44 protein-coding genes and 1 other RNA gene (1 of these 45 running past the window's edge) are annotated in these 57,671 nt (G+C 61.9%); 12 read left to right on the top strand and 33 right to left on the bottom strand.

Annotated elements, in window-relative coordinates; all coding sequences use genetic code 11:
• Positions 1-418 precede the first annotated feature (418 nt).
• Positions 419-1,195, bottom strand: coding sequence for a PleD family two-component system response regulator (locus tag GEOBRER4_RS01445; protein ID WP_185243926.1), 777 nt, complete (start codon positions 1,193-1,195; stop codon positions 419-421).
• Positions 1,196-1,500: 305 nt separating this feature from the next.
• Here GEOBRER4_RS01445 and GEOBRER4_RS01440 point away from each other — a divergent pair, with 305 nt between their 5' ends.
• Positions 1,501-2,607 carry a DUF362 domain-containing protein gene (locus tag GEOBRER4_RS01440; protein ID WP_185243925.1) on the top strand — a complete coding sequence of 369 codons (1,107 nt, stop codon included), beginning with the start codon at positions 1,501-1,503 and terminating at the stop codon, positions 2,605-2,607.
• A gap of 104 nt (positions 2,608-2,711) precedes the next feature.
• On the opposite strand, the gene GEOBRER4_RS01435 is transcribed toward GEOBRER4_RS01440, so the two are convergent.
• The 11 genes from GEOBRER4_RS01435 to GEOBRER4_RS01385 all read right to left on the bottom strand — a co-directional run bounded on the left by GEOBRER4_RS01435 (position 2,712) and on the right by GEOBRER4_RS01385 (position 15,653).
• A complete protein-coding gene (locus GEOBRER4_RS01435) occupies positions 2,712-4,343 on the bottom strand; it encodes a hypothetical protein (RefSeq protein WP_185243924.1) in 1,632 nt (543 codons plus the stop codon).
• A 235-nt stretch (positions 4,344-4,578) separates the two neighbouring features.
• Entirely contained in the window at positions 4,579-5,949 is a 1,371-nt protein-coding gene (locus GEOBRER4_RS01430) for a sigma-54-dependent transcriptional regulator (protein ID WP_185243923.1), read from the bottom strand.
• 76 nt (positions 5,950-6,025) lie between these two features.
• Entirely contained in the window at positions 6,026-7,507 is a 1,482-nt protein-coding gene (locus GEOBRER4_RS01425) for a two-component system sensor histidine kinase NtrB (protein WP_226377858.1), read from the bottom strand.
• A gap of 117 nt (positions 7,508-7,624) precedes the next feature.
• Positions 7,625-8,233 (bottom strand): type II secretion system protein, encoded by a 609-nt coding sequence (locus GEOBRER4_RS01420; RefSeq protein WP_185243922.1) that lies wholly within the window; start codon positions 8,231-8,233, stop codon positions 7,625-7,627.
• Positions 8,230-9,162 (bottom strand): transketolase family protein, encoded by a 933-nt coding sequence (locus GEOBRER4_RS01415; RefSeq protein ID WP_185243921.1) that lies wholly within the window; start codon positions 9,160-9,162, stop codon positions 8,230-8,232. Before GEOBRER4_RS01415 ends, GEOBRER4_RS01420 begins: the two co-directional genes overlap by 4 nt.
• A 95-nt stretch (positions 9,163-9,257) precedes the next feature.
• The gene (locus GEOBRER4_RS01410; RefSeq protein ID WP_185243920.1) at positions 9,258-10,082 is read right to left on the bottom strand and encodes a transketolase; all 825 of its coding nucleotides are present in this window, start codon (positions 10,080-10,082) and stop codon (positions 9,258-9,260) included.
• A 22-nt stretch (positions 10,083-10,104) separates the two neighbouring features.
• Complete coding sequence (locus GEOBRER4_RS01405; protein WP_185243919.1) at positions 10,105-10,557, bottom strand: hypothetical protein; 453 nt, start codon at positions 10,555-10,557, stop codon at positions 10,105-10,107.
• A gap of 100 nt (positions 10,558-10,657) precedes the next feature.
• On the bottom strand, positions 10,658-13,099 hold the full coding sequence (locus GEOBRER4_RS01400) for a homocysteine S-methyltransferase family protein (protein ID WP_185243918.1): 2,442 nt from the start codon (positions 13,097-13,099) through the stop codon (positions 10,658-10,660).
• Positions 13,100-13,248: 149 nt separating this feature from the next.
• The gene (locus GEOBRER4_RS01395; protein ID WP_085814220.1) at positions 13,249-13,848 is read right to left on the bottom strand and encodes a GerMN domain-containing protein; all 600 of its coding nucleotides are present in this window, start codon (positions 13,846-13,848) and stop codon (positions 13,249-13,251) included.
• Positions 13,832-14,668 carry a glutamate racemase gene (gene murI / locus GEOBRER4_RS01390; protein ID WP_185243917.1) on the bottom strand — a complete coding sequence of 279 codons (837 nt, stop codon included), beginning with the start codon at positions 14,666-14,668 and terminating at the stop codon, positions 13,832-13,834. Before murI ends, GEOBRER4_RS01395 begins: the two co-directional genes overlap by 17 nt.
• 304 nt (positions 14,669-14,972) lie before the next feature.
• A complete protein-coding gene (locus GEOBRER4_RS01385) occupies positions 14,973-15,653 on the bottom strand; it encodes a DUF554 domain-containing protein (RefSeq protein WP_226377857.1) in 681 nt (226 codons plus the stop codon).
• A gap of 296 nt (positions 15,654-15,949) precedes the next feature.
• On the opposite strand from GEOBRER4_RS01385, the gene GEOBRER4_RS01380 reads away from it, so the two are divergent.
• Together GEOBRER4_RS01380 and GEOBRER4_RS01375 are read left to right on the top strand one after the other, a co-directional pair.
• Complete coding sequence (locus tag GEOBRER4_RS01380) at positions 15,950-19,396, top strand: pyruvate carboxylase (RefSeq protein ID WP_185243916.1); 3,447 nt, start codon at positions 15,950-15,952, stop codon at positions 19,394-19,396.
• A gap of 674 nt (positions 19,397-20,070) precedes the next feature.
• A complete protein-coding gene (locus GEOBRER4_RS01375) occupies positions 20,071-23,370 on the top strand; it encodes a PAS domain S-box protein (RefSeq protein ID WP_226377856.1) in 3,300 nt (1,099 codons plus the stop codon).
• A gap of 271 nt (positions 23,371-23,641) precedes the next feature.
• On the opposite strand, the gene GEOBRER4_RS01370 is transcribed toward GEOBRER4_RS01375, so the two are convergent.
• From GEOBRER4_RS01370 to GEOBRER4_RS01360, 3 genes are all read right to left on the bottom strand, one after another.
• Positions 23,642-24,922 (bottom strand): nitrite/sulfite reductase, encoded by a 1,281-nt coding sequence (locus tag GEOBRER4_RS01370; protein WP_185243914.1) that lies wholly within the window; start codon positions 24,920-24,922, stop codon positions 23,642-23,644.
• Between the two features lie 251 nt (positions 24,923-25,173).
• Positions 25,174-26,400 carry a sensor domain-containing diguanylate cyclase gene (locus GEOBRER4_RS01365; protein ID WP_185243913.1) on the bottom strand — a complete coding sequence of 409 codons (1,227 nt, stop codon included), beginning with the start codon at positions 26,398-26,400 and terminating at the stop codon, positions 25,174-25,176.
• Positions 26,401-26,437: 37 nt separating this feature from the next.
• Positions 26,438-27,370 carry a CopD family protein gene (locus GEOBRER4_RS01360; protein ID WP_185243912.1) on the bottom strand — a complete coding sequence of 311 codons (933 nt, stop codon included), beginning with the start codon at positions 27,368-27,370 and terminating at the stop codon, positions 26,438-26,440.
• Between the two features lie 226 nt (positions 27,371-27,596).
• Between GEOBRER4_RS01360 and pepN the strand changes: the two genes are divergently transcribed.
• Complete coding sequence (gene pepN / locus GEOBRER4_RS01355; protein WP_185243911.1) at positions 27,597-30,239, top strand: aminopeptidase N; 2,643 nt, start codon at positions 27,597-27,599, stop codon at positions 30,237-30,239.
• A gap of 81 nt (positions 30,240-30,320) precedes the next feature.
• Here the strand turns inward: pepN and corA are convergent, their stop codons facing one another.
• From corA to msrB, 6 genes are all read right to left on the bottom strand, one after another.
• The gene (gene corA, locus GEOBRER4_RS01350; RefSeq protein WP_185243910.1) at positions 30,321-31,382 is read right to left on the bottom strand and encodes a magnesium/cobalt transporter CorA; all 1,062 of its coding nucleotides are present in this window, start codon (positions 31,380-31,382) and stop codon (positions 30,321-30,323) included.
• A gap of 8 nt (positions 31,383-31,390) precedes the next feature.
• Positions 31,391-31,858, bottom strand: a complete 468-nt coding sequence (locus tag GEOBRER4_RS01345; RefSeq protein WP_085814230.1) for an EVE domain-containing protein — start codon at positions 31,856-31,858, stop codon at positions 31,391-31,393.
• 20 nt (positions 31,859-31,878) lie between these two features.
• On the bottom strand, positions 31,879-32,031 hold the full coding sequence (locus GEOBRER4_RS01340) for a hypothetical protein (protein ID WP_185243909.1): 153 nt from the start codon (positions 32,029-32,031) through the stop codon (positions 31,879-31,881).
• A gap of 53 nt (positions 32,032-32,084) precedes the next feature.
• Positions 32,085-33,818: a DNA polymerase/3'-5' exonuclease PolX gene (gene polX, locus GEOBRER4_RS01335; protein ID WP_185243908.1), complete on the bottom strand. Its 1,734-nt coding sequence runs from the start codon at positions 33,816-33,818 to the stop codon at positions 32,085-32,087.
• Positions 33,819-33,946: 128 nt separating this feature from the next.
• Complete coding sequence (gene msrA / locus GEOBRER4_RS01330; protein ID WP_185243907.1) at positions 33,947-34,591, bottom strand: peptide-methionine (S)-S-oxide reductase MsrA; 645 nt, start codon at positions 34,589-34,591, stop codon at positions 33,947-33,949.
• An 86-nt stretch (positions 34,592-34,677) separates the two neighbouring features.
• Positions 34,678-35,220 carry a peptide-methionine (R)-S-oxide reductase MsrB gene (gene msrB / locus GEOBRER4_RS01325; protein ID WP_185243906.1) on the bottom strand — a complete coding sequence of 181 codons (543 nt, stop codon included), beginning with the start codon at positions 35,218-35,220 and terminating at the stop codon, positions 34,678-34,680.
• 204 nt (positions 35,221-35,424) lie between these two features.
• Here msrB and GEOBRER4_RS01320 point away from each other — a divergent pair, with 204 nt between their 5' ends.
• From GEOBRER4_RS01320 to sucD, 4 genes are all read left to right on the top strand, one after another.
• Positions 35,425-35,850 (top strand): hypothetical protein, encoded by a 426-nt coding sequence (locus tag GEOBRER4_RS01320; protein ID WP_185243905.1) that lies wholly within the window; start codon positions 35,425-35,427, stop codon positions 35,848-35,850.
• A gap of 20 nt (positions 35,851-35,870) precedes the next feature.
• Entirely contained in the window at positions 35,871-36,194 is a 324-nt protein-coding gene (locus tag GEOBRER4_RS01315; protein WP_185243904.1) for a hypothetical protein, read from the top strand.
• 316 nt (positions 36,195-36,510) lie between these two features.
• Positions 36,511-37,671: an ADP-forming succinate--CoA ligase subunit beta gene (gene sucC / locus GEOBRER4_RS01310; RefSeq protein WP_085814235.1), complete on the top strand. Its 1,161-nt coding sequence runs from the start codon at positions 36,511-36,513 to the stop codon at positions 37,669-37,671.
• An 84-nt stretch (positions 37,672-37,755) separates the two neighbouring features.
• Positions 37,756-38,652 carry a succinate--CoA ligase subunit alpha gene (sucD, locus tag GEOBRER4_RS01305; RefSeq protein ID WP_185243903.1) on the top strand — a complete coding sequence of 299 codons (897 nt, stop codon included), beginning with the start codon at positions 37,756-37,758 and terminating at the stop codon, positions 38,650-38,652.
• A gap of 69 nt (positions 38,653-38,721) precedes the next feature.
• Here the strand turns inward: sucD and GEOBRER4_RS01300 are convergent, their stop codons facing one another.
• Positions 38,722-39,543, bottom strand: a complete 822-nt coding sequence (locus GEOBRER4_RS01300) for an epoxyqueuosine reductase (RefSeq protein WP_185243902.1) — start codon at positions 39,541-39,543, stop codon at positions 38,722-38,724.
• 269 nt (positions 39,544-39,812) lie between these two features.
• On the opposite strand from GEOBRER4_RS01300, the gene GEOBRER4_RS01295 reads away from it, so the two are divergent.
• Positions 39,813-40,994, top strand: coding sequence for a methyl-accepting chemotaxis protein (locus GEOBRER4_RS01295; RefSeq protein WP_185243901.1), 1,182 nt, complete (start codon positions 39,813-39,815; stop codon positions 40,992-40,994).
• Between the two features lie 184 nt (positions 40,995-41,178).
• Here the strand turns inward: GEOBRER4_RS01295 and GEOBRER4_RS01290 are convergent, their stop codons facing one another.
• The 4 genes from GEOBRER4_RS01290 to GEOBRER4_RS01275 all read right to left on the bottom strand — a co-directional run bounded on the left by GEOBRER4_RS01290 (position 41,179) and on the right by GEOBRER4_RS01275 (position 48,749).
• A complete protein-coding gene (locus tag GEOBRER4_RS01290) occupies positions 41,179-43,467 on the bottom strand; it encodes a serine protein kinase PrkA (protein ID WP_185243900.1) in 2,289 nt (762 codons plus the stop codon).
• 15 nt (positions 43,468-43,482) lie between these two features.
• Entirely contained in the window at positions 43,483-45,108 is a 1,626-nt protein-coding gene (locus tag GEOBRER4_RS01285) for a SpoVR family protein (RefSeq protein ID WP_185243899.1), read from the bottom strand.
• 129 nt (positions 45,109-45,237) lie between these two features.
• Entirely contained in the window at positions 45,238-46,599 is a 1,362-nt protein-coding gene (locus GEOBRER4_RS01280) for a DUF444 family protein (RefSeq protein ID WP_185243898.1), read from the bottom strand.
• A gap of 98 nt (positions 46,600-46,697) precedes the next feature.
• Positions 46,698-48,749: a serine protein kinase PrkA gene (locus GEOBRER4_RS01275; RefSeq protein WP_185243897.1), complete on the bottom strand. Its 2,052-nt coding sequence runs from the start codon at positions 48,747-48,749 to the stop codon at positions 46,698-46,700.
• Positions 48,750-49,127: 378 nt separating this feature from the next.
• On the opposite strand from GEOBRER4_RS01275, the gene GEOBRER4_RS01270 reads away from it, so the two are divergent.
• Positions 49,128-49,763, top strand: a complete 636-nt coding sequence (locus tag GEOBRER4_RS01270; protein WP_185243896.1) for a hypothetical protein — start codon at positions 49,128-49,130, stop codon at positions 49,761-49,763.
• Positions 49,764-49,787: 24 nt separating this feature from the next.
• Here GEOBRER4_RS01270 and GEOBRER4_RS01265 read toward each other — a convergent pair whose 3' ends face one another.
• The 6 genes from GEOBRER4_RS01265 to GEOBRER4_RS20190 form a co-directional block, all read right to left on the bottom strand.
• Positions 49,788-51,224, bottom strand: a complete 1,437-nt coding sequence (locus tag GEOBRER4_RS01265) for an HD-GYP domain-containing protein (RefSeq protein ID WP_185243895.1) — start codon at positions 51,222-51,224, stop codon at positions 49,788-49,790.
• 2 nt (positions 51,225-51,226) lie between these two features.
• A complete protein-coding gene (locus GEOBRER4_RS01260; RefSeq protein ID WP_185243894.1) occupies positions 51,227-52,921 on the bottom strand; it encodes a HEAT repeat domain-containing protein in 1,695 nt (564 codons plus the stop codon).
• Positions 52,922-53,235: 314 nt separating this feature from the next.
• Entirely contained in the window at positions 53,236-54,879 is a 1,644-nt protein-coding gene (groL, locus tag GEOBRER4_RS01255; RefSeq protein WP_185243893.1) for a chaperonin GroEL, read from the bottom strand.
• A 74-nt stretch (positions 54,880-54,953) separates the two neighbouring features.
• Positions 54,954-55,244 carry a co-chaperone GroES gene (gene groES / locus GEOBRER4_RS01250; protein WP_085814245.1) on the bottom strand — a complete coding sequence of 97 codons (291 nt, stop codon included), beginning with the start codon at positions 55,242-55,244 and terminating at the stop codon, positions 54,954-54,956.
• A 158-nt stretch (positions 55,245-55,402) separates the two neighbouring features.
• On the bottom strand, positions 55,403-55,675 hold the full coding sequence (locus GEOBRER4_RS20195; protein WP_085814246.1) for a DUF507 family protein: 273 nt from the start codon (positions 55,673-55,675) through the stop codon (positions 55,403-55,405).
• A gap of 34 nt (positions 55,676-55,709) precedes the next feature.
• On the bottom strand, positions 55,710-55,991 hold the full coding sequence (locus GEOBRER4_RS20190; RefSeq protein ID WP_185243892.1) for a DUF507 family protein: 282 nt from the start codon (positions 55,989-55,991) through the stop codon (positions 55,710-55,712).
• A 159-nt stretch (positions 55,992-56,150) separates the two neighbouring features.
• Here GEOBRER4_RS20190 and ssrS point away from each other — a divergent pair.
• Positions 56,151-56,331: non-coding RNA, 6S RNA (ssrS, locus tag GEOBRER4_RS01235), on the top strand.
• A gap of 113 nt (positions 56,332-56,444) precedes the next feature.
• On the top strand, positions 56,445-57,485 hold the full coding sequence (locus GEOBRER4_RS01230; RefSeq protein WP_185243891.1) for a ribonuclease Z: 1,041 nt from the start codon (positions 56,445-56,447) through the stop codon (positions 57,483-57,485).
• Positions 57,486-57,582: 97 nt separating this feature from the next.
• Here GEOBRER4_RS01230 and GEOBRER4_RS01225 read toward each other — a convergent pair whose 3' ends face one another.
• Positions 57,583-57,671, bottom strand: the 3' end of a protein-coding gene (locus GEOBRER4_RS01225; protein WP_185243890.1) for a DegQ family serine endoprotease. The gene runs 1,288 nt beyond the window's last position; the window shows 89 of its 1,377 coding nt (coding positions 1,289-1,377); its start codon lies off the right edge, out of view — the gene reads right to left on this strand; its stop codon occupies positions 57,583-57,585.

The following is a 57,671-nucleotide window of genomic DNA, read 5'->3' as shown; positions in this document are numbered from 1 at the left end:
AAGTTCCCGCGTTTGGACAAATGAATGCGCGCGCCCGACTAGATTAACAATTTCACATAAGATATCCTATCTATCTGTCGTTCCCAAAACCGCAGCGGCTGCAGGTGGGTGCGAAAGGGGTCGCCAGCTCCTGCTCGTATTTATTAGCAAACGCCAATTCTTTCCAATTATTTTGAGATGTCAATGCCAGCAGAACAAATCCCCCCTGTCCCCCCTTCGCAAAGGGGGGACGTTAGTTCGCGTGCAGCGCTTGGTGGGTAGATATCAGTCTGGCTTTCTCGGGATTCTTCGATCTTTTTGTATTTGAAAGGGGGCAAGAGTCACGGACGGGTGGGTGTAATCGGGAAAAAAAACAGGGGGTACGGCGACGATGCCGTACCCCCTGGGGGTTGATCCGGGATGAGAGTAAGAACTGGGATTATTCTTTTCCTCGTTTGAAGAAGGCGAGGAACTCCTGGCGGGTGAGCCAGCTCTTGCGCACCAGGTGCTCGATGCTGCGACTCATCGCCATCCGCTCCCCGTCTTTCATCTCCCCCTTCAAGAGCACGAAGAAGGGGATGTTGCGGGTCTGCGGGTAGAGGCGGAAACGCTCCAAAAGCTCGAACGAGGCCTGGTCCGGGAGCATGAGCGCGCAGAACATCATGTAGGGGTGCACGATGGTCCCAAGCGCCACCGCCTCCTTGCCGGTGTAGGCGTTTACCACCTCGAAGCCCAGATCGGTGATGGCGTGCTGGACGTCCTCCTCCCCCCTGCGGGTCACTATCATCACCTGCAGGTCGTAATCGTCCGATTCGTCCGTGAGCCCGAACTGCTTGAGCTTCTTGGCCAGGTACTTCTTGTCTATGGGTAGGGTGAAGAAGCCCGCCACCGGGAACACCGCCCCCACCTGCCCGATCTCTGAGAGGTACATGGGGAGGATCGGGATCTCCCGCGTCGCGGTGTTCTCCTTCAGGGCAAGGAGCACACCCCACCCGTCGTCCGACCAGGGGGAAAGATCCAAAAGGATCGCCTTCGGGGTGCAGTTCGCCAGCTCGGATACCTTCGCCGTCCTGGCGCGGTGGCCGCCCTCGGCCAGGTAGCTGCACACGATGGCCCCCCTCTCGACCCTGTCCCCGAGTCCCAGGATCCAGAGTTCGCGCTCATCACATTCAATCATCCGCACTCCCTTCTCCAGCTTGATTTTTGTCTCTGCCATCGTTCCCTCCTTCCTCTGGCGAGGTGCCTGGAGAGTCAAAGGTTCTGACTTCTTTAATGGTACCGGGGCCGTCGCATCAGCCTCCATCGAAGCCGGTATCTGAAGAAATGCCGCTACTGGTCGCTTGTCGACCCGGGACCTTACCTCATCCCGTCAGAATTTTTAATAAATAACATATTTTACGGACAGGGCAAGGAAAAGTTGACGACTGTTGAATTGGCGCCGGATATGTGATACCAATCGCAATCATTAAAACTTCGGGCAGCCGGCAGGAGGTTTGCCGTGGACTCAGGGAGGGGTAAACGATGAGCAGCAAGGTCTTTTTTGCCGACATGCGGGCAGGGGCGCGTGAGAATCTTTTCGCCAAGATCGGTCGTCTCATGAAGGAGGCGGGAGTCGAGGACGCCGTGGCGCCGGGCGACCTCGTCGCCGTGAAGGTGCATTTCGGCGAAAGGGGAAACCACACCTTCGTGCGCCCCATCTTCGTGCGCCGCGTGGTGGACGAGATCAAGGCGTGCCAGGGGAAGCCCTTTCTCACCGACTCCTCCACCCTGTACCCGGGCGAGCGCAAGGAGGCAGTCTCGGCGCTAAGCTGCGCCGTCGAGAACGGCTTCGCCTACGCAGTCGTGGGTGCGCCGCTCATCATGCTGGACGGCATCAAGGGGCATAACGCCAAGGACGTCCAGGTGGACGGGGAGATACTGAAAACGGTGAACATCGGCGCCGAGATCCTCGAGGCGGACTCGCTCGTCGCAGTCTCCCACTTCAAGTGCCACGAGCTGACCGGTTTCGGCGGGACGCTGAAGAACCTCGGCATGGGGTGCTCGAGCCGCACCGGGAAGATGCAGCAGCACTCCACCGTGGCGCCCAAGGTGGGGGAGCGTTTCTGCAACGGCTGCGGGGTATGCCTTAAGTCCTGCGCCCATGCCGCCATCGCCATCATCGAGGGTAAGGCGCAGATCGACGCCGCCGCCTGCGTCGGGTGCAGCCGCTGCATCACCGCCTGCCTCCAAAAGGCGATCAACATCCAGTGGAATGAGAGCGCGTCGCTCGTGATGCGCAAGATGGCCGAGTACGCCAAGGGGGCGCTCCACGGCAAGAAGGGGAAGACGCTGTTCCTCAACTTCATCACCCAGGTCTCCCCCGCCTGTGACTGCTACGGGCACGCCGACGCCCCCATCGTCAACGACATCGGGATCTGCGCCTCCAGCGACCCGGTGGCGCTGGACCAGGCCTGCGCCGACCTGGTCAACAACGCGCGCGGCAACCAGGACACCGCACTTGCCAGCGGGCACGAGCCCGGCGGCGACAAGTTCCGCGGCGTCCATCCCGACATCGACTGGGAAGTGCAGTTGGAGCACGCCGAGAAGATCGGCATGGGAAGCAGGAAGTACGAGCTGGTGAAGATCTAAAAAGGCAAGAGGAAAAGCAGATTAAGATTGAGATTAAGGGGTAAGGCCTTTTGTCTGTAATTTTTTCTTAATCTTAATCTGCTTCACTCTTAATCTGCCTCACTCTACATGAAGGTCCCGCCGTCCAGCGAGATCAGCAGGGAGAAATCGCTCTCCCTGCTGTCCGCGGCGCGGTCGTTGATCTCCTTGAACTCTCCCTTCACCCCGAGAGTCGGCGGACGCAGCCACTTGAAGAACCGCGCCAGCGGATAGGCCGCCTTCACCTTCGCGCCCACCACCTGCTTCCCGGTTCCGGTGGCGCCGGTGCGCTCCTCCTTGTACCCCCCCTTGACCTCGTACCCGAGCCGCTTTTCCAGCAGGGTCCCGTTCAGCCCCAGGTTCACCGAGTACTGGTCGGTGCGCTGGCTGTTGCTGTAGTCCATGACGCGCTTAAGCGAGAGGTCCGGCAAGACCGTCACCCCGGCCGCGGTGAACTTCGGGAGAAAGCCTACGCTCTGAGTGCTCGATTCCCTCTGCCGGCGCAGTTTGTCGGTCCGCTGCGACACCCCGCCCCGCAGCCCCAAGTCCCACCCTCCCGCAAGAAGGTTCAGCTTCCCCGAGACAGCGTCCTCTTCCACCTCCCTGGGAAGGTATCCCAGGGGCTCCTTGGTGCTGTCGATGAACCTCTTCCTGTACTGCAGGGAAAGCGGCAGTTTGCTTGCCCCCCTGAAGTGGTAGTCCACCAGCCCCTCGTACCGGTAGAGTCTCGGCGACAGGTCGTTCTTCTCGGTGTTGTCGTTGTAGCGCGACAGCTTCACGTCGAAAGAATGAAGCTCGAAACTGTGCCCAAGACCGAAGGCCACACCTTCGGAGTCCCTCTCGGGACCGTCCCCTGCGAGAAGGCGGTAGCGCGGGCCGGTCCGCTCGTAGAGGGCGCTGTAGCGGCTCCCGCCCCACTCTCCCCCGAACTTGAGGCGGCGCGCCGAGTCGCGGGTGGCTGCGGTCTCGTCGGCCGTGTCGCCGTCGTAGCTCGAGTAGTCGAGTTCCGCTTCGGCGGCAAGCCTGCCGCCGAAAGGGTCTATCGCCGCCACGAGCCCCAGCACGTCCCCCTTCTTCGCCCCGGAGGGCCAGCGTCCCTCCCCGTCCAGCGCGCGGCGACCGGAGAGGAAGATGGTCTTCAATCGGGCGCTGTCCGACATGAGGGAAAGCTCTCCCGTTGCGCCCACCAGGAGGTCGTCCTGGCTGGCACCGGGCACACCCGAGGCGGCAAAAGTCTCAAGCTTCGCGCGGTTGCCGGAGTTGCCGGTGAGAAGCGCAAAGCGCCCGCCGCGACCTGCTGCCTCGTTGAGGGTGTTCGGGGTCTGCTTGATGCGGATGTCCCCCATCTCGGCCAGAACGCCATAGCCGCGGCCGCCGTACTCCCCCTGCTGCAGGACAAACGACGGGGTGACATCACCCAGAGCGCTCCAGGGCTCGTTCGGGTACTCGGCCCGGAACTGGCTGCGAAAGCGCGCGGTCTCGGCGGCCTTTTGCGCGGGGAGCAGATGGAAGCCGGCGGCCTCGACAGGCGCCGCAGGTGCAGCGGTTTGGGATGCAGAAGCGGCGGGCGCAGCGGGTAGCTCCAGGTAGGAGGAAGACGCCTGGCGCGCGGGGGCCAGAAGCGCCGCGAGAGAAAGGACAAAGCACGCGGCGAAGCATCCCAATGACAGGGGGCTTCGGCGGTCGGACTCGGGTTTTGGCAGCTTAGTCATCCTCATGCGTCGCACCGGCGGTTCTTGCGGCCTCGCACTGGCCGTGCGGGGTTGGGGGGAAACTAAGCGCGGCGGCCCCCAGTCAAGGAGTCCGCCGCAGATAAAGGTGCTGTAAGCTCTCCCAACTCCTTCCCCCGGAGGGGGGAGGTCGGGAAGGGAAGAACAGGTGGTCCCCCCCTCCCTGTCCCTCCCCCTCCGGGGGCGGGAACGTGAAAAAGGGGGTGGGTGGAAGAGCGAGCTTCTACTTCAGGAAACCGAACTTCTTCATCCGGTAACGGAAGGCATCGATGCCGAGGTTCAGCTTCTTCGCGGCTTTCGACTGGTTCCAGTCGGTCATCTCAAGCGACTGCTTGATCAGCTCGCGCTCCACCTCCTCGATGTCGATCCCCTCGGGGGGGAGCTTGAAGGTGGTGAGCGGCACGGTCACATGGCTTGCCTTGGCGACGATCTCCAGCGGTAGGTTCTCCAAAAGGAGGTTCTCGTCGTTCCCGAGGATGATGGCGCGCTCGATGACGTTCTTCAGCTCGCGGATGTTGCCGGGCCAGTTGTACTCCACCAAGAGCTTCTCGGCCATGCTGGAGATACCCTTGGTCGGTTTGCCGAACTCCTTGGAGAAGACCTCGATGAAGTAGTTGGCCAGGACCAGGATGTCCTCCTTGCGCTCACGCAGCGAGGGAAGGAAGATCGGGATCACCTGGAGGCGGTAGTAGAGGTCGTTTCTGAAGCTCTTGTCCTCGATCGCCTTCAAGAGGTCCTTGTTGGTAGCAGAGACGATCCGGACGTCGACCGGGATCATCTTGGAGCCGCCGATGCGCCGGAAGGTCCTGTCCTCCAGGAAGCGGAGCAGCTTCGCCTGCATCCCGATCTCCATGTCGCCGATCTCGTCGAGGAAGACTGTGCCGCCGTCGGCCAGCTCGAAGAGCCCCTTCTTGGAGTTCTTCGCGTCGGTGAACGCCCCCTTCTCGTGGCCGAAGAGCTCGCTTTCCAGAAGCGTGGCGGGAACGGCCGCGCAGTTGATGGCGACGAACGGCTTGTCGGCGCGGGCGGATTCGTAGTGGATGTACTTCGCCACCAGCTCCTTGCCGGTCCCCGATTCCCCCTGCACGAGGACCGTGGAGGCGTCGCTCTTGGCGACCTTGGCCATCATCTCCAGCACGTTTCTCATGTGCTTGGAATTGCCCAGGATCTTGGGCGGCCCCTGCTTCTTGTGCTCGCTCCTTAGCTGCACCACCTCGCGGCGCAGTTCCGAGGTCTCCAGCGCCTTGCGGATCACCAGCGCCATCTCGTCCAGGTTGAAGGGCTTGTTGATGTAGTCGTAGGCGCCGTGGCGCATTGTGTTGACTGCGGTCTCCAGTCCCCCCTGCGCCGTCACCATGATGACCAGGATCTCCTCGTCCAGCTCCTTGAGCCTCTGCAGGACCTCCAGCCCGTTGATCCCGGGGAGGTGGTAGTCCAAAAGCACGAGGTCGGGCTGCTCGTCGCGGGCCAGACGGAGCGCGTCTTCGCCGGTCCCTGCGGTGAACACTTCGTATCCCTGTTTCTTCAGGTTTTGCTCCAAAGACCAGCGGATCAGGTGCTCGTCATCGACGACCATTATCTTTATCTTGCGCATTGCGGCTCCTTAGGGTTTTTTCCCGCTGACTGCTCCGGTCGGGACCGGTTGTTGCCGTTTCTGCTGCTCTCTACTGTCACGCGGCCGAAGCCTCGGGCGCATCCGGCCCGCAGTACCCGGGCTGCCCAGGGCAGTAGGCCGGGAGTTCCACGGTGAAGGTGGTTCCCATGCCGTCCTGGCTCACCACGGAAAGCCTCCCGCCGTGCTGCTCGATAAGGCGGTGGCTGATGGCGAGGCCGAGGCCGGTCCCCTGCGCCTTGGTGGTGAAAAATGGCGTGAAGATCTTCTCCAGGATCTGCGGCGGGATCCCCTGGCCGGTGTCGGTCACCCGCACCTGCACCATGTCGATCCCGTCGACCTTGGCCAGCCCGCTTTTCACCGTGAGTGTCCCCCCCGACTGCATCGCCTGCACTGCGTTCAGGAACAGGTTAAGGAAGACCTGCTGGATCTGCTTCGGGTCCACGTAGACGGTGGGGAGGTTCTCGGCCAACTCCAGGCGTTTCTCGATGTTCTTGCCTCCGCGGTGCTGGGAGGCGAAGATGAGGATTTTCTTGAGCGCGGCGTTGATGTCGGTGCAGGTCGGTTCGGCGACGGTGGGCTTGCCGAAGAAAAGCAGGTCGTTCACCGTCTTGTCCAGGCGGGAGATCTGCTCCAGCACCTCGCCGATGATCTGCACCCGGCCGTCCTCCGGCGCGAAGTCGTCTTTGAGCACCGTGATGGCTGCGGCGATGCCGGTGAGCGGGTTCTTGATCTCGTGTGCGATCCCCGCCGCCATCTCCCCCACCGAGGCCAGGCGGTCGGCCCGCTCCATCTGCTGGAAGTGGAAGTTCTCCAGCTCCTTCTTGGCCCGGTCCAGCCGGTCCACCATGGAGTCGAAGGAGACGATCAACCGCCCGATCTCGTCCTTCCCCTCCGGGGTCATGCGCACCGAGAGGTCCCCCGCCTCCACGCGCGCCATGTTCTTGGCGAGCTGGTTCAGCGGCTTCTTGACGAACTTGAGCATGACAAGCGAGATGGCAAGGGAGAGAAAACCGATGATGGCCACGGTGGACATCACGAAGAGCTTGGTCAGCTCCACGATCCGGTTCCGGGTCTCGGTCAGGGAATAGTTGACGTTCAAAAGGCCGATGATGCGGCTCTTGGAGCCGTGGCACAGGTTGCACTGCCGGTCGTTGTAGATCGGCTTCACCATCCCGAGCACCTCGCCGTGCCCGTCGAGGGTGAAGACCCCCTCCCGCTTGTTGTCGAGGAAGAGCTTGTAGTCGCGCTCGTCGACCACCCGCCCGACCTCGTTGGGGTTCGAGGACTTCAGGATCACCCCGTGGGGGTGGAAGATGCGCACCCCGACCAGGTTCTCGCTCTGCCCCACCATCTCCAGGATCACCTTGACGTCCTCGGTGTTGCCGATCCTCATGGAGTTGTAGAGGGAGCGTTCGATGGTGTTCAAAAGGAGTTCGCTCGATTCGCGAGCGGAGTTGATGAGCTGCATCTGCTCGCGCCTGAGCGTCAGGAAGGCGAAGGTCCCGATACCGAAGACGAGCAGACAGATGGAGAGCACGATGACCCGCGATGTCAGACTCTTGAAAATCAGGAGTGCCTCCAGTTGAGTGGGTGTATCTGTTCACGCCCCCCGTCCCTCGATGGGGCGGGGGGCGCGGCATCAGCCTTGCTTCGCTTATGTTCCAGGGTTACCGGGGTTCGCCGCGGGTGCGGCGCCCGGGATGGGTGGCGCATTGGTGCCAAGGGGGGGAGGGACGCGGTCGTAGCGGAACTCCCACTCGCTGTACTTTTTCTTCTTCTCGAAGTCGGCCGGGTGCAGGTCTAGGGGGAAGTTCCCCTGCTTGAGCGGCTCCTTCTCGCTGCTGCTCTTGACGCCTACGATCCTCCCCCCTTCCCTGATGACCACCCATTCCTTCTCGGGCTTGTCGCTCATCGGGTCGATCAGGGCTATGGGCCTTAGGTACCGGACGTTCCCCGGGAGGTTGGGGTCCTTCAGGAGCGTCTTCAGCTCCGTGGGGCTCGGTATCGCGCCAGAGACAGCCCCGGGCACGGGGTTCATCGGGGTGAGCCTGCTCTCACCCGGCGCCACCTTCACCCGGTACCAGCGCCTGAGGGCGTCCCGGATCTGGGTGCCGCGGGAGATGAGCTCGATCTCCTTCTCCCTTTGCATGGCGGTCCTCCAGACGATGGCGCCCCGCGAGGCCACGACGCCGATCACGACCACGAGGACCAGCGCCGTCATGTAGGTGAAGCCGCCGCTGGAGGAGAGCACCCTGCGCATCATTTCTTCCTCGAAACGATCTCCCTAGCCTGCTCGATCAGCGTCTCGGCGTTCAGCCCGAAATACTTGAGGAGTTCGTCGGACTTGCCGGAAAGGCCGAACCGGTCGTAGATGCCGACCCGCTTCATCAGGGTCGGGCATTCCTCGGACAGGAACTCGGCCACGGCGCCCCCGAGTCCACCGACCACCGAGTGCTCCTCGGCGGTGACGATGGCGCCGGTCTCCTGGGCCGCCTTCAGCACCAGCTCCTTGTCGAGCGGCTTGATGGTACCAATGTGCAGCACCCGCGCCGAGATCCCTTCTTCCTCGAGCTTCTCGGCGGCGATCACCGCCTGGGCGGTCATGAGGCCGGTGGTGATGAAGGTGAGGTCCTTTCCTTCCGCGACCACGTTCCCCTTGCCGATCTCGAACTTGTGACCCGCCGGGAAGACGTTGGCGACCTTGTTGCGACCAAGGCGCACGTAGACCGGCCCCTTGTAGGCCGCGGCGGCGCGGATGGCCCCCTTGGTCTCCTCGCCGTCGGCGGGGACGATGACGGTCATGTTCGGGATGGCGCGCATGATGGCGATGTCCTCGACCGACTGGTGGCTACCCCCGTCCTCGCCCACGGTGACGCCGCCGTGGGTGGCGACCACCTTCACGTTGGCCTTCGGGTAGGCAAGCGACTGGCGGATCTGCTCCCAGCCGCGGCCGGCGGCGAAGATGGCGAAGGTGGAGAGGAAAGGGATCTTCCCCACGGAGGCGAGGCCTGCTGCGGTTCCCACCATGTTGGCCTCGGCGATCCCCATGTTGAAGAAGCGGTTGGGGAATTTCTTGGCGAATACGCCGGTCTTGGTGGACCCGGAGAGGTCCGCGTCCAGCGCCACTATCTTGTCGTTCTCGCCCCCCAGCTCGGCCAGCGCCTCGCCGTAGGCGTCCCTCGTTGCGATCATAGTTAATATCCTTTCTGAAAGGAGGGAGCCTAAGCCCCAGTCCCTGATTGCTGATTCGGTTTGAGAGCCCCTAGCCCCTAGCCCCTGGTTCTGCCTTAGTCGCAGCAGCCAAGGCACCTGAGCGCCTCGGGAAGTTCCTCGTCGTTCGGGGTGACGCCGTGGTAGGAGGCCTTGTTCTCGAACAGGTGCACACCCTTGCCCTTCACCGTCTTGGCGACGATGGCGGTGGGCGCCCCTTTGTGCGCCTCGGCCTGGTCCAGGGCCGAGATGATCTGGCCCATGTCGTGCCCGTCGATCTCGATCACGTTCCAGCCGAACGCCTTGAACTTGTCGCCGATCGAGGCCACGTTCATGACCTTCGAGACGTCGCCGTCGATCTGCAGGCCGTTGGCGTCGATCAGGGCGCAGAGGTTGTCGCTCTTGTAGTGCCCGGCGGCCATGGCCGCCTCCCAGATCTGCCCCTCCTGAAGTTCGCCGTCGCCGAGAACCGCGTAGACGCGGTTGTCTTTCCCGTCCAGCTTGAAGCCGAGCGCCATGCCGTTGGCCATGGAAAGCCCCTGGCCGAGCGAACCGGTGCAGACGTCGACGCCGGGGGTTCCCTTGCTGTCCGGGTGCCCCTGCAGGTGGCTCCCCAGGCGGCGCAGCATCATCAGGTCCTCCGCCGGGAAGTAGCCGCACTCCGCCAGGGTCACGTAGAGCGCCGGCGCCGCGTGCCCCTTGCTGAGCACGAAGCGGTCCCTGCCCTCCCAGGCGGGGTCCTGCGGGTTGTGGCGCATCTTGTGGAAGTACAGGGCGCACACCATGTCGATGGCCGAGAGCGACCCGCCGGTGTGACCGGACTGCGACTTGTGCAGCGTCTTCACGATGGCGACGCGCAGGCGCCTCGCCTTTTCCTCCAGATCTGCAATCTTTTCTTTCACGAAGGTTCCTTTCAGGCTGGCTTTATTTGTCTTCGCCCGTGATGAGGTAATCGAGGATCACCTCGTCCAGGCTACGGTTGGCTGGCGATGCCGGGGATGCGGCTTTGGCTGCGGGCGCGGGCTCTGGCCTGGGCGCCTGCGGGGCCGGAGGGCTCTGCTTTTCGGGGGCCGGCTCCTCTGTAGAGGGGGCCGGTTCGGGGGCCGGGGCGCCGCCGGGGAAGATCCTGGCGTCGAACTCCCCGTTTTTGAGGCGCCGCATCATCTCCTTGTGCTGCTCTTTCATGATCGACTCGACCACCAGTTCCAGCTGGTCGGTCTTGATGATGTCGGCGTAGCTGGTTTTCGCCGAGGCGAGGATGGTGCCGCCCCGGTACAGCAGGGTGATGATATGCGGGTTCGCCTTCCCGCTGTCCTCGGTCTGGACGTGGAACAACTCCCCTTTGTACCTGATGTTATGGTTGAAACCTACGACCATCGCGTTACCTCTACGCCAAATGGCGGACTCGACCGCAAGTTAGCACAGCGGGAAGAGTGTTGCAAGCGATATATACCCAGTTGGACGCCGTAGAAAAGCTTTATTTTGCCAGCAGTTTCTTGATGCGGGCCACCGCCTCCATGGCGTCCTTGGCGTAGAGGTCGGCGCCGATCTCGTCGGCGTATTCCTGGGTGACCACCGCCCCGCCCACCATGGTGAAGCTCTTGACCCCCTCGGCCTTCAACAGCTTGACCACCTTGTCCATCTGCGCCATGGTCGTCGTCATCAGCGCGGAGAGCCCGACCGCGTCCACCTGGTGGGCCCGCGCCTCCTGCAGGATGCGGTCGGCAGGGACGTTCTTCCCCAGGTCGATCACCTCGAAGCCGTTGTTCTCCAGGAGGGTGACCAGGATGTTCTTGCCGATGTCGTGGATGTCCCCCTCGACGGTCGCCATCATGATCTTGCCGATGCTCTCGAGCCCGCCGGTGGAAAGCTCCTGTTTCAGCCTGGCGAAAGCGGTCTTCATGGTGTCGGCGGAGACCATCACCTGCGGCAGGAAGAACTCGCCGGAGCCGAAGCGACGCCCCACCTCGTCTAGCCCGACGAGGAGCGCCTCGGAGCTGATCTGCATCGGGGAGAGCCCCTCGGCCAGCGCCTCTTCCACCAGCGCCACCACGTTGTCGGCCTCGCCGTTTATGACCGCTTTCGAAAGCCGCCCGCGGATCCCTTCCGGCCCGGCGGCCGCGGCCTGGACGCCGGCAGTACCCGCGGCAGCGGCGGGCTCCACGGTGGCTCCGACCGCCTGTCCCTTGTACGCCTCGATGTAGCGGGCCGCGTTGACGTCCTTTTCCAGGAGCACCATGGAGCTTCTCCAGGCCGCCATCATCGGCGCCTCCTTCACGTTGACGATGGCCGAGGTGAGACCGGCGGCCATGGCCATGGAGAAGAAGGTGGAGGAGATGAGCGGACGGCAGGGGAGGCCGAAGGAGATGTTGGAAACCCCAAGCGTCGTGTTGAGTCCGAGCGCGCTCACCTGGCGCACCGCCTCAAGGGCCACCAGCGCCCCCTTGGGCTCGGCGCTCACGGTCAGGGTGAGGCAGTCGACCACGAGGTCGCTCCGCTTCACGCCCGCAGCGAGCGCGGCAGCGGCGATCTTTTCGGCGACGGCTACCCGTCCCGCGGCCTCGGCGGGAATGCCCGCGTCGTCCAGCGTCAGGCAGACCAGCGCCGCGCCGTACTTCTTGGCCAGGGGGAGGATGGCCGCGAGGCTTTTCTCTTCGCCGTTCACCGAGTTGATGAGGACCTTGCCGTCGGCGGCCTTTAGCCCCGCCTCCAGTGCGGCGGGTGAGGAGGAGTCGAGGACCAGCGGCGTCTGGACGGCGCCGGTGATGCAGAAGACGGCGCGCTCCATGGCGGCCGGCTCGTCGATCCCGGGGGTGCCGACGTTCACGTCCAGAAGCGTCGCGCCGAGCCCGGTCTGCTCCAGCGCCTCGCGGCGGATGTAGCTCACCTTCCCTTCCCTTAACTCCTGGGAGTAGAGCTTCTTGCCGGTCGGGTTGATGCGCTCGCCGATAAGCGCGACAGGATGGGCGGAGCCTATGGCGGCGAAGCTGCCGCGGCTGGAGAGCCAGGTGGTCCCTTCTTCCTTCTTGGGGGCGAAGGGGGCCTGCTTCGCGGCGAGCGCCTTCTTGATGGCGGCGATGTGGGCGGGGGTGGTGCCGCAGCATCCCCCTATGATGCGGACGCCGAGCTCGATCAGCCGGTCGTGGTAGGCGGTCATCTCGTCCGGGGTCGCCGGGAAGATGGTGGTCCCGTCCTTGAGGACCGGGAGCCCCGCGTTCGCCTGGGAGATGAGCGGAAGCGAGGTCACCTCCCTCATGCCGGAGAGGATCTGGTAGATCCCTTCGGGACCCAGGCCGCAGTTGGAGCCGACGATGGTCGCACCTACCGCCTCCAGGGTGATGGCTGCCGCCTGCGGCGGAGTGCCGAGGACGCTTCTTCCCTTCTCCTCGAAGGTTAGCATGGCGATGACCGGGATATCCTTCGAGATCTCGCGCACCGCGATGACCCCGGCGCGGATCTCCTTGATGTCGAGGAAGGTTTCGAAGCTGATGAGGTCGCAGCCGGCGTCGATGAGCGCCTGCGCCTGCTCGCGGAAAAGCGACACCGCCTCGTCGAAGCCCATGTCGCCGACCGGCTCCAGGAAACGGCCGGTGGGGCCGATGGAGCCTGCCACGTAGGCCTTTTCGCCTGCCACCTCGCGGGCGATGCGCACCGCTTCGGCGTTGATGCGCGCCACCTGATCCCCCAGGCCGTAATGCTCCAGCTTCGCCTTGGTGCCGCCGAAGGTGTTGGTGACGATGATGTCGGCGCCGGCGTCGAGGTAAGCCCGGTGCACCCCGGCGACCACGTCGGCTGCGGTGAGGTTCATCTCCTCGGGAGACTGGCCCGGCTTCAGCCCGCGCTCCTGCAGCATGGTCCCCATGGCGCCGTCGAGAACCAGCACCCGCTCCTTAACCGCCTGCATAAAAGGCATCTTCATTACCATCACCCCTTCGGTATTATATTTTTCCTGATCAGCACAAGATCCCGCCGTGCGCCTTGTTCCCGCTCTCCTTCCCCCGGAGGGGGAGGGGACGAGATAAGTTCTAGCGGTGCCCAAGCTCCAGCTTGGGAATGGTGGAATCGGCGTTACTGCTTTTCCTTGGCCGCCGGCGCTTCCGGCGCCTCCTTTTTCTCCAGCGTGAAGTCGGGCGCAACCGGGGAGGAGAGGTCGAGATGCCCTTTCAGCTCCTTGACCGGGTGGCCGTCCACCAGGAACTGCACACCCTTCACCTGGGGGAAGTTGGCGGCGACCGTGTCGACCACCGAGTAGACCGCGGTCATCTCGGCGGAACTCCCCTCGGGGAGCCCCTCCACCAGTTCGTGGCTGAAGTCCACCTGCGCCAGTTCCCCTTTAAGGTGCGCCCCGAGCACGCGCGTGTTGTGCGGCAGCGTGGGGGCGAGGCTTCCCAGCGGGCCCACCACCAGCTCGTCCACTACGCTCGCCAGCATGTCGTCCGTGGTGTCCTCGACCGCTATCTCGCGACCCTCGCGCATGAGCCCAGAGCCGTCCGGCGCGCCGAAGTAAAGGGCCACCAGCTTGATGTCCGGTGCCTGCTCCGCCGGTGCGGGAGGCGTCACCCTCGTCGCCGTCTGGTATTTCCTGAACACCAGCAGGCCGACCACGACCGCGAAAACCAGGAAGGCAATGAGCAGTGTACCTTTGGCCCTGTTAGTACGTTTCTTCACCTTCGTCCTCCTGCAGTTCCTGCTCCAGGTTCACCTGGTAGACGTCTCCGAGGTCCCCCCCGAGGAAGCGGTTGCCGACGCGGATGAAGCCTGCCGGTATGTCGGTGACGTAATAGTGGTGGTTCCCCCGCTCCCCCCTGGGGCGCAAGAGCCCCTGCTCCGCCAGGATCCCGGCGACGGTGAGCGCCGTCTGCTCCGCCGAGTCGACCAGGGTCACCTGCGGCCCCATCACCTCGGCGATGACCTCCTTGAGGATCGGGTAATGGGTGCAGCCAAGGACCAGCGTGTCGACGCCGTGCTTCTTAAGATCCTCCAGGTAGATCCCTGCGGTGAGCCGGGCCACCTCGTTGTCCACCCACCCCTCCTCGGCCAGCGGCACGAACAGGGGGCAGGCGCGGTTCACCACCTCGATCTCCGGGTTGATCCGCTTGATCGCCTTGGTGTAGGCGGAGGAGGCGACCGTCGCCGCGGTCCCGATCACGCCGACCTTGCCGGTTTTGGTGGCGGCGGCTGCTGCGCGCGCTCCCGGCTCGATCACCCCGACGATGGGGATGGAGAACTCCTGCTGCAGCGCCGAGAGCGCCACCGCGGAGGCGGTGTTGCAGGCGACCACCAGGAGCTTGATGTCGCGGTTCAAAAGGTAACGGGCGATCTGGCGCGAGTAGCGCACCACCGTCTCAGGCGACTTGGTCCCGTAGGGGACGCGTGCGGTGTCGCCCAGGTAGATGGTGTCCTCCTGGGGGAGTGCGCGCACCACCTCCTTGAGGACTGTCAGCCCGCCTACGCCGGAATCAAAGATGCCGATTGCTTTCCAGGCCAAAGTTTTTCTCCCTGCATTTACTAAATCTAAGCGGCAGCCTGTCGCTGCCGATGGGTGTTGCACTTTAAAGAGACTTCCGCGGGAGCCTTAGCGGAAGCATCGCTGGTGCCGAAGCTGCCGACCTTACCCCTCCCGACCTCCCCCTCCGGGGGGAGGAGAGTTGGACGAAAGCGGGTTACCCACCTAGCCCACTTTGACAGGCGGATTTATCCGCCGAAGCCCGTAGGGCGAAGGTGGAAAACAAATATGGCATGTTATTCAATTGCAACAATGATTGTCAAGGTATGAGTCCCGTGGGGATGGGTCAGGAAGAGGCGAAGAGCATGACCAGGGGGGGCGCGAGGAACACGGCGGGGAGAAGGTTCCCCACCGGAAGCCGCTTCATCCCCAAAAGATCGAGTCCTATGGCGAGAATGAGGAGCCCACCCACGGCGTTCATCTCCTGCACCACTGACGGCGTCAAGAGCTGCTGCGCCAGCGTCGCGCTCAGGGTGATGGCCCCCTGGTAGGCGAAGACGGCCAACGCCGAGAAGAGGACGCCAAATCCGAGGGTGGAGGCGAGAGCCACCGAGGTGATGCCGTCCAGGGCGGCCTTGGCGTAGAGGATCTCCGGGGTGGACCCCAGCCCGTCCTGCAGCGACCCCATGATGGCCATGGCGCCGACGCAGAAAAGAAGGCTCGCCGTGACGAACCCCTCTGCCACCTGGCCGCTTCCCTGGAAACGGTCGCCGATCCAGTTCCCGAGCGCCTCCAGGCGCTCCTCGATGCGCAAAAGCTCCCCGATGATGCCGCCGCCGATCAGGCAGCCGATGATGATCAACGGTTCCCGGCTCTTCAGCGCCAGTTGGCACCCGATGAGAACCACGGCGAGCCCCACTCCCGCCATCACGGTGCCCCGCACCCTATTGGGGATCAGGTGCCCGGCCTTGAGACCTACCACGCTGCCGATGACGATTGCCGCCGCGTTTACCGCTGTTCCTTGCATGATCATCGCGCCAAGATAGTTAGTCGGCCGCCGAAAGGCAAGCAAAAATGCCTTCATGTTTCGCCAAATCGAAATCGAGTAAAGCAAAAAGAAATGTTTACAATAAAACAGAGTTACAAGTTGACAAAGAGATGGCAAAAATGCTTTTATGGGCCTCCCTTCTGGTAGGGAAGTAAACACCGATTTTTTAAAAGGAAATTGGCTTTACCAATCCGGACTGTTTGTTTTATTCTCGTAAAAAAATTGCCCCGAAACTTTTACTCGCGGTAAAAAAATTACCCCCGAAAGGAGAAGCAATGGAAGCAAGGAAATTCAGGAAAGTGATGGCGGCAAACCGTGGCGAGATCGCCATCAGGATCTTCCGCGCCTGCACCGAGCTCGGCATCAGCACGGTGGCCATCTACTCGGAAGAGGACAAACTATCCCTGCACCGCTACAAGGCGGACGAGGCGTACCAGGTCGGCAAAGGAAAGGCTCCCATCGACGCCTACCTCGGCATCGACGAGATCATCGCGCTGGCCAAAAAGCGCGAGGTCGACGCCATCCACCCGGGCTACGGGTTCCTTGCTGAAAACGCCGAATTCGCCGAGAAGTGCGAGGCAAACGGCATCGCCTTCATCGGGCCGACCGCCGAGATGCAGCGCGCCCTCGGCGACAAGGTAGCCGCCAGGAAGGTCGCCAAGGCCGCAGGCGTCGCCACCGTGCCGGGGACCGAGGAGCCGATAACCCACGAGGAAGACGCCCTTATCTTCGCCAAGAACCACGGCTACCCCATCATCATCAAGGCCGCGGCGGGCGGCGGCGGGCGCGGCATGCGCGTCGCCAACGACAAGAAGGAACTCCTGGAAGGGCTGCAGTCGGCCTCCAGCGAGGCGAAAGCCGCCTTCGGCGATCCCTCCGTCTTCCTGGAGCGCTACCTGAAGAACCCCAAGCACATCGAGGTGCAGGTCCTGGGCGACGCCTACGGGAACCTGGTGCACTTCTACGAGCGCGACTGCTCCATCCAGCGCCGGCACCAGAAGGTGGTCGAGTTCGCGCCGTCCTTGGCGCTTCCGGGCGCCACCCGCCTCGCGCTTTGCACCGACGCGCTGAAGATCGCGAACCAGGTGGGGTACCGCAACGCCGGCACCGTCGAATTCCTGCTGGACGAGGAGGGCAAGTACTACTTCATCGAGATGAACCCCCGCATCCAGGTAGAGCACACGGTGACCGAGATGATCACCGGGAGAAACCTGGTGCAGGCCCAGATCCTGATCGCCGAAGGGAAGAGGCTCTCCGACCCCGAGATCAACATCCCGAACCAGGGCTCCATCGAGATGCGCGGCTACGCCATCCAGTGCCGCATCACCACCGAGGACCCGGGGAACAACTTCGCCCCCGACTTCGGGACGCTTACCACCTACCGCTCCTCGGCCGGCTGCGGCGTGCGCCTTGACGCGGGGAACGCCTTCACCGGCTCCCAGATCACCCCGCACTACGACTCGCTGCTGGTCAAGGTGAGCTCCTGGGGCCTCACCTTCGCCGAGGCCGCCCACATCATGGACAGAAGCCTCCAGGAGTTCCGCGTGCGCGGGGTGAAGACCAACATCGGCTTTCTGGAGAACGTGATCACGCACCCGGTGTTCCTCGCCGGCGAATGCAACACCTCCTTCATCGACCAGCACCCGGAGCTTCTCGTCATCCCGGAGAAGAAGGACCGCGCCAACAAGGTGCTGCAGTTTTTAGGGGACGTGATCGTCAACGGCTCGGCCGGGGTCGCCAAACCCCTGCGCTCCGCCGACCTGATCGAGGCCACCGTGCCGCAGATCGACCCCTTCGCCCAGAAGCCCAAGGGGACCCGGGACATCCTGCGCGAGAAGGGTGCAGAAGGTCTTTCCAAGTGGGTGCTGGAGCAAAAGCGCCTGCTTTTGACCGACACCACCATGCGCGACGCGCACCAGTCGCTTCTGGCCACCCGGGTGAGGACCCACGACCTCTTGAAGATCGCCGAGCCGACCTCGCATCTTGCGAGCGACCTCTTCTCCCTGGAGCTTTGGGGCGGCGCCACCTTCGACGTCACCATGCGCTTTTTGAAGGAAGATCCCTGGCAGAGGCTGCACGCGCTCTCCGAGGCGATCCCCAACGTGCTGTTCCAGATGCTCCTTCGCGGCTCCAACGCCGTGGGGTACACCAACTACCCCGACAACGTGGTGCAGCGCTTCGTGGCGCAGGCGGCTGAGTCCGGCGTCGACGTCTTCCGCGTCTTCGACTCGCTCAACTGGACCCGCGGCATGCAGGTCGCCATGGAGGCGGTGCAGAAGTCGGGCAAGATCTGCGAGGCGGCCATCTGCTACACCGGCGACATCTCCGACCCCACCCGCACCAAGTACCCGCTCTCCTACTACGTCTCCATGGCCAAGGAGCTGGAGAAGATGGGGGCGCACATCCTGGCCATCAAGGACATGGCGGGACTCTTGAAGCCGTACGCCGGCTACCAGCTGGTCAAGGCGCTCAAGGAGGAGATCGGGATCCCGGTGCACCTGCACACCCACGACACCTCCGGAAACGGCGGCGCGCTCCTGCTCATGGCGGCGCAGGCAGGGGTCGACATCGTCGACGCGGCACTTTCCTCCATCTCAGGCCTCACCTCCCAGCCGAACCTCAACGCGCTGGTGGCTACCCTCAAGGGGACCGAACTCGATCCCAAGGTGAACGAGCTCGGGCTGCAGCAGCTCGCCAACTACTGGGAGACGGTGCGCGACTTCTACGCCCCCTTCGAGTCCGGTCTCAAAAGCGGCACCGCCGAGGTTTACCACCACGAGATCCCGGGGGGGCAGTACTCGAACTACAAGCCGCAGGTCGCGGGCCTCGGCCTTTTGGAGCGCTGGGAAGAGTGCAAGGAGATGTACCACAAGGTCAACGTCCTTTTCGGCGACGTGGTCAAGGTGACCCCTTCCTCCAAGGTGGTCGGCGACATGGCGATGTTCCTGGTGAAGAACAACCTCGAGCCGGAGGACGTATTCGTGCCGGACGCGGACTTAGCCTTCCCCGAGTCGGTGGTCGGCTTCTTCAAGGGTATGATCGGCCAGCCGTACCAGGGCTTCCCCGAGGAGCTGCAGAAGATCATCCTTAAAGGGCAGGAGCCGATTACCTGCCGCCCGGGCGAGCTCCTGGAGCCTGCCGACTTCGAGAAGGAACGCGCGACGGCCGAGGCGAAGGTGGGACACACGGTTAACGACGAGGAACTCATGTCCTACATGATGTATCCGAGCGTCTACGTGGAATACGCGAAGCACCGCCAGGAGTTCTCCGACGTTTCGGTGATCCCGACCCCGATCTTCTTCTACGGTCTTGAGCCCGGGCAGGAAACCTCCATCGAGCTTCAGCCGGGCAAGACGCTCATCGTGAAGCTGAACGCCATCGGCAAGACCCAGCCCGACGGCACCAAGCAGATCTACTTCGAGCTCAACGGAAACTCCCGGAGCGTCACCGTGCGCGACCACTCGGTGCAAAGCGACGAGTGCGGTCACGAGAAGGCGGACAAGGGGAACCCCAAGCACATCGGGGCCCCCATGCCGGGGAAGGTGATCAAGATGAACGTGAAGCCCGGCGACTCGGTCAAGGCCGGCGACATCCTGGCCGTCACCGAGGCGATGAAGATGGAGACAAACATCAAGGCCAAGGAGGACTCGACCGTCTTCGAGGTGCGCTGTAAGGAAGGAGGGAAGGTTGAGAAAGAGGAGCTCCTTTTCGTGATGGCGTAATCCTGAGACAGAAATAAGAGAGGAAAGGGGGGCCGCGCCCCCCTTTTTTTTGGCCGCGGCGCGGCGTCAATCAGTTGTCACCTCCCCGTTTTCTGCGGGTTCGGGCTGCCTAAATTTGCGGCAATTTGCTGGAGAGGTCTCCATTGCTGAAACTTTCCGGCGGCAGGGGGGTGTTATCAACATAGTTTTCCACATCTGCGGTGGATACAAGAGCTACTCCCACCATAGCTCTACGCGTAAACACCTGTGCTGCGCCGCGGGTTGTCCACTTTAGACCACATATGCGGGGGTGCCGACAGATTCTTGACGTTTTCCCTGTCCCTGCCCCCTCCTCCCCTCTCCCGGCGCCGGCCGCCCGGTAAAAACGGCTAAAGCTATGGCTGAATAAAGCCGTAATCATTTATGAATATACTGCAGCAATTTCTGTCAAAGGGATTAGGGTTGAAGCCTTCGCAACGGACGTTCCTGTCATAAGCGGGGACAAATTATATTATTGTTATTTTTTTCAAAACGTATATAACAGTGGTTGTTGAGCTGAAGCCGCTCTTGAGAGCACCTGTGACAGTAGAACCAAGCTCTGTCCCAGTACGGTCTGTGAAACTAGGGTTGGGCCCCGCTCTGGCCCGATCTGGCTGATCGGAGTTTCCGTGCTTGTCACCAGCATGAAAACCAAAATGGCACTGGCCGTCTTCCTGCTCGTCGGCCTGCTGATGTCGGTGACCGCCGTGACGTCGGTGTTGTACTACGAGCAGCGGTTCAAGCAAAATATATCCCTGCAGCAGTCCACCCTCCTCGACTCGCTCGCCTACCAGGTCGACAACCGGATCTCCGATTTCATGTCGGACCTGGAACAGCTCGCCGCCGACATCGGAGAGCAAACGCTGGCCAACCCCCATGAGGCCCAGTCGCTGCTTAATGCGCACAAAAAGCAGCGGGTATTCTTCGACAATTCCCTGTTCCTGTTCTCGAAGACGGGGCATCTCATCGCCGCGAGCCCTAAGGATCTCAACTTCATCGGCAGGGACTTCTCCTTCCGCGAGTATTTCAAGCAGACCCTGCTGTCCGGGAAGATGTACGTCTCCGCGCCCTTCGCCTCGATCCAGAAGCAAAGCCACCCCATCATCATGTTCAGCACCCCGGTTTACGACTCCAAACACAGGATCATAGGCATCCTGGGGGGGAGCATCGATCTGCGCCAGCAGCAGTACCTGCGCTCGCTGGCCGAGCTGAAACTGGGGCAGAAGGGTTTCCTCTCGCTCTACGACAGCAACCGCTACGTCCTGATGCACCCGAACCCCAAACGGGTGCTGCACCGCGACCTCCCGGGAACAAACGACATGGTAGACCGCGCGATCGCGGGGTACGAGGGAACCCGGGAGAGCAAGACCGTAGCGGGACTGCCGGTGCTGCGCTCGGTGAAGCGGTTGAAATCCACCGACTGGATCCTGGCCGTCAGCTATCCGCTCAGCGAGGTGTACGCGCCGCTTGGAACCGCGAGGAACTATTTCCTGGCAGGCTCGCTGGCCGCGTCACTTTTATCCATCCTGATCGTGTGGCCCTTCATGGGGTACCTGACACGGCCTATTTTGTCCTTCACCCGGCACCTGGAGCAGCTCCCCAGGCTCAAAGGCACCCAGAGGCTTGCGCCGGTCACCTCCGACGACGAAATCGGGCAGATGGCACGGACCTTCAACAAGATGCTTCTGGAACAGGAGCGTTCCCGCGATTTCTACCTGACCCTGTTCGAGAACTTCCCGGCCATGATCTGGCGCACGAGAACCGATGGGAAGTGCGACTACTTCAACCAGATCTGGCTGGAATTCACCGGGCGGACCATGGGAGAGGAACTGGGAGACGGCTGGCTGCAAGGGGTGCATCCCGACGAGCTGGATTTCTGCGCCCGCACCTACCTGGAAGCCTTCGAAAACCGCAGGACCTTCCAGATGGAATACCGGCTGCGGCACAAAAGCGGCGGCTACCGCTGGATCACCGACATGGGGAGGCCCTTCTACGGCCTTGACGGCGAGTTCGCAGGGTACATCGGGACCTGCTACGACGTAACCGAGCGGCAGGAGTCGGCGAACAAGATCCTCAAGCTGTCGCGGGTCATCGAGCAAAGCCCCAACGCGGTCCTGATCGCGACACTGGACGGGACCATCGAATACGCGAACCCGAAGACGGTGGAGGCGACCGGATACGCGGTCAAGGAACTGGTGGGGAGCGACATGAAACGGCTCCTGCCGCACGAGGAACAAACCCGCTTCAAGCTGGCGCTGCGCGAACTGGCGCGGCGAGGGAACGAGTGGCGCGGCGATGTTCCCGCCCGCAGGAAGGACGGCACCGTTTTGTGGGAACAGGTGACCCTTTCTCCCATAAAGACCATGGACGGCAAGGTCACCCACCTGGTCTGCACCAAGGAGGACATCACCCAGCGCAGGCAGTTCGAGCTCTCGCTCAAGGAATCGGAGGAGCGTTACCGCCTGCTGTTCGAGAACAACCCCCACCCGATGTGGGTCTACGACCTCAAGGCCCTCTCCTTCCTGGCGGTGAACCACGCGGCCCTCAGACACTACGGCTACACCATGCAGGAGTTCCTGGGGCTGAGCCTGAACGACCTCGCGGCCGGCCCCGGAGACGGGGCGCAGTTCCAGCAGTTGTGGGAGATAAGAGCTGAAGGGACGCCGCTCAAGCGTCACATGAAAAAGGACGGGAGCGTCATTTTGGTGGAGACCACCTCGCAGGTGATGAAGTTCGCCGGGGTCGACGCCGAGGTCGTCATGGTGCACGACGTGACCGAGAGGATCAAGGCCGAGCAGGAGAAGCTGGCGCTGGAGCACCAGCTCACCCAGTCGCAGAAGATGGAGGCGATCGGCACCCTGACCGGCGGCATCGCGCACGACTTCAACAACATACTCACCGCCATCATCGGCTACACCACCATGATGCAGCTGGAACTGGACGAGGCCCACCCCCTGCAGCGCAAGGTGGGTGAGATCCTGCGCGCCTCCGAGCGCGCCGCGAGCCTCACCCGGAGTCTGCTGGCCTACAGCAGGAGGCAGGTAGGGAACCCGGTCCCCGTGGGGCTCAACGCCATCATCAACAACGTGGACATCCTGCTGCAGCGCCTGATCCCCGAGAACATCGAGTTGAGGTTGCAGCTTGTCCCGGAGGAACTCTCCATCATGGCGGACTCGGGCCAGATCGAGCAGGTGATCATGAACCTGGTGGTGAACGCCCGGGACGCGATGCCCGATGGGGGAGTTCTCAGCCTGTCGACGCAGAGCCTGGTGCTGGACCGCGCGTTCGTGGCGAAGCACGGCTACGGGGGGGCGGGGAATTATGTCCTTTTGTCCGTCGCCGATTCCGGCGTCGGCATGGACGAAAAGACCAGGGACAGGATCTTCGAGCCCTTCTTCACCACCAAGGCTCCCGGCAAGGGGACCGGCCTTGGGCTGGCCATGGTGTACGGGATAGTGAAGCAGCACGGCGGCTTCATCAACTGCTACAGCGAACCGGGACACGGCACCGTGTTCAGGATTTACCTGCCGCGCACAGATGCGCCAGCCGAGAAAGAGGCGGCCCAGGCGGATCAGGAGCTTCGGGGAGGGGACGAGACCATCCTGCTGGTCGAGGACGACGCGGTTATCAGGGATATGGTGGCAGAACTACTGGAGGAATTTGGCTACAAGGTGATCAAGGCGGTGGACGGAGAAGATGCGGTGCAGAAGTTCCAGGGGGCGGCCAATGAGGTGCAGTTGGTGATCCTGGACGTGATCATGCCCAAGCGAAACGGCAAAGAGGCGTACGAGGATATCTCGCGAATCAGACCGGGTGCGAAGGCGTTGTTCATGAGCGGTTACACGGCGGACATCATCACCGACAGCCTGATCAAGGGGGACCCGCGCCACTTCGTGTCCAAGCCGATCTGCATCAACGATTTGATGGGCAAGGTGAGGGACCTATTGGACGAGTGAATACCTTCAAGACAAAAGGCACTCACCACAGAGGATCACAGAGGAAAGACAAAAGCGGGGAAAACCTCAAACCTTTATGGGGAAAACAAAGGCCAAAAAGCCGGAAGCAACAGCGCTCACCACATACGTTCACAGACTTATATCAAAAACAGGAAGGCACTCCACAGGGGATAAAGGCGATATCCCTGTAGAGTGCCTTTTAGCTTTCTGAGGTATTTCAGGTTTTCCTCTGTGGTTCCTCTGTGTACCTCTGTGGTGAGTGCCTTTGCTTTTAGATCTTCTTCACCTCAGCCAAAAGCTGCGGCAGGGTGAGCCCCTGCTGCACCGGCTCGGCAAACGGGCCTGCGCCCGAGCGGTACAGGTCGAAGCGCGGCGCGCGCCCCGCCGGGTCGGTAACGAGGCGCGAGGCGACGATCCCAGCCTGCGACAGCTGGGGCTGGGCGCAGCAGTTGGGGCAGCCGGAAATGGCCCAGGTAAGGCCTAGCGCCTCCTCCCCCATCTCTTCCACCACGGCCGCCGCGACCTCGCGGGTAGGCGCGAGCCCCATGATGCACTCGTGGGTCCCAGGGCAGACCCTGAAGGTTACTCTCTCCCTGGTGCTTTCCCCCGCAAACCCCGCCGCGGCCAGGGCGGCGACCGCCTCATCGCGCTCCCCGCCATCGACCAGGTGCAGCACCACGTTCTGGTCCCCGGTAATCATCAAGATCCCGCCGCAATGCTTCCGGGCGATTTCCGCGAGCGCGGCGAGCCCTGCGCAGGGAAGCTCCCCGGCGAACACGTGCGCCACCAGGCGACCCGAGGCATCCGCCGGCACGGGGACGAGGCTCCCGGTCAAGGTCGGCGCGCTGGAAACCTCCTCGAGCTCCCCCAACACCCTCAGCCGGAACTCGTCCTGCCCGATCTCGCGTATCAGGTGCTTCAGACGCTTGCCCGCCGGGGTGTGCGCCTCGTAGACCTTTGCCACCCGCTCGATCAGCGGTATCAACGCATCCTCGGCCACGTCCCGGGCCAAAAGGAAACCGGGGATCGGTTCGCGGCCGAGGCCGCCGGCAGCCCAGACGTCGAAACGGGATGGTTCCCCCGACGCCGCCGGCACGAGCCCCAGGTCCTGAATCAGGTGCCTGCCGCTGGAGACGTCCGCCTCCACCCCGACCTTGAACTTCTTGGGGAGCTTCTCGAAGCGAGCGTTGCCGGTGAAATGCCGGTGGATGCGACGCACCAAAGCTTCAAGCGCGGGAGCGCCGGCCGCCGACAGGCTGCCGCAAACGACGCCGCGCACCGCGCCGCCGCAGGCGCCCCGGTTGTAGAGCCCGACCTGCGCCAGCTGCCCCGCCACGTACTCCAGGTCCCCCTCGGTGAGCCAATGCAGCTCGATGCTCCCCCTGGTGGTCAGATGCACCACCCCCCTGGCGAAGCGCTCTGCCAGTTGCGCCACCTTCAGTGCCTGTTCCGCGGATACGATCCCGGCGGGAAGCTTCACCCGCTGCATGTAAAATTCCTTCTGGCGCTGGGGGTAAATCCCCTCAAGGCGCAGGTTCTTCTCCACAGTCATGGCCTGTCTCTCCTTCTAAACTCTGTCGGCGGCTGCTGCGCCGGTGGCTGACGATAGTACAGCGTTCGCCCCATCATGTCACCCGAAAATCCCATGGGTACGCCACGCCCCCGGCACAGGAAGCGGGCGAAGCTTTTCCGGCGCGTCTGTTGGGGAAGAGCTCGGCTGGAACACCAAGGGGTGGGGACAGCGACGGGGCGAGAAGCGGATGAAAAGATGCCGGGGGAGAAAGCTTTACGCAGCTTGGGCGGTCAGACTACGCGGTCACGTCCGGCGCTCTTAGCGGCGTAGAGCCTTTGGTCCGCCCGCTTGAGGACATGCAGCAGGTCGGGGTCCCCCTCTTTTACGGCGGCGGCCCCAAGGCTCGCCGTGAGGGTGATCTCCTCCCCTTCGACCAGGTACGGCTCATCCCGGAGCAGGGACCAGATCTTTTGCGCGACCATCCGCGTCTGTTCGAGATCGGAGCCCGGGAGCATCACCAGGAACTCTTCGCCGCCAAAGCGCCCGATGGAATCGTAACTGCGCAGGGAACGGGTGATCCTCGCCGCGAACTGCTGCAGCAGGACATCGCCCGCCAGATGGCCGTAGCTGTCGTTTACTTCCTTGAAGCGGTCGATGTCGATCATGATGAAGCCCAGATCCGCGTCCGAGTGCCCTTTCTCTTTCCTGCGGGAGCAGCGGTCGAACTCCTTGCAGGCAAGGAGCTCGATCTGGCTCTTGTTGAAGGTCCCGGTGAGGGCATCGGTCATGGTCTGCTTCGTAAGCACCTCCTGGATCTCCTTGATCTCCCGGGTCCCGCGCCGAATCAGGAAGTAGGAGATGCCGAATACGATTATCAGGAGGCCGGCCACTGCGCCGAGCGCCAGCGCCGCAGTATTGGCGGTGTCGTCACGGTACTTGGTGACGTCGATGTAGACCTCGAAACTACCTATCACCCTGCCGTTGTCCCAGATCGGGATGTACGTCTCCACCACGTCGACGTTGAACTTCGACTCCGAGGCCAGGTCCTTCACCTCTTCCTTGCGCTCGAGCTTGGAATCGAAGAGCCCGTCCAGGGCGTGGTCCAGCCGGGAGTTGTGGCTGTCGACCTTGCCGATCAATGCCGGCTCGGTGCTGTAGACGATCCTGCTGTCGGCGGAGTAGATCTTGATCTTTACGATGTCGAACGGGGAGAGGAACCTCCTGAAATGCCGGTCCATCTCCGGCAGGTCGGCCGGAGCGACGACGACTTTCAAGCTGCCGTCGGGCTGTCTGGAGGTAAGGCGTCGCCGATCGGTGGCCAGGAGGGCGCTGCTGACCTTTATGGCATCTTCCTCGGCGTTGCGGATCACGTGCCGCTGCAGCACCTCCACGAAGACCAGGCCCGCAACGGAGATGATGACGAAGGTGGAAACCAGCGCGATGACGACGAAGAGGCGCAGCAGTGCGTCGGGGTTTCTGTCGGGGCTGCTCTTGGGGAAGATGCGGAGTTGCTTCACGAACCCATCCTTGTTCCCGGTTCTGCCGGGGGGGTATCTAGGCCCAGCGCCAAAGGGCAAGGATCAGCACCACCAAAAAGACGATGCTGAGATTCATGTAGGCCATGAAGAAGAAAACGCGTTCGTGCAGCGGCGCCTTGCGATCGGCGTGCGCCACGAGGGCTCCTACCGCAGGCATGGCGGCTACCTTGTCCGAACCGTGGGGGGCGAGTTTGAGCGCTTCGGTGAGGTCTTCGCCGGCGTTGTGCCGCCCCATGTGCACCCCCTGCTTCCACAGCCTGCTCGCGGTGGCGTCGTAGATCTTCCCCTGGTAGGCGAACCACACGGGACGCCCCTCCTTGCCGTCGCACGAGGCCAGTTCGTCAATGGTGAGATCCCCCCCGAGCGGTGGCGCCGCCGGTTCCCTCCGCTTGGCCTTGAGCTTCGGGCCGATGAAGAGCACCACGTAGGCCGCGGAGAGGACCATGACCAGGTACAGGGATATCTTGACGATGAGGAGCACCCCGAAGCGGGTATGCAGCAGCATATCCCAAGAGGTTACGCGGTAGTGAGTGAGAACTGCTCCGGTAATCCCCATGACCACCATGGACATGACCCCCACCCGGACCTCTCCCCGCGGCAGGCCGCCGGCGGCGTAGGCAGGCTTCAACACCAGGTGCACGTAAAGGATGGTGCCGAACCAGAGGATGGCGGTGATCATGTGGAGGTACCCGATTGCGAAGCGGAAAAGCTTGGCTGCGGGGGCGAGACCGCTGGGCTGGGCGGGCGCTGCGCTGGGCGAGGCGTCGGGCAAGGTGTGCCGGACGGAGAAAGCTTCCCCCAAGGCGGTAAGTTCGCCTCCACCCGAAGGGTCGACGTGGCAGGCGGAACAGCTCTTGCCTGTCTGCGCCGCGTACTGCTCTGTGGCACTGCAGGGAAGAACATGCCAGGAGAAAAGCGCGAACAGTATCAGGGTGATGACGATTTTCATGTGGCATCTTATAGCGTTATCGACTGACAAAGTCAACATTGCTATACCAGTAGGACTGGCGCCTGTATCTGCCCTTTAAAAGGCTTCCGCACCCGTTATCCACGCAAGAGCCCGCACGGAGTCGATCAGGCAGGTTGTTTCCCCTCCGCTAAGGCATTGAAAACAGTCGTTCGTACCGGTACAATACCTCCTTTGCCATCCAAACATCCTTTGCGAGGGAGACACTATGCATACCTGCCAGCACCAGACCGTTTACCAAAAAGATTACGCCGCGCCCGATTACCTCGTGGAGACAGTGGAGCTCTCCTTCGATCTCGACCCGGACCTCACCCGTGTGGTTTCGAGGCTCAAGATCCGCTCGAACCACGACCGGGCCGGCGGCGTCCGGCCGCTGGTGCTGGACGGGGAGGAATTGACCCTGGTTTCACTCAAGCTGGACGGGGTCGAGCTGGAGCCTTATCGCTACCAGGCAGGCGAGGGCACGCTCACCGTGAACGATCCGCCGGAGAGCTTCGTGCTCGAGGTGACAACCGAGATCAGCCCGAAGGCGAACACGGCGCTCTCCGGGCTCTACGCCTCGGGTCCCATGCTCTGCACCCAGTGCGAGGCGGAAGGGTTCCGCCGCATCACCTACTTCACCGACCGTCCCGACGTCATGGCGGTCTACACCGTCACCCTCAGGGCCGACAAGAGCTCCTGCCCAGTGCTTTTGGCCAACGGCAACCTGGTGGAGAAAGGTGATTTACCCGACGGGCGGCATTTCGCCACCTGGCACGACCCGTTCAAAAAGCCGAGTTACCTCTTCGCCGTGGTGGCAGGGGACCTGGCCCATATTCCCGGGAGCTTCACCACCATGAGCGGGCGCCAGGTCAACCTGGAGATCTACGTCGAGGAGAAGAACCGGGGGAAGTGCGACCACGCGCTCAGGTCGCTCATCGAGGCCATGCGCTGGGACGAGGAGCAATTCGGGCGCGAGTACGACCTCGACACCTACATGGTCGTAGCCGTCGACGACTTCAACATGGGGGCCATGGAGAACAAGGGGTTGAACGTCTTCAACTCCCGCTATGTCCTCGCCAGCCCCGAAACCGCCACCGACGACGACTACCAGGCGATCGAGGAAGTGATCGGGCACGAGTACTTCCACAACTGGACCGGCAACCGTATTACCTGCCGCGACTGGTTCCAGCTCTCCTTAAAGGAAGGACTCACCATCTTCCGGGACCAGGAGTTCTCCGCCGACATGCAGTCGCGCCCGGTGAAGAGGATCGCGGACGTGAGGCTTCTGCGCTCCTCCCAGTTCCCCGAGGACGCGGGGCCGCTGGCCCACCCGGTCCGCCCCGACTCCTACGTGGAAATCAACAACTTCTACAGCATGACCGTCTACCACAAGGGGGGCGAGGTGATCAGGATGCTGCAGACCCTCCTGGGGCGCGAGGCGTTCCGCGCCGGGATGGACCTGTACTTCGAGCGGCACGACGGCCAGGCGGTCCGGGTGGACGAATTCGTCCAGGCCATGGCCGACGCCGGTAAGCGCGACCTCTCCCAGTTCATGCGCTGGTACAACCAGTCCGGCACCCCGGTCCTCACCGTGAGCGACGACTTCGAGCCGGCAAGCGGCGTCTACACGCTGACCGTTACGCAGAGCTGCCCCCCCACTCCGGGTCAGCCGGAGAAGGAGCCGTTCCACATACCGCTCGCCATGGGGCTTTTGGACCGGCAGGGGCGCGAGCTGCCGCTGCAGCTTGAGGGAGAGAAGAGCCCGGGCGCGACCACCCGTGTGCTGGAGCTGCGCCAGGAGACGCAGAGTTTCCGCTTCACCGGGGTCGGGTCGAAGCCGGTGCCGTCGCTCTTGCGCAACTTCTCCGCGCCGGTGAAGCTCGTCTACCCCTACAGCGAAGACGACCTCACCCTGTTGATGACCAGCGACAGCGATCCCTTCGTACGCTGGGAGGCGGGTCAGGTGCAGGCGGTGCAGTTGATCATGGGGCTGGTGCGGGAGATCCAGGCAGAGAGAGCACCGGCGGTGCCGGAAACCTTCATCCGCTCCTTCGCGACGCTTCTTACCGACAAACGGCAGGACCGCGCTTTCCTGGCCGAGGCTCTCACGCTGCCGACCGAGAGCTACCTCGCCGAGCAGATGGAGGTGATCGACCCGGCCGCGATACGTGAGGCACGGGAGCTGGTGCGCACGACTGTGGGCGAGCGGCTGCGGGAAGAGCTGGTGGCGGCGCGTGAAGCCTGCGCCCCCAAGTCCCCCTACCACCCGGACGACGGCCTCGCCGGTTGCCGCAGATTGAAAAACCTCTGCCTCTCCTACCTCATGGCGCCGGGGTCCCGGGAGGCGGTCGGCATGGCGATGGAGCAGTTCAGGGGTGCCGACAACATGACCGACAGCCTGGGCGCTCTTGCCACGCTGGCCGGCTGCGACTGCCCGGAGCGCGACGAGGCGCTGGAGGCGTTCTACCGTAAGTGGCGCGACGACCGCGGTGTCATCGACAAGTGGTTCAGCCTGCAGGCGACGTCCCGTCTGCCGCAGACGCTCGACCGGGTCCTCGAGCTCTTGGAGCATCCAGACTTCGACATCCGCAACCCGAACCGAGTCCGTTCCCTGGTGGGAGCGTTCAGCCAGGCAAACCAGGTCCGCTTCCACGATGCGGAGGGGAGGGGGTACCGGTTCCTGGGAGACCAGATCCTGCGCCTGAACGGCATCAACCCGCAGATCGCGGCCAGGATGCTGACCCCCTTCAGCCGCTGGCGGCGCTTCGACGCGGGGCGGCAGGAGCTGATGAAGAAAGAGCTGGAGAGGATTTTAGCCGAGCCGGACTTGGCGCGTGACGTCTACGAGCTCGCGGCGAAGAGCCTGTAGCATTCCGAATTCTTCAGACGCAAAGAGGGCCGGGGATTTCCCCGGCCCTCTTTTGTTTACTGGGAACTCGGCTGGCACTCTTTATATCCATCGCCTCTTTTTGAAATAGATCAGCATCCCTCCGCCGATCACGGCGGAGAGAAGCAGCACCATGAAGTAACCGTAGTGCCATTCCAACTCGGGCATGTATTTGAAGTTCATGCCGTACAGCCCGACAAGAAAGGAGAGGGGCATGAAGATGGTGGCGATGATGGTCAGCACCTTCATCACCTCGTTCAGACGGTTGGATACGCTAGAAAGGTAGATGTCCAGCATCCCGGAGAGCATCTCGCGCAGGGTCTCCAGGGTGTCCAGCACTTGTACGGTGTGGTCGTAGAGATCCCTCAGGTAGATGACGGTTGTGTCCCTGATCAGCTGCGAGTCGCGCCGCTGCAGGCCGCTCGCTACCTCGCGCAGCGGCCACAAAGCCTTGTGCAGGAACAGCATCTGCCGCTTCAATTGGTAGATGGACTGAACCGTTGCCGGCGTCGGGTTCCCGATCAGCTCGTCCTCGATGTCCTCGATGCGGTCGGCCAGTTGCTCCAGCACCAGGAAGTAATGGTCCACTATGACGTCGAGAAGGGCATGCAGCAGGAAATCGGGACCCATGCTGCGCAGCCGCGCTTGTTCGTTGTTCAGCCTGCTCCTGACCTGCTCGAAGACATCCCCCTCAATCCCCTCCTGAAACGAAATCAAGTAGTTCTGCCCCAGAACCAGGCTCACCTGTTCCGACCTCAACTCACCGCTCTCGCCATCGAGCGTGATCATCTTGAGGACCACGTACAGGTATTCCCCGTAGTCCGCAGCCTTGGGCCTTTGGTCGGTGGCGAGGATGTCCTCCAGCACCAGTGGGTGGATTCCGTAGCAACTGCCGAAGTGCCGCAGCACCTCCAGGTCGGCAAGCCCGTCCACGTTGACCCAGGTCACCGTGGGGAGCGGTTTTTTCACCAGGCATCGGTCTATCGACTCGACCGGCCGCGCCTCAACGTGCGACTCGTCGTATTCGACCAGGTCGATACGGGTGGCGCCGCTTTTGGCGCGCCCCATGTGGATCAGGGTTCCGGGGGCAAGTCCCGCTTTCTTCGAGCGCTTCTTTATCGACATGATTCCCTCTAGTGGATTGCGGCCAGTTTCAGTATCCGGTCCCATTCTTCCTTGCGGACCGGCTGGATCGAGAGGCGGCTCCGGTTCAAAAGCGCCATGTCGGAGAGCTCCGGCACCGTCTTCAGCTCCGCCAGGGTCACCGGGCGCGGCAGCTCGCGGACGAATTTCACGTCCACCATGTACCAGGTCGGCTTTTCCGGTTTGCTGCCGGGGTCGAAGTATTTGCTTTCGGGATCGAAGGCGGTGAAGTCGGGGTACCCCGCCCTTACCACCTCTGCGATCCCCACTACCGCGGGCTCGGCTATGTTGCTGTGATAGAAAAGCACCAGGTCGCCTACCTGCACCTCATCGCGCAGGTAGTTTCGCGCCTGGTAGTTGCGCACGCCGTCCCAATGCTCGGTTGCGCCGGGGCGGTGCTTCAGGTCCTCCAGCGAGAAGCTGGAGGGCTCGGACTTGAATAGCCAGTAGTTGGGCATGGTTCATTCCTCAGGGCACGTCATTGGTTCTCAGCCTCTTGACAGTCAGGGCACACATCCTCTGTTTGAGTATCTGCTATGTCTTTGAGGAATGTGCGGCCGCAAACATTACAGGTCTTTTCTTCTTGTGTCACCATCAGTACAGCGAACAGATCCTCGATGAAATCGGTCATGACTGGCACTCCTTCTGAGCTCCCACCGTGAAGCCCGCCGCCTTCGAGCCCTGCTATCCCTTGACCATCTTCCTCTTCTCCCTGAGCTTCTTCAGCAACTGGTCGGGCTCCAGCGTGTTCAGCACATCCGCAGGCTCAAGCCAACCGCGCTGGGCGACCGATATGCCATAGGGTAGGAAATCGAATTGCAGCTTTGCGTGGGTATCGGTATTTACCGCGATCATGATTCCAAGCTCCTTGGCCCGGCGCACGTGCTTGTCTTCCAGGTCCAGCCGCATCGGGTAGGCGTTTATCTCCAGGGCGGTTCCGGTTTCCTTCGCTACCCGCAGCACCTCGTCCATGTCGATCTGGTACCCTTCCCTCTCTCCGATGATGCGCCCGGTGGGATGGGCGATGATAGAGACGTAGGGGTTGCGCATGGCGGCCACGATGCGCGCGGTCATGACTTCCTTCGAGTTGTTGAACCCGGAATGGATCGATGCGACCACGATGTCGAGATCCTTCAGCACCTCGTCGGGAAAATCGAGCGCCCCGTCCCCCAGGATGTCCATCTCCGTGCCGTGCAGGACCCGGAAACCCTTCAGCTCCCGGTTCAGTTCCTTTATCTCGGCGGCCTGTTCCCGAAGCCGCTCCACCGTGAGACCGCGGGCTACCCCCAGCCCTTGGGAATGATCGGTGACGGCCAGGTAAGAAAGCCCCCGCTGCCTTGCCGCCTCCACCAGCTCCGAGATGGGGTGGGCGCCGTCGCTCCACCTGGAGTGAACGTGGAGGTCTCCCCTGATATCGGCCTGGCTCACCAGGTGCGGCAGCTTGCCCAGAAGCGCAGCCTCGATCTCGCCGCGGTCCTCACGCAGCACCGGCGGAACAAAGGCCAAATCCAAGAGGCGATAGATGTCTTCCTCGTTCTCGCCCCCCAGGCGCTGGTTGTCCTCCTCGCGGAAGATGCCGTATTCGTTGATCTTCATCCCCCGCTTCTGGGCCATCTCCCGCAAGCGGACGTTGTGCGCCTGGCTGCCGGTCAGGTAGGCTAAGGCGGCGCCGTAGGAGGCAGGATCCACCACCCGGAGATCCACCTGCACCCCCTCGCGGATGGTGACGCTGGCCCGGGTCGGGCCGCGCATGATGACGTCGTGCACCTGCGGAAGATCAACGAAAGCCGCCATGACGGCGGCGGGATCGGGTGAGGTGGCGACTATGTCGATATCCTTGATGCTGTCCCTGCGCCTCCTGATGCTTCCCGCCACCTCGACCCGTTCCAGCGGGGCCCGCTCTTTGAGGGCTTCCACCAGGTCCTGCGCCGCTGGGAGCATGCGTCCAAGCGGCTGGCGCTCGCGTCCGCGCTTCACCGCCGCTATCCCCTTGAGGATGTTTTCCTCCGTCTTCTGCTTGATCCCCTTGATGCCGATGAGCCTGTGTTCCAGGGCGGCCTTCTCCAGCTCCTCGATGCTCGCGACCTGCAGGGCGTCGTAGATCGCCTTCGCGGTCTTGGGCCCCAGGTCCGGGATGGCCAAGAGCGCGAAGACTCCGGCCGGGACCTCCTGCTTCAACTCCTCGTAGACCGCCATGGTCCCGGTTTGCAGGTACTCCTCGATCCTTGCCGCGAGATCCGCCCCCACCCCCGGGATCTCCAGGAGTTCCTTGTGGGAGAGCTGCGCCAGGTCGCGGCTGAAGCCTTCCAGGTTGAGTGCCGCGCGCCGGTAAGCCCTGATCTTGAAGATATTTCCTTCCTTGAGATCCAGGATGTCCGCGATCTCGGAAAAGATCCGTGCGATTTCCCTGTTTTTCATGACCTCTCCCGATGATACGGGTAATCACCAAAACATAGCGAGCTTGTCCAGCTTGTCCCCGAAGCAGTTGTACCGCGAAGGGGAATAGCAGCCTCATCGCGAAGGGGGGCTTGTCCCCCATAGCGGGTTCACCGCGAAGGGGGACCCCACAGTTCCTTCAACCTCCGGTCGCGTCCGCAGCTCAGACGGTAGTAGGAATATCGGATCGGGTTCTTCTTGTAGTAATGCTGGTGGTATTCCTCGGCCGGATAGAATACCCCCGCCGGCACGATCTGGGTGGCGATGGGTTCCCTGAACCTCTTGCTCGCCTCCAGCTCCTTCTTGGACTGCAGAGCCAGCCGGTGCTGCTCCTCGTTTTGGTAGAAGATCGCGCTCCGGTACTGCTCGCCGCTGTCGCAGAACTGCCGGTCCTTGGCCAACGGATCTATGTTGTGCCAGAAGACGTCGAGTAGCTTTGCGTACCCTATCTTCGCCGGGTCGTAAAGCACCTGGATCGATTCGGCGTGCCCCGTCGTCCCGGAGGATACTTCCTCGTAGGTGGGGTTTACCTTGTGGCCACCGGTATAGCCCGAGGTGACGGAGACCACGCCCGGCAGTTCATCGAACGGGTGCTCCATGCACCAGAAGCACCCTCCCGCAAAGGTCGCCTTCTCCAGATGTCCTGTCGGCTGGGACCCCTTGCCTCCCTGCGCCGTAGCGCTTGCGGCCAGGGCGGATCCCGCGGCGCAAAAAAACGCCGTCATGGTAAGTATCATGATTTTTAGAGGTTTCATCACTGCTCCTCCTCTGCTTAGACCCAGCGGGAGTCGCCCGCCGCGGCGTCAGACTCCCGTCGCGGCAGGATTCCGAAGGACCTCCGCTATTTGGTCGCCACAAACTGCAGCGCCGCCGAGTTCATGCAGTAGCGAAGCCCGGTCGGTTTCGGCCCGTCGTTGAAGACGTGTCCCAGGTGCCCACCGCAACGACGGCAAAGGACCTCGGTGCGCGTAGTGAACCAGCTGCGGTCCACCTCGGTCTTGACGTTCTCCTTGGCTATCGGCGCCGTGAAGCTGGGCCAGCCGGTGCCGGATTCGAACTTATCCTCGGACCGGAACAGATCGAGGCCGCATCCGGCGCACCGGTAGACGCCGTGCTCATGGCTGGTGGCGTATTTTCCGGTGAAGGCCCGCTCCGTCCCTTTCTCCCTCAGTACATGGAACTGTTCCGGAGTCAGTATTTTCTTCCACTCTTCCTTGGTTTTAACTACTTCGTCGCTCATGACGTAGGTCCCCTTCTCGGCCGAAAAGACCTTGATCCGCGATGCAGCGTTAACTATTGCCGAATCTTTGCCAGATTCAAGAACGACCAGAACTGACGCAACGAGAACTGTCAGCAACCCTGCTAGAAATGTCGCTTTCTTCATGGCCTTATTCTCCTGTAGGCTGTTCCATATCCCTTTTTCACAGCTCTTAGGATAGCATAAAGGCCGTAACAATTCATGACAGTTGCAGTGAGGTGAGCTAAGGCATGCTCAACTGTGCCGATACTTTCAGGGGCATTTTTAGGTTGAACGGATGCCGGTTATCCTCAATAATAGCCAGGTTCAGATTGCAGCCCTGGAGGAACAATGAAGACACGTTTGATGCTGCTGGCGCTCACCCTGACTGCATCCGCCGCCGCTGCGGAGATGTATACCTGGAAGGATTCCAAGGGAACCACCTTCTATACCAACAGCCTGCACGAGATCCCGGCGCGCTACGTTAAAAGGGCCAGGGTCCTGGATGTGGCGACCGGGAAAAAGGGTGGGCCGGCCCTCGAGCATCCTGGTACGCCGGCGGCACCGGTGGCGGGCGGCGCGTCCCCTCAACAGCAGACACCACCGTTGGTGCAGTCGGCGGTCCCGCAGCCACAGCCTGCCGCGCCGGCGGCCTCGCCCCTCGCCGCCCCGGCGCCTGCGGCTCCGTCCAGCGCGGTCTCCGCCGCACCTCAGCAGCGTTCGCAAGTGGGACGCCAGAGAGCCCCCCGCAGGCAGCGCGGTTCCGGCGAAGAATGACCGAGGATATTGGAGCGCACATGACCAGAACAGTATTGATTGCGGGCCTGCTGCTGACAGCGGGCGCCGCCCACGCGGAAGACCTTGTCTGCCAGGGGAACATCTTTAGCACCCAGGGGGAAGGGATAATCGCCAGGAAACACCGCTTCGAGGTAAACGGGATTACCGGCGCAGACATCGGCGCGGTCCTGGAGCAATGCCGGAAAATAGCCCTGGAGCGGCAGGGACGAGCCGCGAGGAAAAACCCCGGCGGGAGCTTCCGAAGGATGTCCGAGGTGGAGCTGGACTGTACCCGGGGATCGGAGAAAACACAGATTCGCCGCATCATCCAGACGGAACGCTAGCCGCCGGACCGGATCTCAGCCCGCTACGGGCGGAGCCGCGCAGAAGACAGACACATGAAAGGAGGCCGGTTTCCGGCCCCCTTTTTTTTGCTCTAATGGAAACAGCAGTTGCCACCTCGTTGCCCCTTCCATGTCAGCCGTAAACTTTACATCGCCATTCCAAAGCCTTACCACTCCGCTCCTATCCCGTCTGCCACAAAACGATAAAATTAAACGGCCGCTCCACTTTTTTTCTTAGAAAAGGCTGGTAGAACAATAACGTGCGGCGCCGTAGGGTCCGCAGCCGGCAACCAAAGCTTCAAGACAGGAGATAATGATGAACATCCACGAGTACCAGGCGAAGGAAATACTGAACGCGTTCGGTATCCCGGTGCCCCGCGGTCGGGTGGCGCTCACCGCGGACCAGGTCGAGCGCGCCGCCAAGGAAATGGGGGGGCGCTGCGTGGTCAAGGCGCAGATCTACGCGGGTGGGCGCGGCAAGGCCGGCGGCGTCAAGCTGGTGCACCACCCGGAGCAGGCCCAGGACCTTGCCAAGGAGCTGTTCGGAAAGACGCTGGTGACCCCGCAGACAGGTCCGGAAGGGCTCAAGGTTAGGCGCATCCTGGTCGAGGAGGCGGTCGACATCGCCCGTGAATTCTACCTCTCCATCACCCTGGACCGCGGCACCTCGCGCTACATCCTCATCGCCTCGGCGGAAGGGGGGATGGAGATCGAGGAGGTGGCGACGAGGAGCCCCGAGAAGATCCACACGCTGACCATCGACCCCTTCACCGGGCTTCGGTCCTTCCAGGCGCGCCACATCGCGCTGCAGTTGGGGCTTTCCGGGAGCGTCTGCGAGGACTGCGTCAGCCTCATCCTCAACCTCTACCGCGTCTGCCTGGAAAAAGACTGCGCGCTCGTGGAGATCAACCCGCTGGTCGTGACCCGCGCGGGGTGGCTCATGGCCATGGACGCGAAGATCACCTTCGACGACAACGCCATCTTCAGGCACCGCGAGTACCCCGACATGATGGACTACTCCCAGTTGGACCCGCTGGAGATCAACGCCGGGAAATACGACCTCGCCTACATCAAGCTCACCGGCACCATCGGCTGCCTGGTTAACGGCGCAGGGCTAGCCATGGCGACCCTGGACGTCCTGAAGGAGTTCGGCGGCGAGCCCGCCAACTTCCTGGACGTAGGGGGCGGGGCCACCCGCGAGAAGGTGGCCGAGGCGTTCAAGATCATCCTGCAGGACAGCGACGTGAAGGGGATCTTCGTCAACATCTTCGGCGGGATCATGCGCTGCGACGTGATCGCCCACGGCATCATAGAAGCGGCCAGCGAGGTGAACTGCACCCTCCCCATCGTGGTCCGCATGGACGGGAGCCAGGTCGAGGAAGGGAAGAGGCTTCTGACCGAGAGCGGCCTGAACGTACAGTGCGGCGACAACCTCGGGGACGCGGCCGCGCGCATCGTTAAGATGCTGGCGGGATAGCTTCGGCGGCTGCGACGGCGCACCGCCCGTATAAGAGGAGGAGAGCGCGGCTACCAAAAAGAACAAGGAAAGTGGGGAGTCAATATGTCCATACTGATCAACAAGTCGTCGAGAATCGTGGTGCAGGGGATCACCGGCCGCAGCGGGCTCTTTCACACCCAGCAGTGCCGCGAGTACGGCAGCAACATCGTGGCGGGGGTCACCCCCGGCAAGGGGGGGATCCACATCGAGGGGATCCCCGTTTTCAACACGGTAGCCGAGGCGGTGAAGTACACCAGCGCCAACGTCTCCATGATTTTCGTGCCTCCTCCCGGCGCCGCGGACGCCATACTTGAGGCGGCCGCCGCCGGCCTGGAGCTAGCCGTCTGCATCACCGAGGGGATACCGGTGCGCGACATGGTGCCGGTAAAGGCGGTTCTGCAGCAAAGCAAGATGCGCCTGGTCGGCCCCAACTGCCCCGGCGTGATCACCCCCGGAGAATGCAAGATCGGCATCATGCCCGGTCACATCCACAAGCCGGGCAAGATAGGGGTCGTCTCCCGCAGCGGCACCCTCACCTACGAGGCGGTCAAGCAGCTCACCGACATGGGGCTCGGGCAGTCGACCTGCGTCGGCATCGGGGGGGATCCCATCATCGGGATGAACTTCGTGGACGTGCTGAAGATGTTCAACGAGGACCCCGGCACCGAGGGGGTTTTCATGATCGGCGAGATCGGGGGGGCGGCTGAGGAAGAGGCGGCGGTCTGGATCCAGAAGCACATGACCAAGCCGGTGGCGGCGTTCATCGCCGGGGTGACCGCGCCTCCTGGCAAAAGGATGGGGCATGCCGGCGCCATCATCACCGGCGGCAAAGGAAAAGCCGCGGACAAGATCCGCACCCTCACCGAATGCGGCGTCACCGTCGCGGCAAGCCCCACCAAGATGGGAGAGGCGATGCAGACGGCGATGGCCTCGAAGGGAAACGGCAAGAAGCAAAAATGACAGACAGCGCAGGACCCAGCAGGTCCCCCCTCCCGCCCCGGATGAAGGGCAGTTTTCGCCGCCGGCCCGTTACGGTATCTTCCCCTCGCAGGGGACCTTGGTCTGACAGAGACCGCAACCTGTGCTGGTGACCTGGTACGTCTCTGCTACCTTTGCCGGAATGGTGCCGTAGACGTGATCGCGGCAGATCCTCTTGTCGTGCCCCTCCTTGGAAAGGGCGCCGACAGGGCAGCGGCCGATGCAGGCGCCGCAGGTTCCGTCGCGGTGCCACAGGCAGTTGACCTTGTGGTGCAGGTAGGGGCGCGGCGACGGCTTAAGCGCCAGGTCAGTTATCACCGTTCCCAACCGGTGCGCTATGCCGCGCTCCGTGATGAGCCCGTCGTTCAGGCTGAAGGTGCCAAGCCCTGCGGCGTAGGCTGCATGGCGCTCGGACCAGGACGAGGCGATGCCGACCGGGGTCTCGCCGTATTCGCGCCAGGCGGGGTGCAGCTGCGGCGCCAAGGCGCGGTGGCCGCGTTCCTCCAGGAAACGGACCAGGTGCCGGCGCAGCGAGGCGTTGAAGGTCTCCCCGTGCTGCCGGGTTTGCGCCCAGGCCCGCGAGGGGTACACCGTCTCCGGCCGGTTGCTGGTCCGGGTCGCCTCGGTGATGGGCAGCACCCAGCAGATCACGGTACGGGGATGCCAGGGTTCTCCTGCGTCGGCTAAAGCCAGTTCGTGCGGGGTGAGGTGGAACTCCCCGATCACCGACTTGTACTGCATGAACAGAGCATCGTCCGCGGCGGCGAAACCAACCAATGGATCATCGAAGTAGCGTTCCCCTCCCTCACCGAACCGGTTGCCGCTTTCTTCCCGAACGAACCGACCTATCTCTGCAGAGATGATCCCGTCCATTTGCACCCTCCTTAAATTCTTCACTTGGCTGACGGCGCTCAAGAATACCATGTTTTGCAGGCGCCAGGACGCAAACTTTTCCCTGTTTCCTCCCACGGCTAAAACTGCTGCCGACACGCCTCGAATGCAGATTATTTTCCACCAATCCGCCGCCTTTTGCTCACGTGACCCGTCAAGTTTTGCCGTCGCCCCCCGATAAGTCAGAAGGTAACAAAACATCGTTCGCAGCACTGTTTACACGTTGGCGCACCACCGGCAAGGAGAAAGGCATGAACCAGATCTGGAACTATTACCTCGACCTCACCATCAAATTCAGGCTGAGCCTTTTATGCATCTGCTACAGCCTCTGCCTCATTGCGTCCGCGGTCGCGGCGCAGGCGGACTCGCCGGTGATCAAGTTCGGCTCCGTCACCCTCTTCATTGCCCTGGGGGGGCTGTTCGGCTGGATCAACATCTGGTCCATCAGGACTCCACTCGCCAGAACCGTCGATTACCTAGAGACCATGGCACAAGGGGATCTGAGCGAGCAGATCGTGGTGAACCGCCATAACGAGATCAGCCAGATGCTGCACGCGGTGAAGAAACTCCAGGAGTCGATGCGGGGGATGATCGCCGGCATCAAGCAGACCGCCGACCACCTCACCCTGGCGTCTTCCGAGTTGAGTTCCACTTCGCAGCAGATGGCGCAAGGAACCGAGCACGCCTCGCGGCAATCCAATTCCGTCTCCTGTGCGGTGGTCGAGATGGCGGGGGTGAGCAACGACATAGCCTTAAGCTGCCAGCAGATGGCGGATCGCGCCGGCAGCACCAACAGCGCCACGAGCAGGGGAGAGGAGACCATCGTCCGGATGACCGCAGTGATGGGGGAGATCGAGCGGATGGTGATCGGCACAGTGGACGCGGTCAAGGCCCTGGGGGCCAACTCCGATAAGATCGGCGACATCGTGGTGGCCATCGAGGACATCGCTGACCAGACTAACCTGCTGGCGCTCAATGCCGCCATCGAAGCGGCACGCGCCGGGGAGCAGGGACGCGGCTTTGCGGTGGTGGCCGACGAGGTGAGAAGGCTCGCAGAAAGAACCACCGCCTCGACCCAAGAGGTGCAGACTATCATCCAGAGCCTGCAAGGAGACGTGAAGAACGTGGTGGGGCTCATGGAACGGAGCGCCGACAGCGTCAGAAGCGGGACCGAGGACGTGCAGCATTCCAGCCGCGCCATAGGGACCATCAAGGAGCAGATAAACCCGCTTCTGGAGTACGTGGCGCAAGTCGCGACTGCGGCGGAAGAGCAGTCGGCGACAACGTCAAACATCACCGGCAGCATGAGGGACATAATCGGGGTGGTGGAGGAGGCTGCAAGCGGAGCGAGGAATTCGGCCCGCGCCGCCGCGGAGTTGGCCGCCTCGGCGCGCACCCTCCAGGAGATGGTGAACCGGTTCAAAACCGTCTAAAACCAATTGACGATTGACGATGGACAATTGACAACGAAAAGCCGAAGCCGCGACGTGCATTGATTCTAAATGGCTTCGGGAGCAAAGACAAAGGGGGATGCCGCTGCAGTCAGGTTCGCGGTCATCCCCCTTTGATTTTTCCAGGTTTTAGTTGTCAATTATCCATTGTCAACTGTCAATTGGTTTACACATGGAACTTGCGGGCGAGGTCGTTGTCTATGACGTAGACGCAGATCTCTTTGGCGAATTGCTTGGTGTACTTGAACTTCACGGAACTGAGGTTGTTGATCAGGAAAGTGACGTCGTCCCGGATCCTCTTGTCGTAGGTCTTGAAGGCGTCGGTGTCGAAATCCTTGATGGCACGCCGGAAGTTCGCGTTCTCCAGGAACGGCTCCAGCACCTTTTCCTTCAGGTTGAAGACGTAGCGGTCGTGCAGCGACTGGAACAATGCGGTATCCTGGGCGCGCTTCCCTTCCACCATGATTTCCTGGGTCAGGGTGCGGCCGGTGTACTCCCTCTGGGTCTCCTGCCGGAAGGAAAGCCGCGCCTCGTCCTCGGCCTTGGGCCCTATCAGCCGCCTCTCGATTCCTGCCAGAAAATCCTCGGTTATCTCCAGTTTCTCGCCCGTGAAGCGGCAGACCTCGACGGCGCCGGGCTCGAAGTTGACGGCGAACATGTAGTGCAGGATGTCGCGCTCGATCTGGGACTCGTTGTAGTAATAGAGAGCCTCCTTCACCTCCTGGAGCACCACGTAGTCGTAGTTGTGCACCAGCGACTCCATGAAACCTTCCGGGATAGATTCCTTGAGCTCCTTGTGCCACCTGGTGAAGAAAGTGGAAAGGTGGCTCATGGTGATCATCTTGTCCTTCCTGGCGTAGGCGGCGTAGAAGTCGGAGAAGATCTTGATCGACTCGCGCCCGGAGAAGCCGTGGTCCCCCTCGTGCTCGCTCTCGGCGATGATTTTCTTACGCCTCTTGGCGGTGAGCCGCTTTCTGTCCTCTTCGGTGAGCCACTCGGGGATGTGCCCGGTGTAGATCTCCATCTTCAGGATCTGCAGGTTCTCGTCGCAGTAGAACCGGTACTTCTCGGGGTCGCCGATCCATTCCAAAAGAGCATCGGATTTCACGTTCATCCGGGTCGAGATGATGACCCGCGCGAAGTTGTGCAGCACCCGGGGGAGGAAGCTCGCGTCGATGTGCTTGCCGAAGATGTTGCGGTAGATCTCCACCTCCGTGTTCAGGTCCATGACGTAGGGGATGTTGATGAACTCGATGCGGTCCGAGAAGGACTGAACCCCCTCGATGCTCCGCTCGTCCTCGGGGTTCATCAGGGCGATGAAGAGGCTCCTCACGTTCTCCTCGATGTCCTCGACCTTGTGGATCCCCTCGCTGATGATGTTGTGCAGTTCCAAAAGGCGCTCGGCGTTATGCGACTTCACGTCCATAAGCGCGTAGATCCCGTTGTTGGTCTTGGCGAAGTTGGAGAAGATGTACTTCACCTCGTTGCTGTCGCCCAGCAGGAGGTCGATCTTCCTCTGCAGCATGTCGTTGGTGAGGATGTTCTGCTTCATCGACTTGTCGCCGGGGTTGAATACGGTGATCCCCTCCCCGAGCCTGCGGTTGAAGCGGTAGGGACGGACCTTGATCATGCGGAAGAGGTCTGCGGGGTCCTCGAGCCTCGCCGAAAGCGCCTGGAAGATGGAGGTGCAGATGGTGCAGGGGGAATCGCGGAAGACCCAGTCGTATTCCTTCTCGGTGAAGAGCTTCCACTTGAAGGAATCGTTCTGGAACAGGTCGTCGAAAAACGCCCTGCGCTGCGCCTTGTCGATCATGAGGATCGGCGAGTCGTGCGACGGGCAGGGAACCTCTACCACGTCGCCGCCGCGCAGAAGGGCCCGGGTGTCGATATGCTCGTGCGTCTCCAGCTCGTACTCGTCCAGGAGGTGGGAGAGCTTCTCGACGAAGGCGCTCACCTGGTGCTCCTTGAAGCTCCCCAGCACGCGGCGGTCCAGGTGCCACACCACCTCGTAGCAGGTCCCCTGCTCGGTGCTCGCGTACTCCTCGAACTTCATCAGGATGTTGTTCAAGAAGGTGCTTTTGCCGGAACCCGGGGGCCCCTCGAAGATGTAGATCTTGTTCTGCCGGGCGCCGCTCTTCATGGCGGCCACGTGGTTGATGAAGCGGTTGGCGAACAGGCGGTCCGCGAAGAAGGGGCGGTCCGAGTTCTCCACGAAGAGCTTGCGGGTGTCGTAAGGGACGAAGTTGATCGACTCGGGGTCCTCCGGATACTCGTCGGTCCCTTCGCTCACGTAGTTCTTCACCATGTCGTGGAAGAGCTGGAAGATGTTGCGCATCACCCTCTCAGGCTGCTCGGTTGCGAGCTGCATGAACTCCTCGAAGGACATGTGCGCCGCGTTCTTGTGCTCCACGATGGTGCGGCTCAACTGCTTTATGACTGTCTCTAGATCTGGCATGAGCTTATCCGCCTGTCACAGTACCTGCCGGCTCAGTGTCTTTTCCTTCATGGTGTAGACCACGCGCTGCCATGTGATCTCCGCCTCCTCACCACCCTCCTTGCCGGCGGTGCCGCGGGTCTGTTCGATCACGGCCTCGCTCGTTTCAAGCTGTACCGGCGCCCCCCAGAGGTACTCTATACCCACCATGGTGTTGGCGATGTACTCCGATACCAGTTGTTTCCCCTCGAAGTGGTGCACGAGGTAGAGTGCGCCGTCCTCGCCCCGCTCCGGGGCGATCTCGATGTGCGGCGGGTGGTACAGCGAAGCAAGCACCATGTCGCGGTACTCGCGCGCGTCCCGGCTCTTCACGTAGTACTGCCAGACCATGCGCTGCGGGTCTAGCCTCTTGCCGGTGACGAAGAGGTCATAGCGGTTGGTGAAATCCTGGTCCACGAATTCCTTGATGAAGAGGTAGTCGCAGTAGTTGCTTCTGACCTTGAACAGGAACTCGTCGCCCTGCCCGGTCCCGGCATCGAACTCCTTCCTCTGGTTGGCGTCGGAGAGGCGGTGGAAGTCGTACCCGGTCTTCCCCTTGTCCCCAATCTCCTTCAACTGGTACATGAGTCGCATGCCGAGCGCGTACGGGTTCATCCCGACCCGGGGCATTGAGGTGACGCCGGCGTGCACACGGGCGAAGTCGACCTCGTGCCCCTTGATGCGGTCGTCCACGAGGAAGAGCTTCTCGTGCCAGTAGCTCGCCCACCCCTCGTTCATGATCTTGGTGCGGATCTGGGGCTGGAAGAAGATGGAGGTCTTTCTCACCACCTCGAGCACCGAGCGCATCCAGCTGTTCTCGTCGCGGGCCAGGAACTCCGAGTTCTCGATCAGGAAACGGAGCAGGTCGCGCCGCTCGATCCTCTTCACACTCCGGCTCTTGGCGAAATGCGCCTCCATTTCCGGGTACTTGGCCGTAACCTCGGCGAAGAAGATCCGCTCCCCTTCCTCCTTGTCCTGGAGGACCGCCTCGTTGTACCGCGCCACCTCCTTCAGGTACTCGGCCACCGGCAGCTTTTTCTCCACCTGCAGGAAGACGTCGAAGTAGTAGTCAAGCCGGCTCGAGGTGGCGGTGTCGGGGGACTTGAAGAGCGGCGACAGCTCGTCGTGGTAGGCGACCAGGTTGTCGATGGAGCGGGCGAACTCGAGGATGTAATCCACCCAGCGCCCCTTCTCGGCGCGCAGCTTGGCGATCACCCTCTTGTCCGAAAGCGCCTGCCCGGTGAAGTCGTACTCCCAGGTGTGGCGGAAATAAAGGTTGTTCTGGAAGAAATCGATGTGGCCAAGCACGTGGTAGAAGATCATCACGTTGAGCCAGTCGGGGTTATTGTCGTTGTAGAACGAGATCGGGGGACGGGTGTTGATCACCGTCTCGTAGGGGTTGTGCGGGTAGAGTTCGTACTCCCCTTTTCCCCGGAGCACCTCGACGTCGTGCACCCAGTAGTCGTAAAGGGTCGGGATCATGACCTTGGGGGAGAGCTCGATCAGGTCGCGGTTGGTCACGATGTATTCGAGGCTCTCGTCGGTGAAGGAGAGCCCAGCGGCGCGCGCCCGCTCCTTGCACCCTTCCATGATCTCTTTGGTATGTTGGTTGATCAGTTCCATAAAAGCCTCTAAAAAACCAGATTAAGAGGAGACCCAGATTAAGATTAAGTAAACCCTGCTTCACCTCTCAATCTGCCTCACCTCTTAATCTTAATCTGCTTCACCCCTTAATCTGCTCCACCTCTGCCTCTAAGAGATGAGCTTCTTGATCCCCTCGATCACCCGCGATTCCTCGGCGTCCTCGTTCATCACGTCCAGCCGCAACAGGTCAGGCTTGTCGCGCAGAAGTCCCGAGTTCTCCAGGTAGCGCGCCACCTCGGTCCACTGAGTTCCCGCGTGCTCGGCGATGGTCACCCCCATGCGACTCACGTAGGAAAGGATCTTCACCAGCTCGGGGATCGACTTGTCGCCGCCGGTGTCCCAGTCGTCGCCGTCAGTGCCGTGGAAGACGTAGATGTTGTAGTCGGCGGCGAGGTTCTCCTTGGCCACGATCTCGTTGACGAGCTTGTAGGCGCTCGCCACCTCGGTCCCCCCGGCGACCCGGGAGTTGTAGTAGGTGTCGAAATCGGGGACTTCTTTCGCCTCGGTGTCGTGCAGGATGAAGCGGGATTCCACCTGCCCCGCGTACTGGTACAAAAGCCAGCTGTAGATCATAACGTGCTGGGTCGCGACCAGCTCGGTCACTTTGCCGGCCATGGAACCGGAGTAGTCTCGCAGGAAAAAGACCATCGCCTGCGGCTCGTAATCCTTTTCCTGCGAGAAGATGCGGTACACCTTGTCGCGCGGCGAGATCAGGAAGCGGGTGGGGTCCATATCGCCGGGGTCCGGCACGTTGCCAAGGGAGATGTTGGTCTCCACGATCTTCCTCAGGGTCGCCTTCTTGTCCAGCACCTGTCCGGAGCCGCGGTTGCGGTCCGTGAGGTCGTAAATGTAGCGGGTGAAGGAGCGCTTCTTCCCTTTTTCCTTCAGGTTGGGGAGCTGGAACTGTTCGGTCAGCACCTTGCCCAGCTCGTAGGCGGAAGCCCCCATCTCGTGCGCTTCCCCTTCTCCCTGGCCCGGGCCCTGCCCCGGCTCCTCGCCGGTCTCACGCACCTTCTGTTCGCCGATGACCTCCCCTTCGTCACCCTTGCCGCTCCCACCCGTGGAGCCCCCCTCTCCGGGAGGGCGGATGGTCGGGTCGTGCAGGAACTTCTCCTCTTCGGTGGAGGGGACCACCACGATCTTTCCCTTCCCGCCTTTCCCCGGCTTGATCAGCCTTCCGACCCTGATCTTCCTGGGGAAGCCATCCTTCTCCCTCTGCCGGTCCCGTTCCAGTAGCTCGTCCAGCGCCTTCATGTGGCACTGGTACGGGTTGGGGACCCTCCCCTGGTCCTGCAGCACGGCCAGGTCCTGCCAGGAGTAGATGCTCTTGGAGAAGTTGGGGAAAGGACCGCTCCGGTCGGTCGTGGGGACGCCGCGGGTCACCGCCAGCTCGTCGCGAAAGCGGGCGTACCGCTCGGGGTCCAGACCCTTCTCCTTCAGTTCTTCCAGGTATTTTTCCAGATCTTTCATCCGCCTTCGCCTTATCAGGCTACGGTGGACAGGTCCCTTTCTTGCCCCTGTCCGCCGTCAGCCCGCTAGCTTCAGTCCCTAGTCCCTAGTCCCTGCCGTTAGCTCTCGTCTTCCTGGGTGCAGAAGTACTCGATGGTCTTCTGGGCACAGGTGCGGCAGTAGCCAAGCTTGCCGAGCATGGTGACGATCATCCGGTCGTAGAGCTTCTGGTTCTCTTCGTTGGTCCGGTTGGCCAGGGCGCCGATCAGGCTCCCCGCGCCGGCTATGTCCGATTTCAGCCGCACGTCGGTTACCGCCTTCACCAGCTCCAGGTTGTCCATGAAGTCGTAGCTCGGGTCGACGGAGATCTTCTGTCCGTAGATCTTGCGGATCGAGGTCCTGAACGAGGCGCGCTGCTCCTCGGTCTTCAGCCCTATCCGCTCCTCGACGCTCTTCACGTAGCGTTCATCTATCTTCAGAGCCTTCAGCTCGCCGGTCTGGGGATCCTTGTACTTCCACATCCGGTCCGGCCCCAGGTTCTCGGCGTCGATCCCGATGATCATGTTGACGTAGTTCTGCACGTCCTTCTTGATGGCGAAAGGCTCGTCCATGTAGGCGTTGAACATTTCGGTCATGATCCGCTCGCGGTAGAGCTGCTTGCCGGTCTTCAGGTCCTCCAGGTACTTCGCCCGTTCATTGGGCTCCACCACGTAGTCGAGCACCACCCGCTCCAGGCTCCTGAAGACATCGTAGGCCACCATGCAGCGCCCCTCGTTGGTCTCGGAACTCTCCTTTAGGATCTGGATGCTGCGCCCGAGACTCCTGTGCCCGAGCCCCCGCTGCCCGAAGCGCTTGGTGATGTCCGGCTCCTGCCCCAGCGTGTCGATCACCTCGGCGAGCGCCTTGATGCTCTTCTCGCCGGCGACCTCGCCGGCTGCGAGTTTCATGGTCTCGATCGGGGTGAGCTTCTCGCTTCTGGGAAGCCTGGTCAGCACGACGCCGACGGACGCTGCGTAGTTGAGGTTTGGGTCCTGGTGCAAAAGCTCCCGGGTCAGGGTGGTCTTGGAGTCGCTGCCGATGGCGTAGCTCGTGAGCCCTTCCTGCATGCGGTAGTTGGTGTTGTGCGAGACGTAGCAGATCCTGCAGCGGTCGACGATCGGCGCCTCTTCCTTCTCTGCCAGGAACCGGTTGAACTCGGAGTTGTTGCTGGTGGCGATGATCATGGAGTCGATCGGCCACTTGTAGCCGTCGATCTCAATGGCGCGGTTCTGGATTACGCCCAGGTACACCTGCACCAGGTCCTTCTTGTTCTTGAAGATCTCATCGCTGAAATGGATCCCCCCCCCGGCCACGCGAGCCAGCGCCCCGCGGCGCAGGTCGAAGCGGTACGGGTTGTTGGTGTCGGAGAGGTGCAATAGCCTCTGAATCGATTCTTCCCCCAGCAGATCCACCGCGGACGAGGTGATCTTGTCCTTTGCCGGGTACTTCCCGGTGAGGGTGCCCAGGCTCTCGCTCATCGGCACCGGCGTGATGGCGATGCTCTCCAGGATCTTTTCAACGTCGTTGTCGAGGTAGTTCCGGATCTCGTTCAGGATATAGCCGGAGCTAGCGCCAAGCGGCCGGTAGTTCCGGTAGAGCGTGTCCAGCTCGGCGTCGGAGAAACCTTGTTCCGCGATGAAGCGGCGCCCTTCGTCCAGGTCCTCGAAGAGGTTCATCGCGAGGATCATTGGATCCTCGTAGGTCTCGGAGTCGATCTCCCGGATCCTGCCGTAGTTGCCAAGCCGGTCCATGTTTAGGAACCTGAAGCTGTATTTGCGGTTCTTCCCTTGGAGGAAGTTGCGGTACTTGCTGCACAGGAACTCCACGAAGAAGGTCTTGCCGTTACCCGGCTCGCCCACCAGGACGAAGGCCATCTCCTTGCTGGACCCACCCTCGGCCGCATCTTTGACGAAGGAGACGAAACTGTTGATCTCGTCGTACATCCCGATGGTGTGCTTGCGGCCGGTCCTGAATATGTTGAAGTCGTAGGTCGTCTTGCCATTGACGACCACCTTTTCGAAACCCGGCTCCAGGATCATCCGGATGATCCCCTGGAAGGCGTTCTCAAAGACCCTTTCTCCCGCCTTGACGGCGGCCAGGTGTTGACGGAGCGTTTCGTTCTTCGCTGTCATGGTGTCCCTCCGCGTTCTTTACGTGTGGTGCGGTCTCTCATTGATTTTGACATCCAGGAAAAATTATACGCCGGGCGGATTTTTTTGGGCAAAGTCTTTATTGGCCTGGTTCCAGGCGAAAAACGACCAGCTGGAAACCTAGCTGCAGCATAGTTAAGCGTGGCTAGTGCAGCTAATACATTAGAATTGAGCTAATGTATTGTACCCGGACCTGCGTCATGTGCAAGAGGAGGGGACCGGAATGAGACTGCAAAATCAACGGCCGGCACACCGACCATTGAGTCGTTGCGGGCCGCTTTTCTTTTCCCCTTCCTTTGGTACCATTGAGCACTGTTGGGCGTGATATTCTCTAATTAGAAGGTTGGGCAGGAGGCATGCATGAAAGGAAAACTTCTTGGAGTGGTGCTCGCGGCACTGCTGCTGGTGATGGCTGGATGCGGCGGGGGACACGACGATCGCCCGCTGATCGAGACTAGGATACCTAGCGACGTGGCGGTTGACGCTGATATCGTCAACGCCGGAGGGGTGCTGACCGTGACCCGGGCTTCCACGGTCAATGGCATCTTCGCCGGGGTAGATCCCGGCAACGACGACGTCTACCGTGCGTTCCTGCACTTCCCGCTCACCACGGTCCCCCTTAACGCCAGGATCCGTTCCGCCGAACTCGGCATCGTGATCAGGAGCGTAACGGTGCTCCCGCCGACTGCGACCATACCGATCAGGATCGAACTGGTTTCCTTCGCCCCTCCGGTGATCACCGACGACTTCGACCGCATCCTGCTGCCGCCGCTGCAAAGCGTCAGCATCTCCCCACCGATCTCGTCGGCGGACGTGAACCGCGAGGTGGTGGTCGACGTGACCCCGCTCATGGTGGAGGCCCAGCGCAGGGAATTGAGGTTCTTCCAGGTGCGCATATTCCAGGAGAACGACTTCACCACCACCGTGCCGGGAATGATTGAGATCGACGAGTCAAACCAGGATAACGCGCCGCTGCTCACCGTGGTGTATGACTAGCGGCGGTTTTTGGGGCAGGGTCGTCTAATAGAAATAGCGGCTCACGTCGAGGTCATAGAGGTAGGGGTCGAGGGTGGCGGAGATGGTCCTGAAGCAGCTGGGAAGGCCCAGGTCGATGATCTCCCCCTCTACCTCGTGCCCCTGGGCGTCGGCGATGATGCGCACCTTCGGGCTGTCCCACTGGGTGGGGTCTGCGCTGTTTCCGACCACTACCGCCAACTCGTTGCTGTCCAGAAGCAGCAGGGAGCCGATGGCATGGATGCCGACGCAGTTGATGAAGAGCTTCAAAAGAGGCTGGTCGTAGACCGTCCCAGCCTGGGCGAGCATAACCCTGAGCGCCTTGTGGGGGGGATAGGCGTTCCTGCCGCAGACCCGGGACGAGGTTAGCCCGTCGTAGCAGTCCGCGATGTTGATGATCCTGCCGAACAGGCTCAGCCTCTGGTAGGGAAAGCGCGGATACCCCGAGAAGTCCGCCTGCAGGTGGTGCTCGAAAATCCCGGTGATGATCCGGGAGGAAAGGGCATCGAACCCCTTCAGCTTCATCACCTTCTTCACGCCGTAAAGGACATGGTTCTCCATGATGCGCCGCTCCTCGCGGGTTAGCGCGCTCGGCTTGTCCAGGATCTCCTTGGGGACGTCGGCTTTTCCCAGGTCGTGGAACAGCGCGGCGAGCCCCAGTTCGCAGAGATGGAACTTTGACATGCCGAGCCTTTTCCCCATCACCAGGGAGAGGATGCAGACATTGGCCGCATGGTGCTGAGAGGAACGGTCGTGGGAGCGCATGGTGCTAAGCCCGAGCAGGTCCGACTCGTGGCTGAAGAGCAGGTCGATGATCTGCTGCACCACCCGTTTCGACTCCCTAAGTCTCAGGCCCCGCCCTGCCGCCACCTGCGCCGCCACCTCGTCCATGGCGGCCAGCACCTTCTTGTAAAGGGGGCGGGCCTTGAGGTTGTTCTCTTGCAGCCGCACAGAGTCCGGAATCAGCACCTCGCCATCGCGCAGGACCTCCACCTCGATGTGCCCCACCATCCTTTGCTGCATCCCATCCAGAAGCGAAGTGTAAACGTCGGGGAGCTGGGCTGCGTCCACCTCCCGCAGGGCGTACACGAATCGGCGCAGGTCGTCGACCGTTACCTCCGGCATGAAGGAGAGCCTACCCAGCAGGTGGCGCTTCATCTCCTCTATCACGTGGCGCGGAGCCTCGAAGTTGGCGATGTCGGGTTTCAACCGCAGCTCGCCAAGGTAGAGGTGCCCGCCGCGGAGTCTCAGCGAGGCATCCTCGTTTCTCCTGGTGATCTCCCGCAACACCTTCAGCAGGTTCGCGAGCGGCAGGTCCAGCGCTGCGTGCCCCTCGCTGTAGTTGCTGGAGGTCTTTAGCAGTATGAAGAACTGCAGGACCAGTGCCTTGCCGAGCCTGGCCATCTCGTTGTTCAGGCTGTCGCGCCCTTTTTCAAGCTGCATGTTCATACCTCGACGGCACCAGCGCCCCTCTTCCCCCGGACCGCGTCGAAGGCGGCGAGGGCCTGATCCAAGATGTCCCTGATCTCGCCCGAGCGCCTGTTATTCCGCGCCTCCTGCAGGAGCTTCTTCGCCTGACCGCTTTGCATGCGCAGCAGGCCTGCAACCGCCAGCTGCGCGGACTCCTTCTCGGCCGCCTTTTGAAACCAGTACTTTCTCAGCAGCATGTCCCTGAACAAGGGGAGCATCTCGTCCCCCCCCAGTTCACCCAGCGCCTCGTACACCGCCTTTTTCTCTGCAATCGACCTCGTTGCGAATTCATCCGCTGTGGTCAGGGCTAGTACTGGCTTAAGCGCGAAGGGGAGCTTCTCCCGGGCCAGGATCTGGAGCGCCTTGATGCGAAGGGCGCTGGAGTCGTCCCGCAGGTACTTCACGATGTACGTCTTCGCCTTCAGATCGCCCGAGCGCTCGAGATACCCGAGCACCTCGCGCCGGATCCTCGCCTCCTTGTGGGAAATCAGCCTGATGATCATTTCCAGGGCCACCGGGGTTCCCACCAGGGAAAGAACGAGCACCACGTTGCGCACGAGGTACCAGCGCGAATCGTCCAGGAAGGGGGTGAACACGCCTGGATCCTTTCGGCCGAGCTCAACCAGCACCTCGATGATCACCTTGCGCGCCTTGAGCTTTTCCACCCGTCCCAAGAGCTCGCAGATGGCGCCGAGCGACGGGAGGCCGAAGATGAGGAGCAGTTCCTTCAGGTCCTGGTGTGTCACGGCATCGCTGCCGTCCAGCGTTTCCTGCAATACCTGCACCGTCTGCAGGTCTAGGATCCGGGCCAGCGCGTCGGAGAGAAGCTTCCGCTGCTCCGGCTTCGTGCTCCCCAGCTTCATCAACTGGTCCATGAAGCGGATCAGGCGCAGCGCGTGCCCGATCTCCCCGGCGAGAAACATGTTGCTGGCGAGGTTCCCCATGATGCCGACGAAATCCCAGAAGATCTCCGGCTCCTTCACACCGGCGAGGATGGCGGAGAGTATATTTATCACGTCATCCAGACCGTTTCTGCGGGCCTCGACCTGCCGGGCCTTCCGGAGCCACTTCTCCTCTTCTCCGGTCAGCATGAGCAGGTGCTTGGGAATCATCCTCGGCTGGGAGGGGATCTGCTGCGCGAGGGCCTGGTAAACCCTCGTCACCGCCGCCTGCTGGGAGCCCGGCTCGGTCAGGTCCTCCTCCAGGTGCCCCTCGACGAAGTCCTCCTCCAGGAGGTAGCGCAGATGCGGGAGGTCCCTCTCCCAAAGCTGGGTCACCACGTCCTCGTCGCTCGTGCTGAGCTCGAAGCCGACCACCCCGAGGAAGGCCATCAGCTCTCTCGATTCGATTCCCGGCAGAAAGAAGAGCGTCCTGATGCCGTCAGCGTGGATGCGGCAGGCCATGCTCTCCTTGGGGTCCTGGCTCTGGTAGATGTCCTTTCCCTTGTAGCGCAGGATGAACGGCTCGACATCAAGGACGAACTCCCCGTACGACTCCAGGTGCCGGGTCATCCTGCCGTCCAGATCGTCCATGAAACCGATCAATATCGGGTTGTTGGGGAGGTAGATCCGGAGCGCTTTGGAGGCCTTCACCATGGCGATCATGACCAGGTTGGCCGAAGCGTACTCTTCCCTGGTTACCCCTTCGTGTCGCCCTCCCGGATTCACCATGCGTTCCTCTATATTCCTGTCGTATCTGTTTTTTTGCGGCATGTGCTCATTAATGTGGAAACGGTGTGACGAAAACCTGACGCTGGCCGGTCGAAATCCAAGCAAGTATACGCGGATGCAAAAAACGTGTAAAGCCAGAGAATTAATGAAAGGGGAAAGGCGGCTCGTTCAATGCGGCGGTGGCCGAGGCGTAAATCGCGGTGAAGGTGCCCCTTCCCGGCCTCCCCACTCCTGACGGAGCTGATCCTGAGGATAAAAAAAGGGAGCCGGCACTGGGGCCGGCTCCCTTCTTTGCTGCGGGTTTTGGCGCAGGGCTACATCATGCCGCCCATGCCACCCATGCCGCCCATGCCGCCCGGCATTGCCGGCATCGCGCCTTCTTCTTTCGGCTTGTCGGCGATCATAGCCTCGGTGGTCATCATGAGACCTGCCACGGAAGCGGCGTTTTGCAGCGCGCTCCTGGAGACCTTGGTCGGGTCGATGATGCCGGCCTCGATCATGTCGACGTAGACGTCGTCAGCCGCGTTGTAGCCGAAAGCATCCTTGCCGTTTTTGACCTTGTCTACCACGATGGAGCCGTCGACGCCCGCGTTCTGGGAGATCTGTCGGATCGGCTCCTCGAGGGCGCGCTTGATCACGTTAACGCCGAACTGCTGCTCCGGTGCGAGCTGGAGGTTTTCCAGCACCTTCAGGGCGCGCAGGTAAGCCACGCCGCCTCCGGGGACGATCCCCTCGTCGACCGCCGCGCGGGTTGCGTGCAGTGCGTCTTCGACGCGTGCCTTCTTCTCCTTCATCTCGATTTCGGTAGCAGCACCGACCTTAATGACGGCAACGCCGCCGACCAATTTCGCGAGGCGCTCCTGGAGCTTCTCGCGGTCGTAGTCGGAGGAGGTCTCATCGATCTGGGCGCGGATCATCTTGACGCGGCCCTGGATGTCTGCCTCAGCGCCGTAGCCGTCGATGATGGTGGTGTTGTCCTTGTCGACGGTGATCTTCTTGGCCTGGCCCAGCATGTCGATAGTGGTGTTCTCGAGTTTGAAGCCTACTTCCTCGGAGATCACCTTGCCGCCGGTCAGGATGGCGATGTCTTCGAGCATGGCCTTGCGGCGGTCGCCGAAGCCCGGAGCCTTGACTGCGCAGACGTTCAGCACGCCGCGCAGCTTGTTGACCACCAGGGTTGCCAGCGCTTCGCCCTCGATGTCCTCGGCGATGATCAAAAGCGGACGGCCGGACTTGGCGGTCTGCTCGAGAACCGGGAGGAGGTCCTTCATGTTGGCGATCTTCTTGTCGTGGATCAGGATGGCGACGTTGTCCATCGCGGCTTCCATGCGCTCCGGATCGGTGACGAAGTAGGGGGAGAGGTAACCGCGGTCGAACTGCATACCCTCGACGGTCTCAAGGGTGGTTTCCATCGCCTTGGCTTCCTCGACGGTGATTACCCCTTCCTTGCCGACCTTCTCCATCGCCTGGGCGATGATGTCGCCGATGGTCTTGTCGTTGTTGGCGGAGATGGTGCCGACCTGCGCGATTTCCTTGTGGTCCTTGATCGGCTTGGAGATGCTCTTCAGCTCTGCGACCAGTGCTTCGACGGCCTGGTCCAGACCGCGCTTGATCTCCATCGGGTTGTGCCCTGCCGCGACCAACTTGGCGCCCTGGCGGTAGATCGCCTGTGCCAGCACGGTTGCGGTGGTGGTGCCGTCGCCGGCCACGTCGGAGGTCTTGGAAGCGACTTCCTTCACCAGCTGCGCGCCCATGTTCTCGAACTTGTCTTCCAGCTCGATTTCCTTGGCGACGGTGACGCCGTCCTTGGTGATGAGCGGCGCGCCGTAGGACTTCTCGATGACGACGTTGCGCCCTTTGGGGCCCAGGGTCACTTTAACGGCATCTGCCAGGGTGTTGACACCTTTGAGGATGCAGTTGCGTGCTTCCTGGTCGAACTTGATGATCTTTGCTGCCATAATGTATATCCTCCTTGGGATTTAATGAATTAGGCGAAATTGCTCTGGACGCCCGGGTTGTCCGGGGCCTGTGATTACTTCTCGAGTACGCCGAGGATGTCGTCCTCGCGCATGATGAGGAAGTCCTCCCCTTCGAGCTTAACTTCGCTTCCTGCATACTTGCCGAACAGCACCTTGTCACCCACCTTCAGGTCGATCGGGTACACCTTGCCGTCCTCGCCCCTCTTCCCGTTGCCGACTGCCACCACTTCGCCCTGCTGCGGCTTTTCCTTGGCGGTTTCCGGGATATAAAGCCCACCGGCGGTCATGGTAGCTTCCTCAACCCTCTTCACGATGATACGGTCCTGCAGCGGTCTAAGATTCATGCTTGCTCTCCTTTCTGCGAGATCCTCGATCTCCGGTAATTGAAAAAAATATTAGCACTCAAAACTGCTGAGTGCTAATTGCCTGCTAAATATAAACAGCATGATCCCAAAAATCAAGGGCAGAAGGAAAAATAAATTCGCCGCCGGCGCGGGGCGTGTCACCACTTCCTTTTGGCGAGTTCCTCGGCGTAGAACTTCTGGTAGAGGATCTCCCATTCCCGGCTGCCGGGAACCTTGGCCTGGCTGTAGGAGGCAAGTTTCGCCCTCACCGCCTGGTCGACCTGTTCCATTATGGAGAAGAAACCCTCGATGGAGCCTTTGATGGCCTCCAGCGCGCGCCGTTCGTCGGGGAAGTCGGCGAGGTCGTCGCGCCAAAGCTTGTCGTGAATTCTGTGTGCGATATGGGAGATGCGGTCTTCGCTGATGTGCATGAGAGGCTCCTTTTGTCTCGGCCGCGTCGGCGGGTTACAGGACGATCTTCCTTTCCTTGGCCAGTTTCTCCTTGATCATCCGGAGTATCTTGTGCCGGTCTATCCCCTGTCCGCCGACCGCCTTCAGGGTCTGCTCGAGCAGCGCCTCGGCGTCGCGCTCCAGCGCCTCCTCCAGCTTCAGGTCCTCGGCGATGGCGGCCTTGATGCCCGCCAGCACAGCCCCCCGCCCCTGTTTCTGCTCCACGAGTTGGGCACGTTCCAGGTCGCCCAGCACCTTTTCCGCCAGGCGTGCGATCTGCTCTTCCTTAAGGCGCATCTATCCCTCCCGGTCGCTGCGAAAATTGGTGGGCGCATTGTACGACAAAGCCCCAAAATTGCAACCCGTTTGCAGGGAGATTTCTCATACAAAGGATTAGAGAAATCGCCCTTGATTTCTCATTTTGCCGGTACTACAATGCAGCCACTTACTTACTTGCTCTCTCTGCCCTGTCCGTGAGGTTTTTAACGCCCCTGCGGAATAATTTATTGAACGGGTGACTGTTTCGACCGTGGTGAGCTGCCCCATTGCGCGGGAATTGCCTAAAGCGGTCTACAGGAGCCCACCTGAATGGGAACTCGCTGTGAGGCCCCCAAGCCAACGGCAAGGCGGAGAGAGTAGTTGCAGGAAGCACTAGGGGAACCGGACCGGGTCCCCTATTTTTTTGACTTGCACCGCCGCATTAAAGGTTATATAGCAGACGGGAACCCCACCATTTAAGGAGCCCGCGCCATGACACCGCACTTCCTGCCTGCCCTGGTGAACCCGCCCTTCGGCGACCCCGGGCTCTACGTCGACTTCCTCTTCGCGCGCCGGGCGCTCCTCTTCGACCTGGGGGAGCTGGCGCCGCTTCCTGCGCGCAAGCTTTTGCGGGTGAGCGACGTTTGCATCTCGCACACCCACATAGACCATTTCATAGGCTTCGACCTGATGCTGCGCCTCATGCTGGGGCGCGACAAGGAGGTGCGGCTGTACGGCCCCCCCGGCATCCTGCGGCAGGTGGAAAACCGTCTTGGCTCCTACAGCTGGAACCTGATCCAAAGCTACCCCACCGAATTCGTCCTCACCGTAACCGAGTTCCATCCCGACGGCAGCGCGCAAAGGGCAAGCTTCAGCTCCCGGCGCGTCTTCGCCAGGGAAAACCAGCAGGAGCTGATCCTCTCCGGCGGCATCGTGCTGGACGAGGAGAACCTGCGCATCCGCGCCGCCTTCCTGGAGCACAGCATCCCCTGCCTCGCCTTTGCCTTCGAGGAAAAGCTGCATGTGAACTTCATGAAAAACCGGCTGGCCGAGCTGGGACTGCCGGTCGGCCCCTGGCTCTCGGAAGTGAAGCGCGCGGTGCTTCGGGGGGAACCTGACGATACCCTGGTCTACCCAGCGGCGCCGGGGGAGGAAAGCGTCGGCCGCGGCTGGAGCATAGCGGAGCTGAAGGAAAAGGTGCTGCAGGTGGTGCCGGGGGAGAAGATCACCTACGTCACCGACACCGCCTTCACCGATGAAAACCGCCGGCGCATCGTGGAGCTCGCGCGGGGCGCCGACTACCTTTTCATCGAGGCCGTCTTCCTGCACGTCGATTGGGAGCGGGCGCGCGACCGGGCGCACCTCACCGCCCGGCAGGCGGGAGAGCTGGCCCGGGAGGCGGGGGTGACGCGGGTCTTCCCCTTCCACTTCTCCCCCAGGCACCTCGGGGCCGAAGCGGAGCTGCGGCGCGAGGTCGCCCAGGCGTTCGCGGCACCCACGGCCGCCCCCCTCCAGGGGGATGAGAAGACCTAGAGTCGTAGCCTGCCCCGTCTGCCGTCGGATGCGTGGCAATGGAAAAGGGGGCCAGTTACCTGAGCCCCCTTCGATACCGCAACGATCTTCTTATTACCTACTCGAGCCTTAGCGCAACGAACAGGGAGGCGTCGCCACGCCTCAGCAGCATCTTCAGATACCCACCCTTCTTCGCAGCCGCGATCA

This window comes from Citrifermentans bremense (assembly GCF_014218275.1).
GTDB classification, from domain to species: domain Bacteria; phylum Desulfobacterota; class Desulfuromonadia; order Geobacterales; family Geobacteraceae; genus Geomonas; species Geomonas pelophila.
This window is presented reverse-complemented; position numbering and strand designations above follow the sequence as displayed.

Excerpts from the sequence above, each read along its gene's own strand:
- GEOBRER4_RS01415 (WP_185243921.1), bottom strand. The coding sequence starts at position 9,162 with ATGATCGCAACGAGGGACGCCTACGGCGAGGCGCTGGCCGAGCTGGGG.
- groES (WP_085814245.1), bottom strand. The coding sequence starts at position 55,244 with ATGAATCTTAGACCGCTGCAGGACCGTATCATCGTGAAGAGGGTTGAG.
- GEOBRER4_RS01270 (WP_185243896.1), top strand. The coding sequence starts at position 49,128 with ATGAAAGGAAAACTTCTTGGAGTGGTGCTCGCGGCACTGCTGCTGGTG.
- GEOBRER4_RS01315 (WP_185243904.1), top strand. The coding sequence starts at position 35,871 with ATGACCAGAACAGTATTGATTGCGGGCCTGCTGCTGACAGCGGGCGCC.
- GEOBRER4_RS20190 (WP_185243892.1), bottom strand. The coding sequence starts at position 55,991 with ATGCGCCTTAAGGAAGAGCAGATCGCACGCCTGGCGGAAAAGGTGCTG.
- GEOBRER4_RS01285 (WP_185243899.1), bottom strand. The coding sequence starts at position 45,108 with ATGGAACTGATCAACCAACATACCAAAGAGATCATGGAAGGGTGCAAG.
- GEOBRER4_RS01380 (WP_185243916.1), top strand. The coding sequence starts at position 15,950 with ATGGAAGCAAGGAAATTCAGGAAAGTGATGGCGGCAAACCGTGGCGAG.
- GEOBRER4_RS01340 (WP_185243909.1), bottom strand. The coding sequence starts at position 32,031 with ATGACCGATTTCATCGAGGATCTGTTCGCTGTACTGATGGTGACACAA.
- GEOBRER4_RS01290 (WP_185243900.1), bottom strand. The coding sequence starts at position 43,467 with ATGCCAGATCTAGAGACAGTCATAAAGCAGTTGAGCCGCACCATCGTG.
- GEOBRER4_RS01265 (WP_185243895.1), bottom strand. The coding sequence starts at position 51,224 with ATGCAGCTTGAAAAAGGGCGCGACAGCCTGAACAACGAGATGGCCAGG.
- GEOBRER4_RS01300 (WP_185243902.1), bottom strand. The coding sequence starts at position 39,543 with ATGGACGGGATCATCTCTGCAGAGATAGGTCGGTTCGTTCGGGAAGAA.
- polX (WP_185243908.1), bottom strand. The coding sequence starts at position 33,818 with ATGAAAAACAGGGAAATCGCACGGATCTTTTCCGAGATCGCGGACATC.
- groL (WP_185243893.1), bottom strand. The coding sequence starts at position 54,879 with ATGGCAGCAAAGATCATCAAGTTCGACCAGGAAGCACGCAACTGCATC.
- GEOBRER4_RS01385 (WP_226377857.1), bottom strand. The coding sequence starts at position 15,653 with ATGCAAGGAACAGCGGTAAACGCGGCGGCAATCGTCATCGGCAGCGTG.
- GEOBRER4_RS01420 (WP_185243922.1), bottom strand. The coding sequence starts at position 8,233 with ATGATGCGCAGGGTGCTCTCCTCCAGCGGCGGCTTCACCTACATGACG.
- GEOBRER4_RS01435 (WP_185243924.1), bottom strand. The coding sequence starts at position 4,343 with ATGAGGATGACTAAGCTGCCAAAACCCGAGTCCGACCGCCGAAGCCCC.
- GEOBRER4_RS01260 (WP_185243894.1), bottom strand. The coding sequence starts at position 52,921 with ATGGTGAATCCGGGAGGGCGACACGAAGGGGTAACCAGGGAAGAGTAC.
- GEOBRER4_RS01430 (WP_185243923.1), bottom strand. The coding sequence starts at position 5,949 with ATGCGCAAGATAAAGATAATGGTCGTCGATGACGAGCACCTGATCCGC.
- pepN (WP_185243911.1), top strand. The coding sequence starts at position 27,597 with ATGCATACCTGCCAGCACCAGACCGTTTACCAAAAAGATTACGCCGCG.
- msrA (WP_185243907.1), bottom strand. The coding sequence starts at position 34,591 with ATGAAACCTCTAAAAATCATGATACTTACCATGACGGCGTTTTTTTGC.
- GEOBRER4_RS01280 (WP_185243898.1), bottom strand. The coding sequence starts at position 46,599 with ATGAAAGATCTGGAAAAATACCTGGAAGAACTGAAGGAGAAGGGTCTG.
- GEOBRER4_RS01405 (WP_185243919.1), bottom strand. The coding sequence starts at position 10,557 with ATGGTCGTAGGTTTCAACCATAACATCAGGTACAAAGGGGAGTTGTTC.
- GEOBRER4_RS01440 (WP_185243925.1), top strand. The coding sequence starts at position 1,501 with ATGAGCAGCAAGGTCTTTTTTGCCGACATGCGGGCAGGGGCGCGTGAG.
- GEOBRER4_RS01320 (WP_185243905.1), top strand. The coding sequence starts at position 35,425 with ATGAAGACACGTTTGATGCTGCTGGCGCTCACCCTGACTGCATCCGCC.
- GEOBRER4_RS01275 (WP_185243897.1), bottom strand. The coding sequence starts at position 48,749 with ATGACAGCGAAGAACGAAACGCTCCGTCAACACCTGGCCGCCGTCAAG.
- GEOBRER4_RS01230 (WP_185243891.1), top strand. The coding sequence starts at position 56,445 with ATGACACCGCACTTCCTGCCTGCCCTGGTGAACCCGCCCTTCGGCGAC.
- GEOBRER4_RS01295 (WP_185243901.1), top strand. The coding sequence starts at position 39,813 with ATGAACCAGATCTGGAACTATTACCTCGACCTCACCATCAAATTCAGG.
- GEOBRER4_RS01400 (WP_185243918.1), bottom strand. The coding sequence starts at position 13,099 with ATGAAGATGCCTTTTATGCAGGCGGTTAAGGAGCGGGTGCTGGTTCTC.
- GEOBRER4_RS01370 (WP_185243914.1), bottom strand. The coding sequence starts at position 24,922 with ATGACTGTGGAGAAGAACCTGCGCCTTGAGGGGATTTACCCCCAGCGC.
- GEOBRER4_RS01375 (WP_226377856.1), top strand. The coding sequence starts at position 20,071 with ATGGCACTGGCCGTCTTCCTGCTCGTCGGCCTGCTGATGTCGGTGACC.
- corA (WP_185243910.1), bottom strand. The coding sequence starts at position 31,382 with ATGTCGATAAAGAAGCGCTCGAAGAAAGCGGGACTTGCCCCCGGAACC.
- sucD (WP_185243903.1), top strand. The coding sequence starts at position 37,756 with ATGTCCATACTGATCAACAAGTCGTCGAGAATCGTGGTGCAGGGGATC.
- sucC (WP_085814235.1), top strand. The coding sequence starts at position 36,511 with ATGAACATCCACGAGTACCAGGCGAAGGAAATACTGAACGCGTTCGGT.
- GEOBRER4_RS20195 (WP_085814246.1), bottom strand. The coding sequence starts at position 55,675 with ATGCACATCAGCGAAGACCGCATCTCCCATATCGCACACAGAATTCAC.
- GEOBRER4_RS01345 (WP_085814230.1), bottom strand. The coding sequence starts at position 31,858 with ATGCCCAACTACTGGCTATTCAAGTCCGAGCCCTCCAGCTTCTCGCTG.
- msrB (WP_185243906.1), bottom strand. The coding sequence starts at position 35,220 with ATGAAGAAAGCGACATTTCTAGCAGGGTTGCTGACAGTTCTCGTTGCG.
- GEOBRER4_RS01445 (WP_185243926.1), bottom strand. The coding sequence starts at position 1,195 with ATGGCAGAGACAAAAATCAAGCTGGAGAAGGGAGTGCGGATGATTGAA.
- GEOBRER4_RS01360 (WP_185243912.1), bottom strand. The coding sequence starts at position 27,370 with ATGAAAATCGTCATCACCCTGATACTGTTCGCGCTTTTCTCCTGGCAT.